The 57,671-nt window shown below is 70.2% G+C and carries 45 protein-coding genes, 1 pseudogene and 1 riboswitch (1 of these 47 only partly in view); of the genes and pseudogenes, 29 read left to right on the top strand and 17 right to left on the bottom strand.

Annotated features, from left to right (window positions below; all coding sequences use genetic code 11):
* A protein-coding gene (locus IEZ21_RS15565; protein ID WP_189322469.1) for a LysR family transcriptional regulator crosses the window boundary here: on the top strand, positions 1-383 show its 3' end. The gene continues 481 nt to the left of window position 1, outside the view; only the last 383 of its 864 coding nucleotides appear in the window; its start codon lies off the left edge, out of view; its stop codon occupies positions 381-383.
* Between the two features lie 220 nt (positions 384-603).
* The gene (locus IEZ21_RS15560; protein ID WP_189322468.1) at positions 604-1,365 is read left to right on the top strand and encodes a metallophosphoesterase family protein; all 762 of its coding nucleotides are present in this window, start codon (positions 604-606) and stop codon (positions 1,363-1,365) included.
* Between the two features lie 48 nt (positions 1,366-1,413).
* On the opposite strand, the gene IEZ21_RS15555 is transcribed toward IEZ21_RS15560, so the two are convergent.
* Both IEZ21_RS15555 and IEZ21_RS15550 read right to left on the bottom strand, forming a co-directional pair.
* Complete coding sequence (locus IEZ21_RS15555; RefSeq protein WP_189322467.1) at positions 1,414-1,629, bottom strand: DUF397 domain-containing protein; 216 nt, start codon at positions 1,627-1,629, stop codon at positions 1,414-1,416.
* A gap of 11 nt (positions 1,630-1,640) precedes the next feature.
* Positions 1,641-2,495, bottom strand: a complete 855-nt coding sequence (locus tag IEZ21_RS15550) for a helix-turn-helix domain-containing protein (RefSeq protein ID WP_189322466.1) — start codon at positions 2,493-2,495, stop codon at positions 1,641-1,643.
* Positions 2,496-2,736: 241 nt separating this feature from the next.
* Between IEZ21_RS15550 and IEZ21_RS15545 the strand changes: the two genes are divergently transcribed.
* The 7 genes from IEZ21_RS15545 to IEZ21_RS15515 all read left to right on the top strand — a co-directional run bounded on the left by IEZ21_RS15545 (position 2,737) and on the right by IEZ21_RS15515 (position 11,258).
* On the top strand, positions 2,737-3,201 hold the full coding sequence (locus IEZ21_RS15545) for an ATP-binding protein (RefSeq protein ID WP_189322465.1): 465 nt from the start codon (positions 2,737-2,739) through the stop codon (positions 3,199-3,201).
* A gap of 47 nt (positions 3,202-3,248) precedes the next feature.
* A complete protein-coding gene (locus tag IEZ21_RS15540; protein WP_246567765.1) occupies positions 3,249-3,599 on the top strand; it encodes a hypothetical protein in 351 nt (116 codons plus the stop codon).
* A 352-nt stretch (positions 3,600-3,951) separates the two neighbouring features.
* Complete coding sequence (locus IEZ21_RS15535) at positions 3,952-4,299, top strand: hypothetical protein (protein ID WP_189322464.1); 348 nt, start codon at positions 3,952-3,954, stop codon at positions 4,297-4,299.
* A gap of 241 nt (positions 4,300-4,540) precedes the next feature.
* On the top strand, positions 4,541-5,200 hold the full coding sequence (locus IEZ21_RS15530; protein WP_189322463.1) for an ABC transporter ATP-binding protein: 660 nt from the start codon (positions 4,541-4,543) through the stop codon (positions 5,198-5,200).
* On the top strand, positions 5,197-7,401 hold the full coding sequence (locus IEZ21_RS15525) for a hypothetical protein (protein ID WP_189322462.1): 2,205 nt from the start codon (positions 5,197-5,199) through the stop codon (positions 7,399-7,401). Before IEZ21_RS15530 ends, IEZ21_RS15525 begins: the two co-directional genes overlap by 4 nt.
* Positions 7,402-7,781: 380 nt before the next feature.
* Positions 7,782-9,395 carry a succinic semialdehyde dehydrogenase gene (locus tag IEZ21_RS15520; RefSeq protein WP_189322461.1) on the top strand — a complete coding sequence of 538 codons (1,614 nt, stop codon included), beginning with the start codon at positions 7,782-7,784 and terminating at the stop codon, positions 9,393-9,395.
* Positions 9,396-9,455: 60 nt separating this feature from the next.
* Positions 9,456-11,258: a GMC family oxidoreductase N-terminal domain-containing protein gene (locus tag IEZ21_RS15515; protein WP_189322460.1), complete on the top strand. Its 1,803-nt coding sequence runs from the start codon at positions 9,456-9,458 to the stop codon at positions 11,256-11,258.
* Positions 11,259-11,445: 187 nt separating this feature from the next.
* Here the strand turns inward: IEZ21_RS15515 and IEZ21_RS15510 are convergent, their stop codons facing one another.
* Positions 11,446-12,528, bottom strand: coding sequence for an LAETG motif-containing sortase-dependent surface protein (locus IEZ21_RS15510; RefSeq protein ID WP_189322459.1), 1,083 nt, complete (start codon positions 12,526-12,528; stop codon positions 11,446-11,448).
* A 273-nt stretch (positions 12,529-12,801) separates the two neighbouring features.
* On the opposite strand from IEZ21_RS15510, the gene IEZ21_RS15505 reads away from it, so the two are divergent.
* Entirely contained in the window at positions 12,802-13,941 is a 1,140-nt protein-coding gene (locus tag IEZ21_RS15505; protein WP_189322458.1) for a hypothetical protein, read from the top strand.
* A 612-nt stretch (positions 13,942-14,553) separates the two neighbouring features.
* On the opposite strand, the gene IEZ21_RS15500 is transcribed toward IEZ21_RS15505, so the two are convergent.
* Positions 14,554-14,838, bottom strand: a complete 285-nt coding sequence (locus tag IEZ21_RS15500) for a chorismate mutase (protein ID WP_033323263.1) — start codon at positions 14,836-14,838, stop codon at positions 14,554-14,556.
* Positions 14,839-15,190: 352 nt separating this feature from the next.
* Between IEZ21_RS15500 and guaA the strand changes: the two genes are divergently transcribed.
* Positions 15,191-16,765 carry a glutamine-hydrolyzing GMP synthase gene (guaA, locus tag IEZ21_RS15495; RefSeq protein WP_189322457.1) on the top strand — a complete coding sequence of 525 codons (1,575 nt, stop codon included), beginning with the start codon at positions 15,191-15,193 and terminating at the stop codon, positions 16,763-16,765.
* Between the two features lie 34 nt (positions 16,766-16,799).
* Here the strand turns inward: guaA and IEZ21_RS15490 are convergent, their stop codons facing one another.
* Both IEZ21_RS15490 and IEZ21_RS15485 read right to left on the bottom strand, forming a co-directional pair.
* Complete coding sequence (locus tag IEZ21_RS15490) at positions 16,800-17,300, bottom strand: pyridoxamine 5'-phosphate oxidase family protein (protein ID WP_189322591.1); 501 nt, start codon at positions 17,298-17,300, stop codon at positions 16,800-16,802.
* Between the two features lie 85 nt (positions 17,301-17,385).
* Positions 17,386-17,952, bottom strand: a complete 567-nt coding sequence (locus tag IEZ21_RS15485; RefSeq protein WP_033323267.1) for a hypothetical protein — start codon at positions 17,950-17,952, stop codon at positions 17,386-17,388.
* A 195-nt stretch (positions 17,953-18,147) separates the two neighbouring features.
* Here IEZ21_RS15485 and IEZ21_RS15480 point away from each other — a divergent pair, with 195 nt between their 5' ends.
* Positions 18,148-18,942 (top strand): class II aldolase/adducin family protein, encoded by a 795-nt coding sequence (locus IEZ21_RS15480; protein WP_189322456.1) that lies wholly within the window; start codon positions 18,148-18,150, stop codon positions 18,940-18,942.
* Positions 18,943-19,036: 94 nt separating this feature from the next.
* Here IEZ21_RS15480 and IEZ21_RS15475 read toward each other — a convergent pair whose 3' ends face one another.
* Entirely contained in the window at positions 19,037-19,942 is a 906-nt protein-coding gene (locus tag IEZ21_RS15475) for a DUF4429 domain-containing protein (protein WP_189322455.1), read from the bottom strand.
* A gap of 304 nt (positions 19,943-20,246) precedes the next feature.
* Here IEZ21_RS15475 and IEZ21_RS15470 point away from each other — a divergent pair, with 304 nt between their 5' ends.
* The gene (locus IEZ21_RS15470) at positions 20,247-21,512 is read left to right on the top strand and encodes a hypothetical protein (RefSeq protein ID WP_189322590.1); all 1,266 of its coding nucleotides are present in this window, start codon (positions 20,247-20,249) and stop codon (positions 21,510-21,512) included.
* Between the two features lie 564 nt (positions 21,513-22,076).
* A complete protein-coding gene (locus tag IEZ21_RS15465; protein ID WP_189322454.1) occupies positions 22,077-22,607 on the top strand; it encodes a DoxX family protein in 531 nt (176 codons plus the stop codon).
* A 44-nt stretch (positions 22,608-22,651) separates the two neighbouring features.
* Here the strand turns inward: IEZ21_RS15465 and IEZ21_RS15460 are convergent, their stop codons facing one another.
* Positions 22,652-22,891: a hypothetical protein gene (locus tag IEZ21_RS15460; protein ID WP_189322453.1), complete on the bottom strand. Its 240-nt coding sequence runs from the start codon at positions 22,889-22,891 to the stop codon at positions 22,652-22,654.
* The gene (locus IEZ21_RS15455; RefSeq protein WP_189322452.1) at positions 22,878-24,311 is read right to left on the bottom strand and encodes a PspC domain-containing protein; all 1,434 of its coding nucleotides are present in this window, start codon (positions 24,309-24,311) and stop codon (positions 22,878-22,880) included. The genes IEZ21_RS15460 and IEZ21_RS15455 overlap by 14 nt, the downstream gene beginning before the upstream one ends.
* A gap of 179 nt (positions 24,312-24,490) precedes the next feature.
* Between IEZ21_RS15455 and IEZ21_RS15450 the strand changes: the two genes are divergently transcribed.
* Together IEZ21_RS15450 and IEZ21_RS15445 are read left to right on the top strand one after the other, a co-directional pair.
* Positions 24,491-25,774: an ATP-binding protein gene (locus IEZ21_RS15450; protein ID WP_189322451.1), complete on the top strand. Its 1,284-nt coding sequence runs from the start codon at positions 24,491-24,493 to the stop codon at positions 25,772-25,774.
* Positions 25,771-26,538, top strand: coding sequence for a LuxR C-terminal-related transcriptional regulator (locus IEZ21_RS15445; protein ID WP_033329209.1), 768 nt, complete (start codon positions 25,771-25,773; stop codon positions 26,536-26,538). The genes IEZ21_RS15450 and IEZ21_RS15445 overlap by 4 nt, the downstream gene beginning before the upstream one ends.
* 14 nt (positions 26,539-26,552) lie before the next feature.
* On the opposite strand, the gene IEZ21_RS15440 is transcribed toward IEZ21_RS15445, so the two are convergent.
* Positions 26,553-27,602: a C40 family peptidase gene (locus tag IEZ21_RS15440; RefSeq protein ID WP_189322450.1), complete on the bottom strand. Its 1,050-nt coding sequence runs from the start codon at positions 27,600-27,602 to the stop codon at positions 26,553-26,555.
* Positions 27,603-28,055: 453 nt separating this feature from the next.
* Between IEZ21_RS15440 and IEZ21_RS15435 the strand changes: the two genes are divergently transcribed.
* Positions 28,056-28,409 (top strand): hypothetical protein, encoded by a 354-nt coding sequence (locus IEZ21_RS15435; RefSeq protein WP_033329211.1) that lies wholly within the window; start codon positions 28,056-28,058, stop codon positions 28,407-28,409.
* A gap of 95 nt (positions 28,410-28,504) precedes the next feature.
* Here IEZ21_RS15435 and IEZ21_RS15430 read toward each other — a convergent pair whose 3' ends face one another.
* Positions 28,505-29,659 carry a C40 family peptidase gene (locus tag IEZ21_RS15430; protein ID WP_189322449.1) on the bottom strand — a complete coding sequence of 385 codons (1,155 nt, stop codon included), beginning with the start codon at positions 29,657-29,659 and terminating at the stop codon, positions 28,505-28,507.
* Between the two features lie 7 nt (positions 29,660-29,666).
* Positions 29,667-29,839: riboswitch (cyclic di-AMP (ydaO/yuaA leader) on the bottom strand.
* A 261-nt stretch (positions 29,840-30,100) separates the two neighbouring features.
* Here IEZ21_RS15430 and pcrA point away from each other — a divergent pair.
* The gene (gene pcrA, locus IEZ21_RS15425; protein ID WP_189322448.1) at positions 30,101-32,566 is read left to right on the top strand and encodes a DNA helicase PcrA; all 2,466 of its coding nucleotides are present in this window, start codon (positions 30,101-30,103) and stop codon (positions 32,564-32,566) included.
* Between the two features lie 38 nt (positions 32,567-32,604).
* Here pcrA and IEZ21_RS15420 read toward each other — a convergent pair whose 3' ends face one another.
* The gene (locus tag IEZ21_RS15420) at positions 32,605-34,191 is read right to left on the bottom strand and encodes a M23 family metallopeptidase (RefSeq protein ID WP_189322447.1); all 1,587 of its coding nucleotides are present in this window, start codon (positions 34,189-34,191) and stop codon (positions 32,605-32,607) included.
* Between the two features lie 228 nt (positions 34,192-34,419).
* On the bottom strand, positions 34,420-35,379 hold the full coding sequence (locus tag IEZ21_RS15415; protein ID WP_189322446.1) for an esterase/lipase family protein: 960 nt from the start codon (positions 35,377-35,379) through the stop codon (positions 34,420-34,422).
* A 569-nt stretch (positions 35,380-35,948) separates the two neighbouring features.
* Between IEZ21_RS15415 and icmB the strand changes: the two genes are divergently transcribed.
* The gene (icmB, locus tag IEZ21_RS15410) at positions 35,949-36,365 is read left to right on the top strand and encodes a coenzyme B12-dependent isobutyryl CoA mutase small subunit (protein ID WP_189322589.1); all 417 of its coding nucleotides are present in this window, start codon (positions 35,949-35,951) and stop codon (positions 36,363-36,365) included.
* A 538-nt stretch (positions 36,366-36,903) separates the two neighbouring features.
* Here the strand turns inward: icmB and IEZ21_RS15405 are convergent.
* The gene (locus IEZ21_RS15405; RefSeq protein WP_189322445.1) at positions 36,904-38,553 is read right to left on the bottom strand and encodes a DUF5691 domain-containing protein; all 1,650 of its coding nucleotides are present in this window, start codon (positions 38,551-38,553) and stop codon (positions 36,904-36,906) included.
* Between the two features lie 70 nt (positions 38,554-38,623).
* Positions 38,624-39,985, bottom strand: coding sequence for an SWIM zinc finger family protein (locus IEZ21_RS15400; protein ID WP_189322444.1), 1,362 nt, complete (start codon positions 39,983-39,985; stop codon positions 38,624-38,626).
* A 143-nt stretch (positions 39,986-40,128) separates the two neighbouring features.
* Here IEZ21_RS15400 and IEZ21_RS15395 point away from each other — a divergent pair, with 143 nt between their 5' ends.
* The 7 genes from IEZ21_RS15395 (at position 40,129) to sucD (ending at position 50,907) form a co-directional block, all read left to right on the top strand.
* Positions 40,129-41,319, top strand: coding sequence for an ATP-binding protein (locus IEZ21_RS15395; RefSeq protein WP_189322587.1), 1,191 nt, complete (start codon positions 40,129-40,131; stop codon positions 41,317-41,319).
* A complete protein-coding gene (locus tag IEZ21_RS15390; protein ID WP_246567763.1) occupies positions 41,316-43,865 on the top strand; it encodes a DUF5682 family protein in 2,550 nt (849 codons plus the stop codon). Before IEZ21_RS15395 ends, IEZ21_RS15390 begins: the two co-directional genes overlap by 4 nt.
* Complete coding sequence (locus tag IEZ21_RS15385; protein WP_189322443.1) at positions 43,862-45,061, top strand: VWA domain-containing protein; 1,200 nt, start codon at positions 43,862-43,864, stop codon at positions 45,059-45,061. Before IEZ21_RS15390 ends, IEZ21_RS15385 begins: the two co-directional genes overlap by 4 nt.
* A gap of 185 nt (positions 45,062-45,246) precedes the next feature.
* A complete protein-coding gene (locus tag IEZ21_RS15380) occupies positions 45,247-46,377 on the top strand; it encodes a hypothetical protein (protein ID WP_189322603.1) in 1,131 nt (376 codons plus the stop codon).
* A 232-nt stretch (positions 46,378-46,609) separates the two neighbouring features.
* Positions 46,610-48,340 carry a hypothetical protein gene (locus IEZ21_RS15375; RefSeq protein ID WP_189322442.1) on the top strand — a complete coding sequence of 577 codons (1,731 nt, stop codon included), beginning with the start codon at positions 46,610-46,612 and terminating at the stop codon, positions 48,338-48,340.
* Between the two features lie 450 nt (positions 48,341-48,790).
* Complete coding sequence (gene sucC, locus IEZ21_RS15370; RefSeq protein WP_033329098.1) at positions 48,791-49,969, top strand: ADP-forming succinate--CoA ligase subunit beta; 1,179 nt, start codon at positions 48,791-48,793, stop codon at positions 49,967-49,969.
* 20 nt (positions 49,970-49,989) lie between these two features.
* The gene (gene sucD / locus IEZ21_RS15365; protein WP_189322441.1) at positions 49,990-50,907 is read left to right on the top strand and encodes a succinate--CoA ligase subunit alpha; all 918 of its coding nucleotides are present in this window, start codon (positions 49,990-49,992) and stop codon (positions 50,905-50,907) included.
* Between the two features lie 134 nt (positions 50,908-51,041).
* On the opposite strand, the pseudogene IEZ21_RS15360 reads toward sucD, so the two are convergent.
* Positions 51,042-51,860: pseudogene (locus IEZ21_RS15360) on the bottom strand (helix-turn-helix domain-containing protein); the annotation flags it as partial.
* A gap of 177 nt (positions 51,861-52,037) precedes the next feature.
* Here IEZ21_RS15360 and IEZ21_RS15355 point away from each other — a divergent pair.
* On the top strand, positions 52,038-53,654 hold the full coding sequence (locus tag IEZ21_RS15355) for a cell division protein PerM (protein ID WP_220450448.1): 1,617 nt from the start codon (positions 52,038-52,040) through the stop codon (positions 53,652-53,654).
* 369 nt (positions 53,655-54,023) lie between these two features.
* Here IEZ21_RS15355 and IEZ21_RS15350 read toward each other — a convergent pair whose 3' ends face one another.
* A complete protein-coding gene (locus IEZ21_RS15350) occupies positions 54,024-55,040 on the bottom strand; it encodes a hypothetical protein (RefSeq protein WP_246567761.1) in 1,017 nt (338 codons plus the stop codon).
* A gap of 378 nt (positions 55,041-55,418) precedes the next feature.
* Here IEZ21_RS15350 and purN point away from each other — a divergent pair, with 378 nt between their 5' ends.
* On the top strand, positions 55,419-56,057 hold the full coding sequence (gene purN, locus IEZ21_RS15345) for a phosphoribosylglycinamide formyltransferase (RefSeq protein ID WP_189322439.1): 639 nt from the start codon (positions 55,419-55,421) through the stop codon (positions 56,055-56,057).
* Entirely contained in the window at positions 56,054-57,625 is a 1,572-nt protein-coding gene (gene purH, locus IEZ21_RS15340; protein ID WP_373302228.1) for a bifunctional phosphoribosylaminoimidazolecarboxamide formyltransferase/IMP cyclohydrolase, read from the top strand. Before purN ends, purH begins: the two co-directional genes overlap by 4 nt.
* Positions 57,626-57,671: the final 46 nt, after the last annotated feature.

Below are 57,671 nucleotides of genomic sequence, written 5' to 3'. Positions count from 1 at the left end.
TCGCCGGGTTCGACAGCGAGGAACTGCTGACCGAGGGGCAGATCGCCATCCTGCCCGCCGGGCACCCCCTCGCCGCGCACAAGACTCTGTCCCTGGCCGAGGTCGGCGACATCCCCGATCTTCCGCTCGCCCGCTTTTCCCGCCACGGTACGTACCCACCCGGCCCGGGCCCCGAGATCCACGACCAGACGCAACTGGCCCAGCTGATCGCCCTCGGACGCACCGTGGCCGTCTTCCCCGACTCCGCCCGCGCCTGGCTGTGGGCCGAGCACACCGCCGTCCCCCTGACCGACGCACCCCCCGTCGTCACCCACATCGCCTGGCCCGCGCACAGCCGCTCCCTCGCCCTCGCCGGGCTGATCCGCACGGCCACACGGCTGTGACCCTCTCGCGCCGTCCATCGCCGCCGGCCCCCACACTCCACCGCCGCCCGCCCACGGGTACCGCCGTGACTCCGTGTACCGCCGACCTTCGTGCCGGCAGAGGGCGTGCCGGGCTGCCCACGGAACGGGCGGGTCCGCGAAGCCGTCACGGCCCCGCCCTGAGCTACGCGCCAGGCGAAAGATCTCACCGCTCGGCTGTCTTCACCGCACAGTGGTGACCATGCTGAACCGAGTAGCCGTCCTGTCCGACATTCACGGAGTCCTGCCGGCTCTGGAGGCAGTACTCGCCGAACCAGACGTCAGCACCGCCGATCACATCGTGCTCACCGGCGACATCACCGCGGGCCCGCAACCGACCCAGGTTCTCGACCTGCTGACCAGCCTCGGCGACCGCGTCATCTGGATCAGCGGCAACGCCGACCGCGAACTCCTCGAATATCGCCGGGGGCAACGCGACACGATCCCCGATCCGATCGCCCCCTGGGCAGCCGCACAGCTCCGCGAGGATCATCTCGACCTTCTCGGCTCGTTGCCACAATCGCTCTCCTTGTCCGTGAGTGGCCTGGGAAAGGTGCTGTTCTGCCATGCCACCCCTCGTGACGACGAGGAGGTCGTACTGGTCGACTCCCGCTTGGACCGCTGGAGAGAAGTCTTCAACGGACTCGATACCGACATCCGCACCATGGTCTGCGGCCACACCCACATGCCGTTCGTCCGCCTCGCCCACGGCCGACTCGTGATCAACCCCGGCAGCATCGGCATGCCCTACGGACGAACCGGAGCACACTGGGCCCTCCTGGGCCCGGGCGTCGAACTCCGCATCACGAACTTCGACATCCAGGCCGCCGCCAACCAGCTCAGCCAGGACTCGTCCTACCCCGAAATCGCCGAGTGGGCCGACTACTTTCTGCACGCCCGCGCGACCGACGCCGAGGCGCTCGCAGCCTTCGCCCCACGGGACGGCCGCGACCACAGTCCGTGACACTCGCCTTCTTCCACGACAGCAGGCAGCCGAACACCGACTACACGGTCAACGGCGCTTACCAATCTCAACCCCCGACCCAAGGGGTGACGGGGTCCGCAGTGTGGCTATCAGTGCGCGGAGTTGGCGTGGGCCGGTGGTGAGGATGGTTTCTGGGGTGTCGCTTTCGCGGAGGAGGATCGTTCCGGCGGGGGTGGTGGTCACGTACACGCAGGCGGAGGCCTCCTGGCTGTACGTGGACTTCTGCCAGCGAGGTTCGGGCACGGCGGGCTCCTTCAGAGATCTCGGGTGAGGTGGGCGATGAAGTCGCGGGACTTGGCCTGGGGGAGTGCGGCTTGCTCCATGCGGTCCAGGACCAGGTGGTAGCGCTCCAATTGGGCCGGGGAGTCGATGAGTTCGGCGCCGTGGTCGGTGTCGAGTTGGACGGTGTCGAGCTGGTGGACCGGGCCGTGGAAGTAGTCGATGCCCTGGCCGGAGGTGTGGAACGGGCCGCTGTCGAATGGGATGACGGCGATGGTGACGTGGCCGAGTTCGCCCACCTCGTTGAGATGGTCGAGCTGAGCCCTGACCGTGCTGCGGTCCCCGAAGCGCATACGTAGAGCGGCTTCGTGAATGATCGCCGTGTACGGCGGGGGCTGTTCGCGGTGCAGGATCTCCTGGCGCTTGATGCGGTGCGACACGCGGTGCTCGACCTCGTGCGGCTTCAGCGGGGGCACGGTGTGGCTGAACAGGGCTCGGGCGTGATCCGTGGTCTGCAGCAGGCCGGGGATGTTGATGACGTGTGCCACGCGTAGGGCGGTGGCGTGGTGTTCAACCTCGGTGAGATCCAGCATGCGAGGCGAGAGGATGTCGCGGTACTCCTCCCACCAGCCGCGTCGACGCTCGCCGGTCATCGCTGCGAGGGCGTCGATCAGCGGCTCGTCGGTGCAGTCGTAGTGACGGGCAAGCGTGCGCACGCGCTCGCCGCTGACGCCGTAACGCCCTGCCTCGATGTTGCTCACGCGTGACTGTGTGGCGCCCAGTAGCTCCGCGGCCTGTGTGGCGGACAGGCCCGCGCGCTCGCGCAGCCTCCGCAGTTCGATGCCCAGTCGCCGACGCCGGGCGGTGAGGAGGGGGGTTGGCTGCGGCATCAGCTGCGACTTCCCGTTCGTACGTATGGCGCGTGGGTCACCCACACGAAGGTAATAGGGGCTACATTCCCCGTGATTCAGGGAATGTAGTCCATGGTCCGGTCTACGGTGAGTCCCGAGCCGCTCAACCGGCCCCACCGGTAAGCCGGAAGCGCACCGCGTTGCCCTCGCGCACGCGACAAGCCACCGCCCGGCCGGAGTCATCGAGCAATCCCAAGTTTCCCTACCGCAGGAGGCGTTCATGGTCACCGTATCCCCGCCGAAGTCCGAAGCGTCCGCATCTTGGGCGTACGCCCTGCAGTTGCCCCACAACCGACTCGCCCCGCGCATCGCCCGCGTTACTGTGCGGGCAGTCCTCTCCGGCCACGGAATGACGCAACTCGTCGACGCCGCCGAACTGTTGATCTCGGAACTCGTCACCAACGCCTACCGGTACTCCACCGGCCCCGCGACCCTCCGCCTGCGCGCTCTGGGCGGCAGCCGACTCCGGGTCAGCGTCTGGGACACCAACCCGCACATCCCGCCGCCGTTCGACCGGCCTCCAGGACCCCTGCGTCCCGTCCGGGCCGACTCCGACGGCGGACGCGGGCTGTTCCTCGTATGCCACTACGCGGACGTATGGGGCGGCTACCCCTTCGGACGGGGCGGGAAGCTGCTGTGGTGCGAGCTGGGGCCGCAGGCCGTCGAGAAGATCGACGCCGCATGATCTCCGTAGGCCTGCAGGCGCCCCCGCGGGAGCGGCATGCTGCTGTCGTGGCCGAGGATGGTGACGAACGCAGGCGGGTCCCGTCCCAGTGGGGCTATGGCGCCGAGCGAGTGCCGACGACGCTCGATGAACTCGCCGGGCCGAAGGGCGGGCAGGTCGAGTTGCCGCTCCACTTGGCATGGTCGGGGCTGCGGGTCTTCGACATCGGTGACGTGAAGTTGCTGCTGGGGATGTATCGGATCGTCCTCAACAATGGTTCCCGCGAGGACTTCATCCAGTACCTCGACGGGGAACTGCTCGTCCGGCACTGGCCCATCCTGCGCAAGATGCTCGGGCGCGGTGTGCGCAGGACATGGGAGGAAGCATTTCCCGAGCTCCGCACCTCCGTCGTCGCATGAGGCTGCCCGACCTCCATCGCCGACTGCTGAAGGACGCTTTGGGCGCGGGTGGAGATTACGACCTCGCCCTGGCCGGCGGTTACGCAGTCCAGGCACACGGCGGTCGTGTCCCGCGTCGTGGTGTAGGGGATCAAGCGTTACGCGTTCCGGTACGAGGCTCCTGACGATCTCCGCATACGCAGCAGTCCACGAGGCGCCCTGCTGAGGCGAGTTGAACACCCGACCGGACTGAGCCACTGTCCCCGACCTGCGGATTCCGGCGCCTTGATCGGCTACACCACTCGGCGGGACGCCATTCACACGCGGCCTTGTCAGTCATGGACGCACGAGGACGGTCCAGCCCGGGTTGTAGGTGTCCGGTACGGGAAAACTCGGCCAGTCGCGCGCCCAGTGCGGCGGTTTCTGTTCGCGAAGGACCAGCGCGCTGGGGCGTTCTGGGGCGGTCATTTCCGCGGAGGAGCAGCCCGCCAAGACCATCGAGGACCGCAAGCGAATCGCGGTCGTCAAGACCCACAACAACGACGCCCAGGTCAAGGGCCAGTACAAGCGGACGGGCGAAGGTGGCTCGGTCCGTACCAAGTGGAACAAGAACGACTATGCCAGCACCACGAAGAGCGGCTCCGGTGCGCGCATCTACTCGGTCAAGGCCTGCGAGTACAAGAACAACTGGCCGGATGACTGCAGCAGCTGGGAGTCGTGATAGCGCAGGTTGTCGCGCGGTTGGCCGCGCCGCCCGCAGCCCTCTCCGTAGGGCAGTGCCGCGTGTCGATCACGCATAGCCTTTCCGGATGAACCTGTCCGGTGTCCAGGGTGGAGGTGGCCGTCTGCGTGCCTCCACCCTGGCGCGCAGAATCGCACTTTGAGGATAAATGGCCGACTCTCAACCCTTTTTGGTCGAAGGATTCGCTGCGTCAGCGAATGTCTCTCCCTCTGAGGAGCTCATGCTCGAAGTGGAGGGGCTTCGCGTGGAAGTGCCGGGTAGATCGCTGCTCGACGATGCGAATTTGACGTTGCGCAGCGGAGAGTCCGTCGCGGTGACCGGTCCGAGCGGCAGCGGCAAGAGCACGCTGCTGATGTGCGTACTGGGACTCAACCGGCCGACGGCTGGGCAGGTGAGGGTGGCGGGCGCCGACGTCACCAGAATGCGGCCGCGCAAGCTTGCCAGGCATCGGCGTGCTCATATCGGCACGATTTTCCAGTTCGGCGAGTTGCTGCCGGAGTTGACTCCGGTGGAGAACGTCGCGGTGGCGGCGCTGTTGTCCGGTACCCGCCGGTCCGCGGCGTTCGAGCAGGCGGCGTCGCTGCTCGCGCGGCTCGGGGTTTCCGCCGACGCGGTCGCCACCTCCCAGCTGTCCGGGGGTGAACGCCAACGGACCGCCGTAGCACGGGCGTTGATCAACAAGCCGTCACTGCTGATCGCCGACGAGCCCACCGGCGCTCTGGACGAGCGAAACCGGGAATCCGTCTCGGATCTGCTCTTCGGTCTCCCGAAGGAGACCGGCTGCGGACTGTTGGTCGTCACGCATGATGCCGCGGTAGCCGCACGCGCCGACAGGATCGTGCGCCTTTCCGACGGGCGGCTTACCGAGGCGGTGGCATGAGCGCGATGACGCAGATGCTGCGGATCGGTCGGGGAGCGGCCGCAGTAGCAGAGGCGGGCAGGATCCGAACCTGGCTGCTGGCCGTCGCCGCCTTTCTGCTCGCCGCGGGCCTCGGTGTCCTCGTGCTCGCGCAGAGTTCGTTCGACGGTCGCGCGCAGCGCAGCCAAGAGCGTGCCATCGACTGGGTGCCGGGGGCCCGCGACGCGAAGCTGATAGCCCAGCCTGTGACGGACATGGTCGGAACAACCACCTTCCAGGTGGTGTGGCTGGTGCCTCTGCGGGCCGACGCGCCGCTGCCACCGGGCCTCGACCGCTGGCCGAAGCCGGGGGAAGCCGTTCTCTCGCCCGCCCTCGCGGAAGCCGGTGCCGGCACCACGGAGCGCATCGACAACCGGTATGGGAAGTCCGTCGGCCTCATCGGTGTAGAAGGTCTGCAGGCCCCGGCAGAGCTGCTCGCGTACGCCCGCCCCGCCGGAGGTGCGGACGACCTCGACGCCGAGTCGTTCAAGGCGGTGGGTTTCGGTGGGGCCAACGCGTCTCCTTTCGGCGAGGACGCCAATCTGCCGCCTCCCGAGCAGTTCTACGGCGCCCTGGCAGGTCTGGTGTTCCTGCCCGTAGCCCTCCTGATCACCGTGGCGGCACGTGTCGGTGCGGTTGCGCGGGACCGGCGGTCGCGACTGCTCGCCGTGCTGGGGGCCGGTACGCGTGCGCGCGCATGTTTCACCGTCGGTGAAGCTGCCGCACCGGTGCTCGTCGGCACCCTCTTGGCCGCGCTCGCCCTCACCCCCGCACTGCTGACCGACTTGCCGCTCCCCATCGTCGACTTCCGGCTCTACCGCCCGGACGCGACTGCCGCCGTACCGGGGTTGATCGGCGCTCTGCTGTCCGCTCCGGCCGCCCTGCTCGCGACGGCGGTGCTGCTGCAGCCGAGAGCCGACGGTATACAGCGAAGCGGGGCTCGGCCGACCGTACGGCGCGGCAGGCTGTACCGGCTCGGCGGGATCGCTTTCGCGCCCGTCCTCCTGGTAACAGTGCGCGGCACTGAGCTCATGGCTGACGACATGAAGCTGCCGTTCTACGTCCTCGGCACTGTCCTGGTCTTCGCGACGCTCCCGGCCGCGGTAGGCATGCTCTGTGTGGGACTCGGAGGGCAACTGGCCAGGCTGGGACGCCGTATCGGATCGAGCGGGAGCCTTATCGCGGGCCGCCGCCTGGCCACCCATCCGCAGGCCACGGTCCGCCTTGTGGCCTCACTGACGCTGGCCATCGGACTGGCGGCTCAGGCCCAGTTGTGGGGTGGGGTGTTCGGCGAGAACGCCGCCCGTGCCCTCACCACCCTCGACAGGATCGGCAGCAGCGTGCTCACCGTGGACTATCCACACTCCACCAAGCGGTTGGCCGCCTTCGAGCAGTCGCTTCCCGACGGAGTGAAGAGTGCGGTGCTGCGCGTGGCGACCGATGACGACACCATGGAGAGCAATGCCCGGCTGATCGGCTCGTGTGAGGTGCTCGAGGCGCTGAACACACCCTGCAAGTCCACTCCGGTTCCCATCCCGGGCGGGGGATCCGATGCGCGGCTGCAGGAGCTGGTGTCATGGAGCACGTACGACACCGAGTCGGTCTACGCGGAACAGGGCACGACGGCGGGCTGGCGGACGACTGATGACACCTCCGTGACGTTGGTGCTCGTCAACGCCGCGGGACAGCACCAGGATCTGCCGATCGGGCAGCTGAAGCAGTTGGCGTACCAGCATCTTGGCGCGACGGCGAACGTCACGTCGGTCGGCAGCCTCTATCTCGGTGCCGTGGGTGGTCTGGAGACAGCCACACGCTGGATCCGGCTGCTGGCGGCTACCGGCATGTTTGTAGTCGTCCTGGCAGCAGGGCTGGGAGCGATGGGGGAGTTCGTTCGGCACGGGCGTGAGCTTGCCCCCCTCGGCGTGCTGACCGGGCGGCGGACGGTGTACAGGACCACAGCCCTGTGGTCACTCCTGCTGCCCTCCATGCTGGCGGTGGGGATCGGCGCCCTCACCTCGATCTGGCTTGCCGCACCCATCCAGATCGACCGGCCCACGGTGATATCCGTGGCCTCTCTCGCACCGACAACCCTGGCCGCGCTGTGCGGCGGGATCGTGCTCACCGCCTGGGGAGCCTGGGCATCGATCCGGTCGGCCCGGGACTGGCGGCCCACAGCGGACTGACCGGCGGCTGGTGTGTTCGCCCGGGGCCAAGCCCCGGGCGAGTGCCTGTCGAGGAGATTCAGAGTCGTCTGCCGGAAGCGCTCAAGCATTGCACCGTGCACGGTCCGGACTGCCGGAACGGCTGGCGCCGCCGGCGGATCTGCGCCGCCGGCGCGGTAAGTGTCTCAGCCTGGGCGAGTTCTTTGCGCCGTTGCTCAGCCTGGCCGGAGCGCAGGGGAACGACCGTGGAAGGCGCTGGTGAACGCGGAAGAGTTGTGATGGCGGGCTAACGCCCTGATCAGGGCGTTTCCCGCCAGCGCCCACTGGCGCGATGTGCGCACCCCGTGAAGTCGGTTACCACCGGGTACCAAAAGTTCTCGCCCAGGAATACGCTGCCCCGCATGACGGACTCGCAGGCCCCGGCAAAGACCGGCACGAACCCCCTCGCCCCCGCCCCCGAGGGCGCCCGTACGGCCGCCGACGTGGTCACGCCGGAGCTGGTCGCTCAGCTCACCAAGGGCGTGGCCGGGTCGGGGCGTACCGCCAACCACTCGCCGTTCACCGGTGAGAAGCTGGCCGATCTGCCCGAGTCCAGCCCCGAGGACGTACGGAAGGCCTTCGAGCAGGCCCGTGCGGCCCAGTCCGTCTGGGCGCAGGTGCCCGTACGGCAGCGTGCCGCCGTGCTCCTGCGCTTCCACGACCTGGTGCTGGAGCGTCAGGCCGAAGTCCTCGACCTCGTACAGCTGGAGACCGGCAAGGCCCGGCTCCACGCGCACGAAGAGGTGCAGGCGGTGGCGGTGGCCGCCCGGCACTACGGCCGCAAGGCTTCCTCGTACCTCGGGCCCAAGCGGCACACCGGCGCCGTGCCGACCCTCACCAAGGTCACCGAACTGCGCCAGCCGCGCGGCGTCGTCGGGCAGATAGCGCCCTGGAACTACCCCCTGGAGCTGTCGGTCGGCGACGCGTTGCCCGCCCTCGTCGCAGGCAACGCGGTCGTGATGAAGCCCGACACGGAGACCTGTCTGACGGCGCTGTGGGCCCGTGACCTGCTGATCGAGGCGGGGCTGCCGATCGAGGTGTTCCAGGTCGTCATCGGCGACGGCCCGGTCATCGGCCCGGAGATCGTCCGGCACGCCGACTACGTCTCCTTCACCGGCTCGACCCTCACGGGCCGCGAGGTCGCCAAGGGCGCCGCGGCCCGGCTGATCGGCGCCTCTCTCGAACTCGGCGGCAAGAACGCCATGCTGGTCCTCGAGGACGCCGACATCGAAAAGGCGGCGGCCGGCGCGGTGCGCGCCTGCTTCTCCTCTGCGGGCCAACTGTGCGTCTCCATCGAGCGGTTGTACGTTCACGAGTCGGTCGCCGATGTCTTCGTGGAGCGGTTCGCGGCGCGCACCAAGGCGATGCGGCTCGGTACGTCCCTGGCGTACGGCGCCGAGATGGGCTCGCTCGCCGGTGAACGCCAGCTGCAGGCCGTCACCAGGCACGTCGACGAGGCCGTCGCCAAGGGCGCCAAACTGGTCGCGGGCGGTGTGGCCCGTCCGGACATCGGCCCGTACTTCTTCGAGCCCACCATCCTCGACGGCGTCGAGGCACCGATGGCCGTCTGCAACGAGGAGACCTTCGGCCCGGTCGTCTCCGTCTACCGCTTCAAGGACGAGGACGAGGCGATCGAGCAGGCCAACTCCACGCCGTACGGCCTGAATGCGGCGGTCTGGACGAAGGACGGCCGCCGCGGCGCCAGGATCGCCGCCCGGCTGCGTACCGGGACGGTCAACATCAACGAGGGCTACGCGGCCGCGTACGGCAGCCTCCAGTCGCCGATGGGCGGCATGAAGGAATCCGGTCTCGGCCGCCGCCACGGCTCCGAGGGCATCCTCAAGTACACCGAGGCGCAGACGATCGCCCACCAGCGGCTGCTGCCGCTGGCGCCGTCGTTCGGGATGGACGACGAGAAGTACGCGCAGTTCATGAGCCGGAGCCTGCGGGTGATGAAGGCGCTGCGCTTCCGCTAGGAGTCACCGGTTCTCAATGGTTCTCGAATGGTTCTCGAAGGTTCTCAATGAGGAGAGCACGTGTCACAGGAGAACTCTGTCCAAGAGCGGGACGACGAGGCGTACGACTATGACGTCATCGTCGTCGGTTCCGGCTTCGGAGGCTCGGTCACGGCCCTGCGCCTGACCGAGAAGGGCTACCGCGTCGGGGTGCTGGAGGCGGGCCGCCGCTTCACGCCCGGCACGTTGCCCAAGAACTCCTGGGACCTCAGGAACTACCTCTGGGCGCCGAAACTCGGCATGTACGGCATCCAGCGCATCCATCTCCTGGGCAACGTCATGGTGCTGGCGGGCGCGGGCGTCGGCGGCGGTTCGCTGAACTACGCCAACACCCTCTACGTACCGCCGAAGCCCTTCTTCGAGGACCCGCAGTGGAAGGACATCACCGACTGGCAGGAGGAGCTGAAGCCGTACTACGACCAGGCGCGGCGGATGCTCGGCGTACGGCTCAACCCGACGATGACGCCGTCCGACGTCCACCTCAAGGCGGCGGCCGAGCGGATGGGCGTGGGCGACACCTTCCACCTGGCGCCGGTCGGCGTCTTCTTCGGTGACGGCGAGGACGCCGACGGGAGGGCGAAGGCCGGGCCCGGACAGCAGGTCGACGACCCGTATTTCGGTGGCGTGGGCCCCGCTCGCAAGGCGTGCACCGAGTGCGGGGAGTGCATGACCGGCTGTCGGCACGGCGCGAAGAACTCCCTCGTCGAGAACTACCTGTACCTCGCCGAGAAGGCGGGTGCGGTCGTCCACCCGATGACGACGGTCGTGTCCGTCACCGACGACTCGCAGGGCGGGTACGCCGTCGCCACCCTCCCGACCGACCAGAAACGCAAGGGCGAGGGACGGGTCTTCAGGGCCCGCCGGGTCGTCCTCGCGGCCGGTACGTACGGCACGCAGACCCTGCTGCACCGGATGAAGGCGGGCGGCCAACTCCCGTACCTCTCCGGCAGACTGGGCGATCTGACCCGTACCAACTCCGAGGCCCTGGTCGGCGCGCAGACCGACAACCGGCGCTACCGCAAGGTCACCGGCGAGGCGAAGGCCGACTTCACCCGCGGGGTCGCGATCACCTCCTCGATCCACCCCGACCCGAACACCCACATCGAGCCGGTCCGTTACGGCAAGGGCTCGAACTCGATGGGCGGCCTGTCCATCATCCAAGTCCCGTACGCGGAAGGGTCGTCGAGGGTCCTCGGCTTTCTGTCCCACGCGGCCCGGCACCCGCTGCTCGTGCTCCGCTCGCTGTCCAACCGCCGCTGGTCGGAGCGGACGATCATCGGGCTCGTCATGCAGTCCCTCGACAACTCCCTGACGACGTATCTGAAGCCGAAGGGTGCGGGGAAGGGCCTGTTGACCGCTCGTCAGGGGCACGGGGCCCCCAACCCCAAGCAGATCAGGGCGGCTTCGGAGGCGGCCTCGGCGATCGCCGAGGAGATCAACGGCTTCGCGGGCAGCAATGTGGGCGAGCTGATCGGTACGCCGCTGACGGCCCACTTCCTGGGCGGCTGCCCGATCGGCGCGTCCGCCGACGAGGGCGTCATCGACCCGTACCACCGGCTGTACGGGCACCCGGGCATCTCGGTCGTCGACGGCGCCGCGGTCTCCGCGAACCTCGGCGTCAACCCGTCGCTGACCATCACCGCCCAGGCCGAGCGCGCGATGTCGTACTGGCCCAACAAGGGCGAGGCGGATCCGCGTCCGGCGCCGGGAGCCGCGTACGAACGCCTGAAGCCGGTCGAACCCCGCTCGCCCGTCGTCCCGGCGGACGCCTTCGGCGCGCTGCGGCTGCCGTTCCTGGGGATGCCGGCGGTGCCGCCGAAGTAGGCCGGCGGCCTGCGGGAAAGACGAAGGACCTGCACCCCCCTCCGAGCGCAGGTCCTTCGTCTCTTGCGTGCAGTGCGTCGCGCCCCTTCAGGGGCGCGACGCACTGACATTTGCGGCTCCGCCGCGATGGGGGAGCGACCAGCCCCCACCGGCCAGCAGGTTCATCACCCTGCTTCCAGCGGAGCGCTTACGCGTCGGCACCGGTCTTGCGGCGGCGCACGACGAACACCGCACCCGCACCGGCGACGAGGGCGACACCGCCGGCGAGGCCGATCATCGGCAGGGCGGAGCTGGAGCCGGTCTCGGCGAGGTTGCCGGTCGGCAGCTCGGCGACGGCGCCCTGCGGCTTCTTCACGGAGTCCTTGGGCTTCTTGTCGCTCGGCGTGGCCGTGCCCGGGTTCTCGTTGCTGCTGCCCGACTTCAGGACCTCGAAGTCGTACTGGGCCCAGCCCTCGGCGATGCAGTCCTGGTCCTCGATGTTGTCGAGGTAGGCGCCCGAGCCGAAGGAGTAGGCGTCACCGGCCGGGGCCTTGGCATCGATGCTGACGCGCAGGTCGACCTTCTCGCTGGCCTTCGGCTTCAGGGACTCGACGAAGAAGAAGTAGTCACCGGCGTAGCCGGACTCGTCCCGGATGGTTTCCCACTTGCCCGACTCGGGGTTCTTGAACTGGAGGTTGACGTACGGGCTCAGCCACTTGGACTCGTCGATCTCGAAGTTCTCGACCTCGGCGTAGAAGGCGACGCCGTTGATCTCGGCCTTCGAGTCGTTGGTGACGACCAGCTCGAAGCCGTGGAAGCCGCTGCCCGCGACGATCTTGCCGGGCAGGCCCTTGAGGTCCGCGGAGACCTTGGCGTCGGCGAAGTTCTCGTCGATTTCCTCGCAGAACGGGACCTCCTCGTCGACCGGCGGCTCGTTCGGGTCGGGCTCCTCGGTGGGCTCCGCGGGGTCGGTCTCGTCGTCGGTCGGCTCGTCCGTGGGGATGTCGTCGGCGGGCGGATCCGTCGGCTCGGTGGTCGAGTCCGTCGGCTCCTCGGTGGGCTTCGCGGGGTCGGTCTCGTCGTCGGTCGGCTCGTCCGTGGGGATGTCGTCGGCGGGCGGATCCGTCGGCTCGGTGGTCGAGTCCGTCGGCTCGCTCGTCGGCGTCGTCGGCTCCGTGGTGGTCGTCGTGCTCGGATCGCCTGTGGCGAACGCGGCGGGCGCAGACAGCAGCGTGAGCGGGGCTATGACAGCCGTCGCGGCCGCAACGGCCAGGGCACGGCGAAGCTTCATCAAGACCTCGGTGAGTCCGGTACCGCAGCATCGCGGTACGAGATGTGGGTGGACGCCTCACGCGTACGGGACGCGATGTGGCTGTTGGTTCCGCAAGTGAGACCTGGGAATCCTGTGAATGGTTGTGCTTGATTTCACAGGATTCTTATGTGGGCTGAGTCACACACGTGAACTCCGTACTCGACTTGTGAACTCCCTTGACCACGGCTTAGAACGGATCCTCGTCTGCCCATCGGGGGTGGGCAGTTGAGCAGGGGGAGAGGCGCGAGCGCCGTGGCCGAAAAGCCGTCCGGGGAACCCAGGGGCTCCGAGGACCCCAAGGACTTCGCAGACGACGTGTGGGAGAAGTTCGTACGGGACAGTGAGCTGGGCATCGGCACCTCCGACGCACCCAAGGAGCCCTCCGCGCGGGCCCGCATGGTGACGGAGCGGCTGCGTCAGCAGGACGCGCGGGGTGAGACGCCGCCGGGCTGGCGCACCGGTCCCGACCTGCAGGGGATGGGCGGGCGGCCCGCCCGCCGCCGCAAGCTCTGGGCGATCATCGGTGTACCGGTGGTGCTCGCCCTCGCCCTGGTCGCGATGAAGCCGTCCCTGCTGCCCGGCGACCCGTTCGGTACGGGCGCGGAGTCCGCGGCCCCGCTGCCCGAGGAGACCGCGCCCCCGTCCACGGCCCCCTCGGCCGCACCCGGAACGCCCACACTGGACCAGCCGTTCGCCGGATCTCCGGCCGCCCGGTACGCCGATGGGGCCGCCGGAATCGTGCTGCCGGAGGCGAAGCCGGTCGGCTCGTTCGGCAAGGGCGAGGTGGACCGGGCCCTGAAGCAGACCAAGGCCCTGCTCGTCGACGCGAACCTCGACCGGAAGACCCTGCTCGGCGGCACCCCGGAGACCGTGCTCGGCATCCTCGACCCCAAGCAGCCCCGGATGCTCTCCGACGTGAGGTCCGGGCTGCGCAAGCCGGACAAGGAGAACGATCCGCTGGTGCTGTTCAGCCGGTTCGACAAGGATGAGGCGCGGCTCGTCGGCGATGTGGTCAAGACCCATGGTCGTATGACCTTCGAACCGGGCGAGAACGGGTCCGTCGTCGTTCACGCCGACTACACCTTCGTCTACGCGGTGGCGCCGGCCGACTCGGACTCCACGGAGGTGGCCCGCGTCATCATGCGCCGCATCATTGAGACGGAGCTCGCCGATCCGGCGCGCGTCCAGGTCACCCCGGGCAAACTGCTGGTCGCCCGCTCTGAGCGGGATCTCGCCAACGTCGCCTGCGACGTCCACGACGGCTACATTCACCCGGATTTCGACTCGGGCATCAACCAGGGGCCTGCGCCGACAGGGCCCATGATCGACCCGTACGACCGCAGCCGCGACATCCAGGACTCCGACACGTGCGGCACCGTCTCGCGGACCTGAGGGGTCATGTCGCAAGGCAGGCGAAGGGCCCCGCGGCGGGGGGATCCGCGGGGCCCTTCCCGGTCAGCACCGACGTCAGGGCAGCGCCGGTGCCTGCGGAGCGGCGCCGGGGGGAGCGCCACTGGCTCGGTGGTGGTTCTGGTGTCCGCCGGTCTGCGCCCCGGAGCGCTTGGGGAGCGTCAGTGGTGTAGGCCTTTGGCAGTCGGCGGAGGCAATGTGGTTGTCTGCGCTGGGACTCGGGTGGGCTGTTCGATTTGGGACTGCTCTACGCATCGTGCTCGATGGGCGAAGGCCTTCGCAACCATTTCGACCGCTCTCGCATAGATTCGGCGGGTCGGCTCCGGGCGTCCCCGGAGCCGGCCTTCTCTTGCTGTGACCAGGCTGCTGTCCCCTGCCGTCCGGTCACATCCACTGGAGCGAAGTGCCACAACGCACGTCCGTACGTCTCATCGCTCCAGCGGAGCCCCACGCGTGGTTTCTTCGGGCCCGCCCCTGGCTGGCACGGACACCGACACCAACGAAGCGCGTCGCGACGCGGTCACGCGTCTTGCGGGAACGGGCCATGGGTACGTGCGTACGCGGAACTCAGATGCGGGAACCCAGAAGCGGGGCTCAGATGCGACCCCGGCACAGCTCCAGCAACGTCATCGCCAGCGACGTACCGGGCTTGCCCAGCGCCTCCCTGTAATGGCCGAGGACCTCCATCTCCCGCGACAGGTTCACCCGTCGGCCGCCGGACGCGATCCGCTCCTCCTGGATCACGGCGGACACGGCCATGCGTTCCTGCACGAGACCGATGATCCGGTCGTCGATCGCGTCGATACGCTCGCGCGCACCGGTGATCACGTCGGCCGCCTCGTCGGTACGGGCGCCGGTCTTGTCGAGTACGTCAGTCATGTCGGGTTCCTCTGCTTCGAGTCTTCGAGTCGTCGAGCGAGGCCCTGGAGCGGCAAGGTCCGGAAACGTCAGGCGCCCCGGACCTTGTCGGCCCGGGGCGCCTGGTAAGTCGCTTGTCACTAGCTCAAGCAGCACGACCATGGCAGCCGGTGGGCCGGATGCCATAGGTAAAGACGAAGGTCTGGTGCGTGAGCATGGGGCAAGTATAAGCAGCCCGTCCGGCGCTTGAGGACGAGGCCGTCCAGGCCGATACGGGGGCCTGGGGGCGGAGCCCCCAGTGACGGCGCCACCACCACCGGGCTCCCGGCTAAACTCGGGCACACAGCCCTGCTCAACCGCCGGAAGGCAACCCGTGCCAGAAGCGAACCCCACCGCCCCCGACACCGTCCTGGTCGTCGACTTCGGTGCGCAGTACGCCCAGCTCATCGCCCGACGGGTCCGCGAGGCCCGGGTCTACAGCGAGATCGTGCCGAGCACCATGCCGGTCCAGGACATGCTCGCCAAGAGCCCGGCGGCGATCATCCTCTCCGGCGGCCCCTCGTCGGTGTACGCGGAGGGCGCTCCCCGCCTGGACCGCGAGCTCTTCGAAGCCGGCGTCCCCGTCTTCGGCATGTGCTACGGCTTCCAGCTGATGGCGACGACCCTCGGCGGCACGGTCGACAACACGGGCGCCCGCGAGTACGGCCGTACGCCTCTGCACGTCTCCAAGTCGGGCTCCACCCTCTTCGAGGGCACCCCCGACGAGCAGTCGGTGTGGATGTCCCACGGTGACGCGTGCAGCGCCGCACCCGAGGGCTTCGCCGTCACCGCCTCCACGGACGTCGTCCCGGTCGCCGCCTTCGAGAACGACGAGAAGAAGCTGTACGGCGTCCAGTACCACCCGGAGGTCATGCACACCACGCACGGCCAGCAGGTGCTCGAGCACTTCCTGTACCGGGGCGCGGGACTCACCCCCTCCTGGACGACGGGCAATGTCATCGAGGAGCAGGTCGCGGCCATCCGAGAGCAGGTCGGCACGAAGCGCGCGATCTGCGGGCTCTCCGGCGGCGTGGACTCCGCCGTCGCCGCCGCCCTCGTGCAGAAGGCCATCGGATCGCAGCTGACCTGCGTGTACGTCGACCACGGCCTGATGCGCAAGGGCGAGACCGAGCAGGTCGAGAAGGACTTCGTCGCGGCCACCGGTGTGCAGCTGAAGGTAGTCGACGCCGAGGAGCGCTTCCTCAAGGCGCTCGCCGGGGTCAGCGACCCCGAGGAGAAGCGGAAGATCATCGGACGCGAGTTCATCCGGGTCTTCGAGCAGGCGCAGGCCGAGATCATCGCGGACGCGGGCCCCGAGGTCGCCTTCCTCGTGCAGGGCACCCTCTACCCGGACGTGGTCGAGTCCGGCGGCGGCACCGGCACGGCCAACATCAAGTCCCACCACAACGTGGGCGGGCTGCCGGAAGACCTCGAGTTCCAGCTGATCGAGCCGTTGCGCAAGCTCTTCAAGGACGAGGTCCGGATGGTCGGCCAGGAGCTGGGCCTGCCGGACGAGATCGTCCAGCGCCAGCCGTTCCCGGGCCCCGGCCTCGGCATCCGTATCGTCGGCGAGGTGACGAAGGAGCGTCTGGACCTCCTGCGTGAGGCCGACGCCATCGCTCGCGAGGAGCTGACCGCGGTCGGCCTCGACCGCGACATCTGGCAGTGCCCGGTCGTGCTGCTCGCGGACGTACGCAGCGTCGGCGTCCAGGGCGACGGCCGGACGTACGGCCATCCGATCGTGCTTCGCCCGGTGTCGAGCGAGGACGCCATGACGGCCGACTGGTCGCGACTGCCGTACGACGTCCTCGCGAAGATCTCGACCCGGATCACGAACGAGGTCGCGGACGTCAACCGCGTCGTCCTCGACGTGACGAGCAAGCCGCCGGGCACGATCGAGTGGGAGTGACGCTCCGGAGTCTGTGGCTCACTCGGTCTGTGGCTCACTCGCGCTTGACGGAGCGCACGGGTTGGCCGGGTTTCCAGATCTGCACGACCAGGTACGCGTTGTTCTCGACGTAGGTGCGTACGACCTCCGTCAGCTCGGTGCGGAAGAGGTGGAACGACTCCGGCGACTCCGGCTGTTCCACCTCTTCCGTCTTTCCCGTCTTTCCTGTGTACAGCGCCACCGTCTCGGGCTCGGTGACCTCGACGGCCCGTCCCGAGATCCGTACGTCGCCGCCCGCCATCTCCGTCCCGGACCCCGGGTTCGCCTGGAGCGCGAAGCGCGGATCGCGGCGCAGGTCCAGCGCCTTCAGCGAGTTCGGCATCATGCCGAGCCACAACTCACCGTTCCGGAAACGGACTTCGAGTCCGGAGGTGCGGGGTGACCCGTCTTTGCGGAGAGTCGCGAGGATGTGGTGCGCGAAGGCGCCGAAGCGTTCCTCGGCCGTCTTGGCGAGGTCGGGTTCGGCGGTCGTGAAGGCAGCCCAGTTCGACGTCATACGAGTCATACGACGAGTCTCGCGCCGATACCCGACATCTTCTGTCGTCTTTGAAGAGCGGTCGAGGCGATGCGCCTCGGAGGGCTCAGAGCAGCCCGTGTGCCCGCAGCCGCCGCGCCAGCCGGTCCTTGCGTACGTCCTCCCTGAGCAGGAGGACCGTGAACACCATGCCCATCGCGGCGCTCGCGCAGAGCGACGCCCTCCATCCCACGGGGATCAGCAGCAGTGCCATCAGTACCGCGCTGGCGCTCATGAAGACGGCCTTGCGGCGCCAGTCCGGGTCGTCGTCCAGGGAGTCGTACTCGATCCGGGCCTTGAGGAGCTCGACCGCGGGCGCCGCGTCCGGCAGGGGTTTGAGGGTGCCGGGACGCATGCCCGGCGTGCCGCCTGCCGCCAGGCGGCTGAGTGTCGCCGTGCTCCGCTGGCGCGCCTCGGGACGGGTGTCGCGGATCAGGCGGACCTGGAGCGTCTGGCCGTTCCTGCTGCTCTCCCCGTACCGGAATCCGTACTGGACGGCGATGTAGGTGAGCGCGGCGAGTCTGCCCGGTGAGCCGGCGGTGTCGTTCAGCACGACGACGTCACGGGTCGCGATCTGGTGGAGCATCTCGGCGACGCGGCACTCGGTTCTGTTCATGCCCTCGGTTCTGTTCATGCCTCCCCTCATCCCTCCGCCCTTTCTTTTTCTTTATGATTCAACTGAAGAGTTGGTCCTACTCTCCCAGACACGCAGACAATCGACCCCACACAACGGTTGTGCACTCTCTTCACGAACATCTCTGTTCTCCTGCGCTGACTGACGGTAACTTCCGGGCTGCAAACAAGTCCGTACCTCTGGGCTGGAGGACATATGCACGGGCCCACACCGCCCTTGCCCCGACCCACCGAGCAACTGCGCTTCGCCATGCCGCCGATGCACGAGTCGCTCGACGACGAGCGGCGCCATCGCAAGGAGCGGCTCGCGGGGGCGTTGCGGATCTTCGGGCGGCTCGGCTTCGAGGACGGGGTCTCCGGCCATATCACCGCGCGCGACCCGGAGTTCAGTGACTGCTTCTGGGTCAACCCGTTCGGGATGCCCTTCAAACATGTCACCGTCGGCGATCTTGTCATGGCCAACGGAGAGGGGCAGGTGATCGAGGGGCGCTATCACGTGAACCAGGCGGCGTTCACCGTGCACACCCAGGTGCACGCCGCCCGCCCGGACGTCGTCGCCGTTGCCCACTGTCACTCGGTGCACGGGCGCGCCCTGGCCGCGCTCGGCGAACTGCTCGATCCGATCACGCAGGAGAGCTGCGCCTTCTACGAAGATCACGCTCTCTACGACGCATATACCGGCGTCGCCGTGGACGCCGAGGAAGGGCGGCGGGTCGCCACCGCGCTCGGCTCCCGCAAGGCGCTGGTGCTGCGCAACCACGGACTGCTGACCGTCGGCGACTCGGTCGATGCCGCGGCCTGGTGGTTCGTGTCCATGGAACGCTCCAGCCAAGTCCAGCTCACCGCCCGCGCGGCGGGCCGGCCCGTGCTCATCGACCACCGGCAGGCGGTGGCGACACGTGAGCAACTCGGCGGGGATCTGGTGGCGTGGATCAACTATCAGCCGATGTGGCAGGACATCAGCCGGAGTGAGCCGGATCTGTTGTCGTGACGGTTCGAGTGCCGGGGCCGTTCTGGTGAGTTGCGGTACATCCCGGTGCGCCTGGTACGTCCTGGTGCGTCCTGATGCTCAGAATCCGCGGAGTTCAGAATCCGCGGAGTACGGCGGCCTTCGTCGCCGCGAACTCCTCGTCCGTCAGCACGCCCTCGCGGTGCAGTTCGCCCAACTCCCGCAACCGGCGCAGGAGTACGTCGTGATTCTCGGGCTGCGGCTCGGGCGGTACCGCATCCCTGGCCGTCAACGGGAGACGAGGCGCGTCGGCGGGAAGATACTCGCCGGTGCGAGTGGACGGATGGGGAAGACGGGCCGTGACCGCGGTGGCGACCAGCGCCGTGAGCAGGTCGCGGCGGGCGCTGCCCCACAGGTCGAGGGCGAACGGGTCCTTCTCCGGCGGGAGTTTGGAGAACGCCGTCTCGCGCGTCACGAAGCGCAGAAAGCCGTCCTCGTAACCGGAGTTGGGCAGCCACTCCACCTGGACGAGATCCGGTACGTCGATGATGCGCGGACCCGTCGCGCGCTTCACCCGGTCCGAGGTGTCGCTCCAGTCGATCCGGACCTGGGCGCCGTCGAACGACACCGTGCCGTCGCTGGAGCGGACGGAGACCGGCACGGGCGGGCCCGGCAGGAGGTACTCCTTCGCGGGCTCCTTGGGGATCTGCTCGAGGAGCAGCGCACGGCGTATCTCCTCGGCGACGTACTCGGCGACGCCCGAGCGGTCGAGGTCCACCGTCAGCCGGTACGGGTCCGCCGCGTCGGGAAGCCGGCCACCGGTCGCCTGGAGCAGCGGGTCGGCGCCCTCGCGAAGTCTCAGACGCAGCCGGCCACGCTTGCGTTCGGGCTCGTAGACGACACTGGCGACCGCTTCGAGCGGCACGGCGATCTCTCCGTACGTCTGCCGGAACAGCGGTACGGAGCGGTGGAGTCCCGGCGTGATCCGGACCGTGTTGCCGTCGAAGGCCCAGGTCCCGTCGCGCTGGATGATCTCGGCCATACGGAAATTCTCGCAGCCGGGTCAACATGGGGCGGGGGTTCGGGTGGCGGGGGCAGGGCGGAGGGGCGGGGCGCGGGGCTCAGCGGTGCGGTGGATCGGGCGGGGGCTCGGGGTTGTGGCTCGGGGCCCCGGTGCGGTGAGAGTGGTTCGCCGGTGCTGACCGGATACCGGACCTGCCGGGTGGGGGCGGAGTGGCGTACGGCACAATCCCGATGCCTGGTACTTGGGATGCCTGGTACTTGGGGCTATGAGTCGGCTCTACGAGTTGGCTCTACGGAGCGGTGCGGGAAGGCGGCAACGGGCGGTGGCGGTGCAGGAGGCTGGACAAGGCGCGCACGAAGGCGGCTGCACCTGCGGAGACTGTCCGCAGGGGGCGCGCGAAGGGCATAGACGAGCTGTTGCCGCATTCCTTTCCAAGCGGGACGAGTTGGCCTCCGGCCGAGGGCTGCCCGCCGCTGTCGCGCACTCGGCGGGGGCCTCGCGGCAGTGGGTGTCGGACGAGCTGACCCAGTCGGCGGACCTCGTCGCCGAGCGGGGCCGGGCCGAGGCCGCGGCATGGCTGGGGCTGCTGTGGCGGCGTACGGCCTTCGCGGTAGCGGGAGTCGTCGGGGGCCTGCTTCTGGTGCAGGCGCTCACCGCGATCGGGGCGGGCTGGACTGCCGCGCGGACCGCCGGTTTCCTCGCCGCGGTCGTCGTGGGCGGGCTGCTGGTCGGGGCGTCGTGGTTCCACCGGGCGCGTGGAGGTGTGCTGGCGCCCGTCGTCGGTGAGGACAACCGGCTGTCCACTTCCCGCGCGGTGGCGGCGAGTTGGGTGCTGTTCGTCGTCTACGCCGTGCTGGTACTGGCAGGCCGGCTCGCGGGCGCCTCCTCGCCGGGCGAGCGTGACGCGCTGGTCTCCGGGCTCGAACTCGCCCGGGGCGCCGGGCTCGTCACCGTTCTTGCCGTGGTGTGCGGGATCGCTGTGCTGGTGCGACGGGTGGTGGGCCTGCGGGTGCTCGGCCAGCGTCTGCAGAAGATACGTGCCGACCGGCCGCGGGCCGCTGACCTGCTGACCGATGACTCGGGGCGGGGCAGCTTCGCGGACACGCAGTACGTGGTGATCGCCGGTGCCGCGCTGATGTTCGCGGCGGTACGGCTCGCTCGTCGGCCCGAGCAGTTGCCGGATCTGCCGTGGGGGCTGGCGTTGGTGGTGCTGGTGTCGGCCGCGACATACGTTGCCGCCAAGTACGCCGAGGGTGGGCGACCGGTGATTCTCTCGGTCGTCCGGTCCCGCGAGGCCGGAGACCTGGACGCACCCATCCGGACGGGGGACGACATCGAGATCCGCGGGGCCGGGTTTGTGCCTCCGGGTGCCCACACGGCTGAACGTCTGTCGCGGATGGTGGTCCGGATCGGGACCATCCATGTGCACGTACCGCTCGTCCCTGTGGCCGGAGGCTTCCGTAACCCGTCCGACGCGGTTCTCACCGTGCCGGTGCCTGCGGATGTGGAACCTGGGCGGGTGGAGGTACAGGTGGTTACTGCGGCGGGGGTGGAGACGAATCGGTACGGGATTGATGTGACGGATTGACTCCGTCGGTTGGGTGGGGGCGCTCCGTTGGTTGTGCGGGGGTGCCTACCGGGTGGGTGGGTTCGATTCGTTGGCGACTGCGGGCCGTCTGTGGCTGGTCGCGCCGTTCCCCGCGCCCCTTAGGTGCGTGGTGGGTGCGGGGGCGTGGGCCGGTGCGTCAGCCCGTCGCAGGGCGGGCATACGGCCCTGGCCTGGTACAAGGCCCTGGTCCTCCGAGACAGAACCTAAGCGACGGGCATACGACGCACCGGCCCACGACCCCTCCCGCCGGAGGGCAAGGTGCGGGTCGTTGGGGGTGCGGGCTTCCCCTCGGGGGCGGGCTTGTCCGGCGAGCGGGCTTTCTCGGGGTACGGGCAGCCGCAGGCTTTTCAGGGGCGCGGGGAACTGCGCGACCAGCCACGACGGACCCGCACTCGCCCGCGAACCCCAACTCCCCGCCCCGTAGGCGCCCCGCTGAACCGCCGGAGGTAAAAAGTTCGGTCCAGGGTTGAGCCGCCCGCCTCAGGGCTACGTATGGTCTGTTGAGGGGCGAACTGTCGGTTCGGTGAGAGGTGGCGGAGAGCGATGGCTCACGGTATGCGGATGGATACGCACTCCGGTTACCTCGACGGTGGAGGCAGGGACTGGCGGGACGCCGCCACCCGGTACGCCCTGCTGCCGCTGCGCGTCTTCCTCGGCGTCACCTTCATCTACGCGGGGATCGACAAGCTCACCGACAGCGCGTTCATGTCGGAGGCCGGTTCCGGTTCGATCGGCGACATGATGCGCACGGTGCGCGACTCCTCGGCCATCCCGGAACTCGTCGACCTGTCCCTCAAGAACCCCGTCGGCTTCGCCTATGCCATCGCTTTCGGCGAGCTCGCCGTCGGCATCGGCACCCTGATCGGACTGTTCGCCCGGCTCGCCGCGTTCGGCGGTGCCATGATCTCCCTCAGCCTCTGGCTCACCGTGAGCTGGCCCTCGGACCCGTACTACTACGGCAACGACCTCCCCTACCTGATGGCATGGCTCCCCCTCGTACTCGCCGGAGCGTCGGTGCTCTCCATCGACTCGATGCTGCGGGCACGACGAAGGCAGCGAGCCGGCGCCTACTAGGGTCGGCCAGGGCTTCCGGCGGTCAAGCTCAGTTCCCCCAGCTTTCAGCTCTGTGTGGGCGCCTCCCGTGTCTCCCGGGAAGCGAGGCTCTTGCGGCGGTGGCGTATCGCATGTGTCACCGTGCCCGCAGCTGCTGCCAGGCACAGGCCGCCGGTGACGAGAGGGACCACCGCGAACCAGGGGGTCTCCCAGAGCCCGCCCGCGTCGCCGGCGTAGATGATGCCGGTGAGCGTGAGGAAGACGCCCGCTATCAGTCGGCCGGGCTGGAAGTCATGACGTAGCACGGGCCACCTCCGCCTGTCCGACGCCGACCTCGAGGGTGAGGTCGAGCGTGCCGCCGTTCTTGGTGTTGCTCGTGGGCTTGAGGGTCCGTTCCTCATACTTGCCGGGGGCCACGTCCACGTCCTGCTTGCCGTCGCCGGGGAACTGGATGTCGCCGACGCCCACTTCGACGTTCAGCTTCACGGTCGCGTCGTCGGGCACGACGACCTTGAGCTGACCCATGCCCACCTCGACGCTCGTCGTCAGGGTCTGGCCCTTGGCGAGGTCTATCCGGGTCAGATCCAGCGTGCCGACGCCGGTGCCGAGTTCGTACGTCGGCCGTACGTCCGCCGCTACGGCGGGCGTCCAGTTCGTGCGCACCCAGTGCGTGCTGATGTCCTTCGGGAGCGCCGCCGAGCAGGCCAGTAGGACTGCGGTGGTGATCGCGAGGAAGACCGATCCCGCCCCCGTACGCCCCAGGAACGCGCTGACCGCTATGCCTGTGCCGAAGACGATGAGGGCGCTCGCCAGGCCGGCCTGGAGACTGGTGCCCAGCGCGTGGTCGTCCCAGGTCGCACCGGTGCCGAGGGCGCCCGCCAGCAGGGCGAGCAGGAACACCCAGCCGCCGATCCAGCGAGGGCCGCGCGGCTTCGGCTCGCGCGTCCGTATGTCCGGGCGGTAGTTGCCCTGCGCGATATTGACCGCCGCCGCGATGTCCCGGTCCCGGGTGTCACTCGGGCCCCACAGATAACCCGTGCCCCCCACATGCGTGCCGTCCTTGACGATGGGGTCGCGCCACCAGGAGGAGAAGGAGTCGGGGACGGGCGGTGCCTGCGCTTCCGGTGGTGCGTCGGCCGCCGCCTGCGCGGCGAGCGGGTCGGGGCCGGGGGCGCCGCGCTGCCGCGACCAGTAACCGGCGCCCGCGAGGACCAGCGCGAGCGTGGTGGCGAAGGTGAGCACTCCGCCGTTGCCCAGCATGGACAGGAACACCCCGCAGCCGACCAGCGCGAAGAGCACGGCCGTCAGCGCCTGGCCGTCCACGCGGCCGGTGAGCAGCTTGCGCAGCTCGTTCTCGTCCTCGTCGTCGTAGGCCACGAACAGCCAGGCGAAGCCGTAGAAGATGAGGCCGATGCCGCCGCTCGCCGAGAGCACCGCGAGCCCGATGCGGAAGATCACCGGGTCCATGTCGCACTGCCGCCCGAGCCCCGCGCACACGCCGCCCAGCATCTTGTGCCGCCGGTCGCGCCGGAACTTGTGCGGGACCTCGGGCACAACCGGATCCCCGGGCGCGGGCGGGCTCCCGTGCGCGCGCGGTTCCTCACCCGCGGTGGCCGGGGCGCCGACGGCGGGCACCGTGTCCCGTGGCCCGGTGGGCGAAGCCTCGCCGGGGCCCGGGCCGGAGCCGGGTCCTGGACCCGTCGCGGCGTGCGTGTGATCTGTCATGTGTCCATGGTGACGGCCGCAGCGGTCCGGCGGCAGTCGGGACGACCCTGGCCGAACCCTGAAATCGTCCCCGAGGCATCGGGCCTTGATCCCCGAGGCGCCCGGTGCTTCGAAGATCAGGGGAGTCTCGGGGGTCGACCCTGATGTCCTGGCCCGCCTCGCGTGTGAATATCGATGGCATGCCGGAAGTCGCAGCTGTTCCCGTCGAGGACCCGCGGCCGCCGCGCAAGCTCTACCGCAGCAGCGACGGACGCTGGCTCGGTGGCGTGGCGCGGGGGCTCGCCGGGCATCTCGGGCTGCCTGTGGTCTGGGTGCGGCTGGTCTTCGTCGGACTGTTCATGGCCGAGGGCCTCGGGGCCTTGCTGTATGCCGCGTTCTGGTTCTTTGTGCCGCTCGGCGTCGGAGGCGTGGACACCGGGCGGCCTCCGGCCCTCGCCACCGAGACCTCCATCGACGGGCGCCGCAGACTCGTCGCCCGCAAGCCAGACAAGGGCCAGATCGTCGCGCTGCTCGCGATGGTCGTGATCGCCCTGATCTTCGTCGGCAATGTGGACCTGAGCGGCGGGACCAAGGCGTATCTCTGGCCCGTCGTCCTCGTCGGCGCGGGCGTGGCCCTGGTCTGGCGCCAGGCGGACAACGCGCGGCGGGCCCGCTGGATGGAGGTGGGCCGCCACCGGCGCACGCTTACGCTGGCCCGCTCAGCGGCCGGAGTCCTGCTGGTCACCGTGGGCGTCTCCGGGATATTCGTCCTCCAGGGCTCCGCCGCCCACCTCGGCTCGGTGCTGCAGGCGGCGCTCGCGGTCCTCGTCGGCATAGCGCTGCTCGCCGGCCCCTATCTCGTACGCATGACCCAGGACCTCTCCGAGGAGCGGCTGATGCGTATCCGTGCCCAGGAGCGGGCGGAAGTGGCCGCCCATGTCCACGACTCGGTACTGCACACCCTGACGCTGATACAGCGAAACGCGGAGAACGCGGGCGAGGTCCGTCGCCTCGCCCGCGCCCAGGAGCGCGACCTGCGCAACTGGCTCTACAAACCGGAGGGCACCGGCAAGGACGAGGCCGACGAGCCGGACACCCTCGCCGAGGCGGTCCGGCGCAGCGCGGCGGAGGTGGAGGACAAGCACGGCGTCCCCATAGAGGTCGTGGTCGTCGGCGACTGCCCGCTCGACGAAAGAATCGGAGCCCAGATGCAGGCCGCGAGGGAAGCGATGGTGAACGCCGCCAAGTACGGTGGCGAGGGCGGCGCGGTGCAGGTCTACGCCGAGGTCGAGGGCAGGACGGTCTTCGTGTCCGTCAGGGACCGCGGCCCCGGCTTCGACCTGGACGCGATACCCACCGACCGCATGGGCGTCAGAGAATCGATCATCGGCCGCATGGAGCGCAACGGCGGCACAGCCCGGCTGCGCGCCGTGCCGGACGGCGGCACGGAGGTCGAGCTGGAGATGGAGAGGGCGGAGACATGAGCGAGGCGAACGAGCCGACCGGGACGGTCGAGCCGGGCGATGGCGGGGCCGCCGAGCCCGACGCCCCGGCGGGCACGCCCGATGCGGCGGACGCCGGGCCCGGTCGGCGGGTCCGCGTGGTCCTCGTCGACGATCACCGCATGTTCCGTACGGGGGTCCAGGCGGAGATCGGGCAGACCGAGCGGACGGGTGTCGAGGTGGTCGGAGAGGCTGCCGACGTCGACCAGGCCGTCTCGGTCATCACGGCGACACGGCCCGAGGTCGTCCTCCTGGACGTGCACCTTCCGGGCGGCGGCGGTGTCGAAGTCCTGCGCCGCTGCGCCGCGTTGATGGCGGATGCCGAGCAGCCCGTACGGTTCCTGGCGTTGTCCGTCTCCGACGCCGCCGAGGACGTCATCGGCGTCATCCGGGGCGGCGCGCGGGGCTACGTGACGAAGACCATCACCGGCACGGACCTCGTCGACTCCGTCTTCCGCGTCCAGGACGGCGACGCGGTCTTCTCCCCGCGCCTGGCCGGCTTCGTCCTCGACGCCTTCGCCTCCACCGATGCCCCGCCCATCGACGAGGACCTCGACCGCCTCACCCAGCGCGAGCGCGAAGTCCTCCGCCTCATCGCCCGCGGCTACGCCTACAAGGAGATCGCCAAGCAGTTGTTCATCTCGGTGAAGACGGTGGAGTCCCACGTCTCGGCGGTCCTCAGAAAGCTCCAGCTGTCGAACCGCCACGAGCTGACCCGGTGGGCAACGGCACGACGGCTGGTCTGACCGTCAGTCGCGAATCACACCACCCGCGTGGCTCCCGCGAACGGCATCTCGTCCAGTGGGGCCAAGCGGACCGGGGCCGAAGGGTTGGGGGCGTGGATCATCTGGCCGTTGCCCACGTAGAGGCCCACATGGCTGATGCTGGAGTAGAAGAACACCAGGTCACCGGGGCGGAGTTCGGAGCGGGGGATGCGCTGGCCGGCGTCGATCTGGGCATACGTCGTGCGAGGCAGCGAGATCCCTGCGGAGCGGTACGCGGCCTGCATGAGGCCCGAGCAGTCGAAGGCGTCGGGGCCGGTGGCGCCCCATACGTACGGGCTGCCGAGCTTGTCGTACGCGTACGAAATCGCAGCCGCAGCCCGGGAGTTGGGAGCCGCGGCGGTCGAGCCCGCATCCCGCGGGGCGGAGCGTGAGGCGCGGGCCGTGGCGGCGTCGTCCGCGCCGATCCGGGCGCGCTGTTCGTCCGTCAGGCGGGACAGGAGCCGCCGGGCTTCGCCCAGCTTTCCGGTGACCGTCTTCTTGTGCCGGTTCAGCGCCGCCTGCTGGGACTTGAGCGAGGCCAGCTCGACATGGGCGGCCCCGCGCAGCTGCTCGATCTCGCGCAGTTGGCCGCGTACGCGCGAAACGGCCGAGGCCTGTCGGCTGCCGGCGCGTTCGGCGAACGCGGCCTCGTCCAGGTACTGATCGGGGTTCGAGGAGAGGATGAGCCGCAGCGCGGGATCGAGGCCACCGTCCCGGTACTGCGCGGCGGCCACCGAACCCAGCGCGTCCCGCTCGGAGTTGAGCCGCTCCGTCCGGCGGGCGGCCTCGTCCTGGAGGGAGTCCACCCGGTCCTCCGCCTTGTCGGCCTTCTCCTTCGCCCCGTTGTACTTCTCGGTGGCGACCTCCGCCTCCTGGTACAGCTTGTCGACCTTCGCTCTCACCTGATCCGGTGTCAGCCGCGGCTCGGCATGCCCCGCCCCGTCGAAGGAGGTGGCGCTCGCCGCGCCCGCGAGCGCGATCGTGAAGGCTGTGCGGGCCGTATTGCCGCCGAGCGAGCGCTGTCTTGGCTTGCGGTGCGCTGCCACCTGGACACACTTCCTTCCCGAAGGGGAACTTCCGTACGACCGCGGAGCGATGACGCCCCTGGCGTCCGGCGGCGGCCCGCACAGGGGGAGCGGGCCGCCGCCGGATCTTCTCGGCGGTGATGCCCGGCTGCCGCCCCTGGCCCGGGCGGCGGTGGGGAGCCGGTCACCTGGGGAGGGACGCTAAACCTGAGAGGGCGGGCTTGGTGACGCCATGTACGGAACTGTCGGGACTGAGCCGTGTGGTGACCGTATGCGACCGTGATCCCGGCCTGGTGCCGTCGAGTTGGCGCGGGGCGTTGACCGATGCGGGGGTTGTGGAGGACTGGGCGGCGCGGCGGTGCTATGGGTCCGTCAGCGTCTGTCGGGGTCCGTCAGCCTCCGCAGTACGGGCTCCGCCCAGGGGCGCGGGGCGGTGTGAGGCCGTACACGAGCCCCTGATTAAGCTCCGGCTTCATGGACGTACTCATCCATCTCTTCGTCGGCCTGCACATCATCGGTATCGCCGCACTCCTCGGCGGCTTCCTCACTCAGATGAAGGCGATGGGCGAGGGTACGGCCCGCTTCGGGCCTGCGATGCTCCACGGTGCGTTCACGATGCTCGTCACGGGCGTGATCCTGGTCGGCCTCAATCAGGCCGACGATCAGACGGTCAACAACATCAAGATCGGCGTCAAGCTGGCGTTGCTGATCGTGATCCTGGGCCTCGTGTATGTGAAGCGGGACGAGGAGAAGGTGGAGAAGGGCTTGTTCGGGCTGGTGGGCGGGCTGACCATCGCGAACGTCTTCATCGCGGTGCTCTGGACCTGACGGGCCTTGGAGAGCTGTAAGAACCGTTCCTTGAAGGGTCCCAAAAAGGGCTCACGCGCGCGTGCATCCCAAAAAGGGGTCCACGCGCGCGTGCCTCATGCCGGGCGGACCACGCTGTGGATCGGCATGTAGTAGATCGACTCCTCGCGGACGTACGCACCTGGCTTCGGGGCGTGGATCATCATGCCGTCGCCGAGGTAGAGGCCGACGTGGCTGATGTCGTCGTAGAAGAAGACGAGGTCGCCGGGCTGGGCGCTGGCGACCGAGACCTGGGTGCCGATCTTGACCTGGTCCCAGGTGGTGCGCGGGAGAGTGACGCCGGCGGCCTTCCAGGCGGCCTGGGTGAGGCCGGAGCAGTCGTAGGAGTCGGGTCCTGAGGCGCCCCAGACGTACGGCTTGCCGGTCTGGGAACGGGCGAAGGCGAGCGCCTTCTCGCCCTTGGCGGTCGAGGTGCCCGCGGAGCTGCCCGTGCCGGTCGAGGTCCCCGCGCCGGTGGAGGGCGCGGGAGTCTGCTGGGCCTGCTGCTGTTGGCGGCGCTGTTCCTCCGCGGCCTGCTGCTGCCGCGCCAGCTCCTCCGCCTTGCGCTGGGCCTCCTCGCGCTTCTCCCGCTCGATCGCCGCGAGCCGCGCCTTCTCCTCGGTGGTCAGCCGCGAGAGCATCTGGCGCGCCTCGGCGAGCTTGCGCTGAACGTCCGCCTTGGACGACTTCAGGGTGTTCTCGGTCTCGGTGAGCGACTGAAGGCTCTCGGAGGCCTCCTGACGCCGCTGCGTCATCTCGGACTGCTGGGTCGCGTAGTCCTCGACGGCCTGCTGCTGACGGCTGGTCAGCCGGTCCATCAGCTGGTTCTGGTCGAAGTAGTCCTGCGGGTTGTCCGCGAGCAGCAGGGACGCGGTGTCAGGGGCGGCGGCGCCCGTGCGGTACTGCGCGGCGGCGAACGTACCGAGTTCCTCGCGCGCCTCGTTGAGCTTCTGCGTGCGCGAGGCCACCTCGTCAAGGAGGTTGTCGGCCTTCTTGCGCTGCTTGCTGCTCTTCTCCTTGGCGCCGTTGTACTTCTCGGTCGCCGTCTCCGCCTGCTGGTAGAGGTCGTCGACCTTCTTCTGGACTTCGTCGAGGCTGGGCTGCGGCTCCGCGGAGGGCGAAGCGTTCGCGGTCTGCGACAGGAGAGCCACCGAGGTGAGAGCGGCGGTGGCGAGGGCAGGGGTCCGTATGCCCTTGGGACTGGACGACCGCGCTTTGCGGTGTGGCGCCACGAAGGCGACTCCTTCCGTGCTCCGCCTACCGAGTTAGCTGTCGGGTTCGGGCGTGTGCTTCGGAAGGTTTGCCCTACGGTCCTTGTCCCCTGAGGGAGTTGGACCGATTCACCCCAAAGGTCGGTGGGTCCCCGGCTCCGGGCGGCCACGAGGGCGTTCCGGACTCGGCGGGAGCCGCACGGCCCGGCGACGTTCGCCGGTGGGGGTCGAGCGGCCCACTGCGAAAGCTAACCAACTCGTGTGGCTCTTGTGAAGGTTGATGAGCGAATTGTCCGATACGTTTTCGTGACCTTAGCCTCAGGCGCCATGATCCGTCGCCGACCGTGACGGGGCGGTCCTGGAGGGTGAGAGAAATCCCGGCAGGCTCCCGGCAGGGTCGTACCGGCCGAGTTCTCAGGGCGGCGGCGAGGTGTCGGTGGGGGAGCCTAGACTCGGAGAGCGATGAGCAGCCTCTTTGATGACAGCTTCCTGGCGGACCTCAAGCCCTCGCGGGACCACGAGGAAGAGCCCCCGCCGCCGCCCGAGGACGAGCACGTACCGGAACAGGTTCCGGACGATCTGTTCGGCGGGAAGTTCGACGTGCCGCCGGACCGGGAGGCCTACTACCGCGATGGTGCCCCGCGCCCCCACGTGGACGCGGCCACGCTCCTGGAAGGGCTGAACGACAACCAGCGCGCGGCGGTCGTGCACTCCGGCTCCCCCCTGCTCATCGTGGCCGGCGCCGGCTCCGGCAAGACCCGTGTGCTCACACACCGGATCGCGTACCTGCTCGGCGAGCGGAATGTGCATCCGGGCCAGATCCTCGCGATCACGTTCACCAACAAGGCCGCGGGCGAGATGAAGGAGCGCGTCGAGCACCTCGTCGGCCCGCGTGCGAACGCGATGTGGGTGATGACCTTCCACAGCGCGTGCGTCCGCATCCTGCGCCGGGAGTCGAAGAAGCTCGGCTTCACGTCCTCGTTCTCGATCTACGACGCCGCCGACAGCAAGCGCCTCATGGCCCTGGTCTGCCGCGACCTGGACCTCGACCCGAAGCGCTTCCCGCCCAAGTCGTTCAGCGCCAAGATCTCGAACCTGAAGAACGAGCTGATCGACGAGGAGGACTTCGCGGGCCAGGCCGCCGACGGCTTCGAGAAGACCCTCGCCCAGGCCTACGCGATGTACCAGTCGCGGTTGCGCGAGGCCAACGCCCTCGACTTCGACGACCTGATCATGACCACGGTCAATCTCTTCCGGGCCTTCCCGGATGTCGCCGAGCACTACCGCCGCCGCTTCCGCCACGTACTGGTCGACGAGTACCAGGACACGAACCACGCCCAGTACGCGCTGGTGCGTGAGCTGGTCGGGCCCTCCGGTCCCGAGGACGACCCGGGCGAGCTGTGCGTCGTGGGCGACGCCGACCAGTCCATCTACGCCTTCCGCGGCGCTACCATCCGCAACATCCTCCAGTTCGAGGAGGATTACCCGGACGCGAAGACGATCCTCCTGGAGCAGAACTACCGCTCCACCCAGACGATCCTCACCGCCGCCAACGCGGTCATCGAGCGCAACGAAAGCCGCCGCCCCAAGAACCTGTGGACCAACGCGGGCGCGGGCGCGCGCATCACGGGCTACGTCGCCGACACGGAGCACGACGAGGCGCAGTTCATCGCCGACGAGATCGACCGGTTGACGGACGCCGGTGAGGCGAAGGCGGGCGACGTCGCCGTCTTCTACCGTACGAACGCCCAGTCCCGTGTCTTCGAAGAGGTCTTCATCCGCGTCGGCCTGCCCTACAAGGTCGTCGGCGGCGTCCGCTTCTACGAGCGCAAGGAAGTCCGGGACGTTCTCGCGTACTTGAGGGTGCTCGCCAACCCGGAGGACTCCGTACCGCTGAGGCGGATTCTCAATGTCCCCAAGCGGGGCATCGGCGACCGGGCCGAGGCGATGATCGACGCACTCGCCTCGCGGGAGAAGATCAGCTTCTCGCAGGCGCTGCGCCGCGTCGACGAGGCGTACGGCATGGCGGCCCGCTCGACGAACGCCGTCAAGCGATTCAACACGCTGATGGAGGACCTGCGGACCGTCGTCGAGTCGGGCGCGGGCCCGGCGACCGTCCTGGAAGCGATCTTCGAACGCACCGGCTACCTGGCCGAGTTGCAGGCCTCCACCGACCCACAGGACGAGACCCGCATCGAGAACCTCCAGGAACTCGCCGCCGTGGCCCTGGAGTTCGAGCAGGAGGCCGGTGAGGGCGAGGCGCCGGGCGGGCTCTCCGACTTCCTGGAGCGGGTCGCGCTCGTCGCCGACTCCGACCAGATCCCGGACGAGGAAGAGGACGGCTCCGGCGTCATAACGCTGATGACCCTCCACACCGCCAAGGGCCTCGAATTCCCCGTGGTGTTCCTGACCGGCATGGAGGACGGCGTCTTCCCGCACATGCGCGCCCTCGGCCAGACCAAGGAACTGGAGGAGGAACGGCGACTCGCGTACGTCGGCATCACACGCGCGCGGGAGCGGCTGTATCTGACGCGGTCCTCGATGCGCAGCGCCTGGGGGCAGCCCTCGTACAACCCGCCGTCCCGCTTCCTGGAGGAGATCCCGGACACGCATCTGGAGTGGAAGCGGACGGGTTCCATGGGAGCGGTGGCCTCCGGCCCTGCGGCGGGCGTGGCGGCCTCTCTGTCGTCCTCCCGCTCGCGGTCGGCGGCCTCGGGCGCCTCCGGCTTCGCGACGCGGCGGGGCGGGGCCACGGAGAAGCCGGTGGTGTCGCTGGCGGTGGGGGACCGGGTCACCCACGACCAGTTCGGGCTCGGCACGGTGGTCGGCGTGAAAGGCACGGGGGCGAACGCGGAGGCGACGATCGACTTCGGGGACACCAAGCCGAAGCGGCTGCTGCTGCGATACGCGCCGGTGCAGAAGCTGTAGCCCTGCGGGGCTTGGCGGCCCGCGGCGGGACGAGTCGGTTACGTCGGGTTGAGGCCGTGGCTGCGGAGCCACGGCAGGGGGTCGATCGCGCTGCCGCCGCCCGGGCGTACCTCGAAGTGGAGGTGCGGGCCCGTCGAGTTGCCGGAGTTGCCGGAGAACGCGATCGGGTCGCCGGCCTTCACCTCGGTCCCGGAAGCGACCTTGTAGGTGGAGAGGTGGCAGTACCACGTCTCCGTACCGTCCTTCGCGGTCACGATCGCCATGTTCCCGTACGCGCTGTTCCACTCCGTACGGACGACGCCGTCGGTCGCGGCCATCACCGTCGTGCCGTACGAGACGGGGAAGTCGATGCCCGAGTGCACGGACATCCAGTTGATGCCGGCCTGGCCGTAGTAGGCGCTGAGCCCATGCTGCTCGACCGGCAGCGCGAACTTCGGACGCAGTCGCTCCTTGCGCGCCGCCTCCGCCGCCGCCCGTTTCTTCTCGGCCTCTTGCTGGGCCTTGAGGTCGATCCGCTCCTGCGTACGGCTCGCCCGGTCGGCGAAGTCGTCCGCGTCCGCGGTCAGGCTCTCGAGCTGGGTGTCCAGCTTGTTGTTGGCGGTCGCCGGCTGCACGGCGGTCGTGCCGGTCGCGGCCGTCGTCTCGTTGCTCTCGTTCCCGTTCCCGCTGCCCACGGATGCCGCCGCGATCCCGGCCACACCCATCACACACGCGGACGGCACGGCGACCGTCAGCAGAGCGGAACGCTTGGGCGGGGTACGGCGGCGGGAGCGGGAGGCCGCACGGGATGCGGTGCGTGACCCCGGGCGGGGGGCTGGGATGGTGACGACGGGGGTGGCAGGGGCGTCCGGGGAGATCTCTTCGGCGCCGTCGAGGAGAGGGGGTTCGTCGTGGCTGCCGGTGGCGGTGTCGGGGTTCAGGTCGTCGGAAGGGCTGAACTCGTCCTCTATAGAGGCCTGTTGTTCGTACGTGACCTGCTCGAAGATCGCTGTGGCCTGCTGGTCGTACGGCTCGTACGACTCGTGCCGCTCACCGCCGTCGGAGTTCCACGCCGTCGCGTCGTACGCACCCGAGTCGAAGGTCTGCGTGTTCCACTGCTGGGCCTGGCCGATCGGTTCGGCCTGGAGCCAGGCGTTCGCGTCCCACTGACCGCTGACGTCGGGGCCCGTGGACTGCGCCGGGATCCCGGTCAGTCGCTGGTGACCGGAGGTGTCCGTCCAGAGGCCGGTCGCGTCGTGGCTGCCGGTGTCGTACGCGGCGTGGTGCTGGGCCGCGTACGGGTCGTAGTTCGGCGTCGGGTGACCGCTGAACGTCTGGTGACTGCCGGACCACTGCGTGGCGTCGTACGAACCCGTGCCGCCACTGCCCGGCAGGTCGCCGAAGAGGGGGTCGGTCTCGAAGCTCGTCGTGGCCTCGAAGGGCGTCGCCGCGCAAGCACCCAGTGCACCGTATGTGTCGTAGACGCCGGTGGGCGCCGCGTCAAAACCGGTGGCGGTGTAGGCGTCGTACGTGGTGAAGTCGCCGTACTGGATCCCCTGCTCGCCATACGACGCGAAGTGCGTCGAGGCGGCTTCGGGAGCCGCGGCCGGGGGCGCTACGGTCCCCGACGGGTGACGGTCGTTCACCAACTTCTCTTTCGCCTCGACGACAGGGGCGCTGGCAGAGCAGTGCGGTGACTGTACCCGGCGGTACGCGGGCGCGACAATCTTCGGCTTCCATCCCCCGTTCAGGAAACGGGCATTCAGCTGCCTTTCGGCGGACTGCGGGCGCGACTTTGGCCTTTCGTACGAAGAGTGTTCGACAGCGTGGGGGTGTTTCCGGGTGTTCGACCGGCGCCCGGGAGCGTGTTGCGACTACGCCACGGTCAGTCCGCCGGCACGGGCGGCGGCAGGGGCTCCCGCCGTCTCCTCGAGGTCGAGTGCCTGCCGTATGCCGGCCGCGACCGCTGGGTGCACCGGCAGAGCGAGGTGACCGATCCCACTCACCCGTACGTTCTGTGCGAGCAGGTCGGGGTGTTCGACACAGGCCGTCTCCAACGGGTCCATCAACTGGTCGAGATCGCTCCAGAAGCCCACAAACCGGGTCCGACAGGCCGGTGCAGGCTCGCGCAGTTCCTCGAGCACGGTGGAGCCGGGCCGCATCTGCCGCACGATCGGATGCGCGTTCATCAGCGGTGCCACGTGCGTGCCCGAGTGCGGTGTGCCCAACGTCACAAGCGTCCGCACGCGGATGTCGCCGCCCAGACGCTGCACGTAATAACGCGCGATCAGCCCGCCGAGGCTGTGGCCGACGACGTCCACCTCCTGCTGACCGGTGCGCTCGCAGATCTCCTCTATGTGCCGGCCGAGCAGCTCGGCAGCGGTACGTATGTCGCAGGTCAGGGGGGAGTAGTTGAGCGACTCGATCTGTTGCCTGCCGTGCTGCGCGAGGGAGCGGCGCAGCAGCACGAACACCGAGCGGTTGTCTATGAATCCGTGGAGGAGGACGACCGGGGGCTTGGACTGGGTGGGCAGGCGGGTGGCCTCGGTGTCACGGTCGGTCTCGGTCGCGGTCCCGGCGGTGAGGTCGTCGGGTGCGCGGCGGGGCCTAGGGACTGAGGCGGGGGCGAGGCTGGGGGAGGGCGAAGTGGCGCCCTGGCGGCGCTCTTGGGTGATGCCCGTGGGATAGAGGATCAGGTGTCCCGCGAGGATCGCGACCTCAAGAGCCGTGGCTTTCAGGAGAGTCAGCGAGAGTCCGGCCAGTCTGTTGGGCAACAGCCGTTGACAGAGCGGCAAAAGCGGATAAAAGGGCAGTACTGCCCTGGTGACCTTCATGGCCGACCTCCCGTCGGCGCACGGAAGGACGGCCTTGTCCCCCGTGTGCCCTCATGGGAAACCGCCGACGAGAGCAACGACGGTGCACGGGTGGCGTTTATCACGCCCGTGGAACGACGGGGCCTCCCGTCGTCGTGCATTCGCCGATATGCCGCGCCATCCGGCCGCCTGGCTGGCGACGCGGAGGCGCAGCGACCTCGTGGCGGCTCCCCTTGCGCCCGGCCCGGCTGTGGCCCATGTGCCCCAGGGTGCGGGATCGGTGCGCGGCGAACTTGTCCCATCGTGTGATTTCCCCCTCGGTCTCCACCGCGAAACTGCCGGTTGCGGGATGGTAGCGATAACGTTCGTTCACTCCCCGGCCGGCGCGGTGCGGGGTGGCTGTGCCGCTGGGTGCACCTGACGTGGGCTGGCATGAAGCGGTTGCGACGAGTCGCCGTCAGCGTCCTGAGGTGTTATCAGTCGATACAAGCCGGTGCGGGACGGTAACAGGTTGATTTGGGTTTTTGCTAGATACGGATTCCCGCAGTCCGGTTCCCTGGAGATCTTGTCGGTTCATGGAGGCAGCAGTGATGGGTGTGGCATCCGGTCCGATCCGCGTGGTGGTGGCCAAGCCGGGGCTCGACGGTCATGATCGTGGGGCCAAGGTGATCGCGCGGGCGTTGCGTGATGCGGGCATGGAGGTCATTTACACCGGCCTCCACCAGACGCCGGAGCAGATCGTCGACACCGCGATCCAGGAGGACGCGGACGCGATCGGGCTCTCCATTCTTTCCGGGGCCCACAACACGCTTTTCGCCGCCGTCATCGAACTCCTCAAGGAGCGCGAGGCGTCGGACATCAAGGTCTTCGGCGGCGGAATCATCCCCGAGGCGGACATTCCGCCCCTTAAGGAGAAGGGTGTGGCCGAGATCTTCACGCCCGGGGCCACGACGGCGTCGATTGTGAACTGGGTCAGGGCCAACGTTCGGCAGACGGCGGGGGCGTAGGGCTCCGCCGGAGTGCGGTAGGCGGGGATTGGGGTGGGAGGGGTTTTCTTCCCCAGGCCCGCCCCTTCCCGAAACTGGGGGCTGCGCCCCCAGGCCCCCCCCGCCAGGGGGTGGGGGTGACACGTTGTGTCGCGGCTGCGGGTGCGTCGTGGCTGGTCGCGCAGTTCCCCGCGCCCCTGAAAGCAAAAGCCTGCGGCTACCCGCGGCCCGAAGATCCCGGCGCCCCGAGGACCCGGTCCCCGGGAAAGCCCGTACCCCCAACCACCCGCGGCTTCCCTCCGGCGGGAGGGGGCGTGGGCCGGTGCGTCGTATGCCCGTCGCTTAGGTTCGGTCTCGGAGAACCCGCACCCTGTACCAGCTAAGGGCCGTATGCCCGGCCTGCGACGGGCTGACGCACCGGCCCACGACCCCGACCCACCACGCACCTCAGGGGCGCGGGGGAACTGCGCGACCAGCCACCCACACACCCGCACCCGCCCCACCACCGGAGGCACCCGCGGGGGAACGGCGCGACCAGCCGCAACGCACCCGCACCCGCCTATGAACCCGAACCCACCACCCCCATAGGCGCCCCGCCCAATTCAAGTTGCATCGCCGCACGCAAGCGCAGCGTCCCCACCAGCCGTTGGAACGACTCCGCCCAGTAGCCCCCGGCGCCGGGCGACGCGTTCTCCGGCTCGTCGGGTATGGCCGTGAGGGCATCGAGGCGGCCGGCTTCTGATGGGTCGAGGCAGCGTTCGGCCAGCCCCATGACTCCGCTGAAACTCCATGGATAACTCCCCGCGTCCCGCGCGATATTGAGCGCGTCCACAACGGCTCGGCCCAAGGCTCCCGCCCAGGGGACCGCGCACACCCCGAGCAACTGAAACGCCTCGGACAACCCGTGCACGGCGATGAACCCAGCCACCCACTCGGCTCGCTCGGCGGAGCCCAACGTGCCGAGCAGCTTGGCCCGCTCGGCCAGCGACACCGCCCCCGGCCCTCCGGCCTCCGGCACCGATGGTGACCCCAACAGCGCCCTGGACCAAGAGGGATCGCGTTGCCGCACGGCCGCCCTGCACCACGCGGCATGCAGTTCGCCCTGCCAGTCGTCCGTCACCGGCAACGCCACGATCTCCTCCGGCGTACGCCCACCGAGCCGCCGAGACCAGGTGGAGAGCGGGGCCGCCTCGACCAACTGGCCCAGCCACCAGGATCGTTCACCTCGGCCGGCCGGAGCCTTGGCCACCATCCCATCGCGTTCCATGCCCGCATCGCAGGCGTGTGGCGCCTCGACCGCGATCGTGGGCGTGCCGCCCGTGTGGTCGACGGACACGCAGGAGCCGGCGCGGTCCGCCATCCGCCCGGCGAGCGCCGAACCCGGCAGCGCGGACAGCAACTCCGCCGCCGTGGCCCGCACATTGCGGCTCCGGTCGGCCAATGCCTGTTCCAGGAAGGGCTCGTCCGCCGCGCACAATCCCGTCCGCAGCGAGTCGAGGAACATCAGCCGGTCCTCGGCCCGCTCCGTCGCCCAGGTCGTGGCGAGCAGTTCGCGGGCAGCTGCCGGGTCGTGCGCTCGTATCGCCGCGAGGAGAGCCACCCGCTCGGCGAACAGACCCTCCTGCCACAACTGCCTTGCCCGCTCCGGTTCTTCGGCACCGGGCAGCGTGGCTCCGCCGCCCGGTGTCGCGCGCAGCGCGAACCGCCAGTCCGGGTTCAGCCGTGCCAGCCACAGCGCCCGCGGCCCCGCGAAGGCCAGCGCCGCCGGTCGCAGATCCGTACGCCCTCTGGCGGCGTCCAGGAGCGCGGGCAGCAGCTCCGGGGGCGCCGCGAACCCGCGCTGGTTCGCCAGGGCGAGCCACTGCGGCAGCAATTCCATGAGGTCGGGCGCCGTTCCTCTACGGCCGCCGCTGCCCGTGCCGGGCCGGTCGGCGAGCAGCATCGCCAGCCTGCGCGCGGCGGGGCGGGGGAGCGCCGGGCGCGCGTCCGCCGCCGCCGGCTCCGGTCGTGCCGCCGCCCGCCCCGGCCGCAGTCCGGCCCGCCGCCGCACCGTCTGCACCGCCGCCGCGTCCAGCAGCGCTCCCGGCGCCTCCCGTCCGGGCGCCGTCCCCGACGGCGTACGCCGCTCCGTCCCGAGCAACGCCACGGTCACGAGCTCCTCCCAGGAGCTCCCGGTGGGTGCGTCCGGGGGAGTGAGGGGGCTGTTCATGAGCGTCCCTTCCGTACGGGGTTGAGAGATCCGGGTGAGCCGGTCGGTGGGGAGAGACACGGCTGTGGCGTCAGCACAGTGGCACCGCCTCTCCCGCTTCCTCCGGCCACGCCGTGAGTGGTGTGAAGCCGCGGTGGCCGCATTCTCCGAAGACCCTGACCGGGGCTCCGCCCGACAGGGCAACCAGGCGCCACAGGCCGGAGCGGGACTGGGCGGCCGGGGTGAGAGGCAGTGCCAGCTCGCTGTCGGCGTCCGCCAGTTGCCAGGAGCCGGCGTCCGGGGTCGGTATGACGCGGGCCAGCGTCACCGGGTGGGAGTCCAACCAGGGGTCGTCCCGGAGGGCTTCGCCGTACTGGGCCGTCGCCTGCGCCACGCTCACCCCTGGCGGGCGGAGTGTCACGGGCGAAGGGGGCGTGAACTGCTCGCCCAGGGCCACCCGCAGTCGGCCCGCGCCCGGGTACGCCGACACCTCCGCGTCGAGGGCCAGGCCGACGGGCAGTGACAGCTCCGGTGCGCGGCCGGCAGCCCCGTATGACAGGAGCTGGACCGTGCGTCCCGACTCCGCTCCGTGCAACCAGATGCGGCGGGTCGTGAGACGGCTGTCCGCCGTGTCGTACTGGGCGAGGACCAGCCAGCGGTCGCGCGCGGCTGGGCCGTCCGCCGAGGCGGGCAGCCCTATCCGGGAACGGACCGTCGCCACGAGTCCTTCCGGTAGTCGCTCGCGGCGCAGCCAGCCCTGGACGAGCAGGTGGAGCAGGGCGCACTCCTCGAGCAGCCGGACCGGCCAGCCGGGGCCGGAGGACGGAATCGCCCCCAACTCCCGCACCCGCGCGGCCAGCCCTGGTGCCTGCGCGTCGACCATCCGGGCCGCCGTCTCCTCCCACAGCCCATACCCCGCCTGCTCCGCCGCGGCCAGACCGCCGCGCAGCAGGTCGGTCAGCCGCTGCTCCAGCTCCGCCGCCCCCGCCGTGATCCGCTCGGCACGCCGCTCCGCCCGGCGCCGCGCCGCCTCCGGATCACCCGCCGGGGCGCCCGATGCCCCGCTCGTCGTCCGCTTCTCCTCCGCGCGCTGCCTTCTCCCCTTTATCCACTGCTCGGCCCAGTCCGGCGCCTGCCCCCGCGGCACCGAGCTGCCTGTCCCGCTCTCGCCCGCCCAGAGCAGCAGCAGTCCCAATGCGTGCTTGCACGGGAACTTGCGGCTCGGACAACTGCATTTGTACGCGGGCCCCGTCGAATCCGTGAGGTCGATGACCGTCTGATACGGCTTGCTGCCGCTGCCCCTGCACAGTCCCCATACCGTCCCCTCGTCAGAACTGCCCGCCTCCGACCACGGCCCGGCCGCGCCGAGTTTGCTTCCCGCTTTGCGTGATGCGGAGTCAGGTGCCAGTGCCAGCACCTGATCCGCAGTCCAGCGCACCCCCTGCTGAGTCATGACATCGAAGGTAGGTCCCACCACTGACAATCGACCCTCGCGATGGCATTTGTGCAGGTCAGAGTGCATTGTCAGTGGTGTGGTGCAAGGTGGACACCAGATCCGAACCGGCCGACCCGGCCGAGCTGGAGGGGGACCTAGCCATGCCTGTTTCCGTCGATCCGACGTCCGTCGACCCGAGCCGCGACCAGTCCGCGCCCGCGAACACGAGCGCGCGGGTGCCTGCGTCCGCGCAGGCACCCGCGGGAGAGAAGGACGAGGCGCTGCGGCCGCATGCCGAGGACGCGTTCGCCGCCGAGCTCGCCGCGCTGGCCGCGCAGGACGACCGCCCGCGCCCGACCCGCTGGCGGATGTCGCCATGGGCCGTCGCGATGTACCTGCTCGGCGGCACCCTCCCGGACGGCACGGTGATCACCCCGAAGTACGTGGGCCCGCGCCGCATCGTCGAGGTCGCCGTCACCACACTCGCCACCGACCGGGCACTGCTCCTGCTCGGCGTGCCCGGCACGGCGAAGACATGGGTGTCCGAGCACCTGGCCGCGGCCGTCAGCGGCGACTCGACGCTGCTCGTGCAGGGCACGGCCGGCACGCCGGAGGAGGCGATCCGGTACGGCTGGAACTACGCGCAGTTGCTCGCCAACGGCCCGAGCCGCGACGCGCTGGTGCCCAGCCCCGTCATGCGCGCCATGTCGGAAGGGATGACCGCGCGCGTCGAGGAGCTGACCCGCATCCCCGCCGACGTACAGGACTCGCTCATCACGATCCTGTCGGAAAAGACGCTGCCGATACCGGAACTGGGGTCGGAGGTGCAGGCCGTACGCGGCTTCAACCTGATCGCGACCGCCAACGACCGCGACCGCGGGGTCAACGACCTGTCCAGCGCCCTGCGCCGCCGCTTCAACACAGTGGTGCTGCCGCTGCCCGAGAGCGCCGACGCCGAGGTCGACATCGTCTCGCGCAGGGTCGACCAGATCGGCCGCTCCCTCGACCTGCCGGCCGTGCCCGACGGCATCGACGAGATCCGCCGCGTCGTCACCGTCTTCCGCGAGCTGCGCGACGGCATCACCGCCGACGGCCGTACGAAGCTGAAGTCGCCCAGCGGCACGCTGTCGACAGCGGAGGCCATCTCCGTCGTCACCAACGGGCTTGCCCTGTCCGCCCACTTCGGCGACGGCGTCCTGCGCGCGAGTGATGTCGCCGCCGGCATCCTCGGCGCCGTCGTCCGCGATCCGGCGGCCGACCGCGTCATCTGGCAGGAGTACCTGGAGGCGGTCGTCCGCGAGCGCGACGGCTGGAAGGACTTCTACCGCGCCTGCCGGGAGGTGAGCGCGTGAACGGATCCCTGCCGGAGGCGACGCGAGCCGAAGGCGCCGGGCGCGGTTCGGGGCCCTTGCTGCTCGGGGTCCGGCACCACGGGCCCGGTTCGGCGCGCGCCGTGCGGGCGGCCCTGGAGGCGGCGAACCCTCGGACGGTGCTGATCGAGGGCCCACCGGAGGCGGACGCGTTGATCGCGCTGGCCGCCGAGGAGGGCATGCAGCCGCCCGTCGCGCTCCTCGCGCATGTGGTGGACGAGCCGGGGCGGTCGGCGTTCTGGCCGCTGGCCGAGTTCTCCCCGGAGTGGGTGGCCATCCGATGGGCCCTGGAACACGAGGTGCCGGCCCGCTTCATCGACCTCCCCGCCACGCACACGCTGGCGTGGGGGCAGGAGGAGGCGCCCGACGGGTCCGCGGCACCGAACAGGCCGGATACGCCGGACGGGCCCGAGATGCCGGAGACACCGGACAGCGCTGTGTCCGAGGAGGCCATCCGGATCGATCCGCTCGCCGTGCTCGCCGAGACCGCCGGGTACGACGACCCCGAGCGGTGGTGGGAGGACGTGATCGAGCACCGGGGGGTGCGGGGCGGGGACGCGTTCGGGCCCTTCGAGGTGCTGGGGGAGGCCATGGGCGCCTTGCGGGAGGTGTACGGGAGCGGGGGGCACGAGCGGGATCTCGTACGGGAGGCGTATATGCGGCTCCAAGTGCGAGCGGCGCAGCGGGAGTTCGGGGACGACGTGGCCGTGGTGTGTGGGGCCTGGCATGTGCCCGCCCTGCGGCACAAGACGGCCGTCGCCGCCGACAAGGCACTGCTGAAGGGCCTGCCCAAGGCGAAGGTGGACATGACGTGGGTGCCGTGGACGCACCGGCGGCTTGCGCGGGTCAGCGGTTACGGCGCGGGGATCGACTCGCCCGGTTGGTACGGGCATCTGTTCAGCGCTCCCGACCGGCCGATCGAGCGCTGGATGACGAAGGTGGCCGGGCTGCTGCGCGACGAGGACCGGCTCGTCTCGTCCGCGCACGTCATCGAGGCGGTGCGGCTCGCCGACACGCTCGCCGCGATGCGGGGTAGGCCGCTGCCGGGACTGACCGAGACCACCGACGCCGTACGGGCCGTGATGTGCGAGGGCTCGGATGTGCCGCTCGCGCTCGTGCACGATCGGCTCGTTGTCGGCGATGTACTGGGTGAGGTGCCCGAGTCGGCGCCCGCGGTGCCGTTGCAGCGTGACCTCGCCCGGATCCAGCGGCGGCTGCGGCTCAAACCGGAGGCGCTGGAGCGGGAGTTGGAGCTCGACCTGCGCAAGGAGAACGACGCCGAGCGCAGCAGGCTGCTGCACCGGCTGCGCCTCCTGGGTATCGAGTGGGGTGCGCCTGCGGAGTCGCGGGGGAGCACGGGTACGTTCCGGGAGACCTGGCGGCTGCGCTGGGAGCCGGAACTGGCGGTGCGGGTCGCCGAGGCCGGGGTGTGGGGCACCACGGTGCTCGCCGCCGCTACCGCGAAAGCCGAGGCGGACGCCGTCGCGGCGGGCGCCCTGGCCGACGTCACCACCCTCGCGGAGCGCTGCCTCCTCGCCGAACTCCCGGACGCCCTCCCCGTGGTGATGCGGATCCTCGCGGACCGCGCCGCCCTCGACGCGGACGTCGGCCACCTCGCCCAGGCCTTCCCCGCCCTGGTCCGCTCCCTGCGCTACGGCGACGTACGCGGCACGGGCACGCACGCACTGGCCGAGGTCGCCGCGGGCCTCGCCGAGCGCGTCTTCGTCGGCCTCCCTCCGGCCTGTGCCGCACTCGACACGGACGCCGCCGAGGAGATGCGTCGCCATGTCGATGCGGTGCATGGGGCGGTGGGGTTGCTGGGAGAGGTTCATACGGAGACGTCGTCTGCGGTCGCCGGCCAAGGCCCTCCTCCGGAGGCCGACGCGAGGTCCGGCTCCGAGGCAGAGACCAAGATCGAGGCCGAGACCGCCGCCGGCCCTCGCTCCGGCATACGCGACCGTTGGCACACCGTGCTGCGTACGCTCTCCGCTCGCGACACGATTCCGGGGATCATCCGGGGGCGGGCCGTTCGACTGCTGCTGGACGACGGGGAGTTGGTGGAGGGGGAGGCCGCGCGGCTCATGGGGCTTGTGTTGTCGCCGGGGACGGCGCCGGGGGACGCGGCGGCATGGATCGAGGGGTTCGTCGGCGGAGGCTCCGGGGGCGGGATGCTGCTCGTGCACGACGAGCGGCTGCTCGGGCTGGTCGACGCATGGCTGACCGGGGTGCCGGGGGACGCGTTCACGGACGTACTGCCCCTGCTGCGGCGGACCTTCTCGGCGTACGAACCCGGGGTGCGGCGCACGCTCGGCGAGCTGGTGCGACGCGGGCCGGGAACGCGGGGGAGCGCCATGGCCACAGGCTCCGCCATACCCGGCTTCGCCCCCGACCTCGACATCGAGCGCGCGGACGCCGTCCTCCCGGTGCTGCGCCTGCTCCTGGGGCTGGACGAGAACGACGTCGCCGCCGACGACGCCGAAAACAACAACGACGCGAACGACAACGACCTTGTGGGGGTGGGCCGATGAGCAAGGAAGCGACGGGCCGGGCCGGCGCGGCCGATGCCTCCGGCGAGCGGCTTCGGCGGTGGCGGCTGGTGCTGGGCGGGGCGGAGGCGGACGGCACCGGGTATGAGCTGACCGGGCAGGACGCCGGGATGGACGGGGCGTTGGGGGCGCTGTACGGGGCCGGGGCCGCAGGCAAGGGGCGGACGGGGAAGGACCGGTCGGCGGGGCTGGGGGCCTCCGCGCCGTCGGTCGCCCGGTGGCTGGGGGACATACGGACGTACTTTCCGTCCTCCGTGGTCCAGGTCATGCAGCGGGACGCCATCGACCGGCTCGGCCTGTCCACGCTGTTGCTGGAGCCGGAGATGCTGGAGGCGGTGGAGGCCGATGTCCACCTGGTCGGCACGTTGCTTTCGCTGAACAAGGCGATGCCCGAGACGACCAAGGAGACGGCACGTGCCGTCGTACGCAAGGTGGTCGAGAACCTGGAGAAGCGGCTCGCGACGCGCACACGGGCCACGCTCACGGGCGCCCTGGACCGCAGTGCCCGTATCAGCCGGCCGCGCCACCACGACATCGACTGGAACCGCACGATCTCAGCCAACCTCAAGCACTATCTGCCCGAGTACCGGACCATCGTGCCGGAGCGGCTGATCGGTTACGGGCGCGCGTCCCAGTCCGTGAAGAAGGAGGTCATCCTCTGCATCGACCAGTCGGGTTCGATGGCGGCGTCCGTCGTCTACGCCTCGGTCTTCGGCGCCGTACTGGCCTCGATGCGGTCCATCAACACCCGGCTCGTCGTCTTCGACACGGCCGTCGTCGACCTCACCGATCAGCTCGACGACCCGGTCGACGTCCTCTTCGGCACCCAGCTCGGCGGCGGTACGGACATCAACAGGGCGCTCGCGTACTGCCAGTCGCAGATCACCCGCCCTGTCGACACCGTGGTCGTGCTCATCAGCGACCTCTACGAAGGAGGCATACGGAACGAGATGCTGAAGCGGGTCGCGGCGATGAAGGCGTCCGGAGTGCAGTTCGTGACGCTGCTCGCGCTGTCCGACGAGGGGGCGCCCGCGTATGACCGTGAGCATGCGGCGGCACTCGCCGCGCTGGACGCACCGGCGTTCGCGTGTACGCCCGACCTGTTCCCGGAGGTGATGGCGGCGGCGATCGAGAAGCGCCCGCTGCCGATACCGGACACCGGGAGCCCGGGGCGGTAAAAGAGGGGCATGCGGGGCTGGTTGGTGGAAACCGGGCATGAATGTCCAACGGGAACGGGGGGCTTGCGCAACCTCCCGACTCCCATGCAAGGATCGTCGCGACTTCAACGGTGCGCTGTGTGCCGCCCGGTCCTACCTCGTACCCGCCTCGTCCCGCCGCACGGGAGGCTTTCCCCGTCTTGACCGTGTCGACCCTGTCAGCCGCATTGCCCGGTGCCGCTCTGCGCATGACGCGCACGGCGGCCGGGCGGCGTGTGCTGCAAGTGGGGTTGCTGGTGGGCGGGTTGTTCGTACTCGGGCTGCTGTGCGGGGAGCGGGCGAACGCGGCGGACGGTGCGGCTTCGGGTGTGACGGCGACGGGCGTCGTGCGGTCGGTGACGGGTTCGGAGCAGCGGTCGGCGACTCCTGAAAGTTCCGGGTCTGGAGTTTCCGGGTCCGGGACCTCCGGCGGCATCGGGCTCGACGGCCTCGTCCGCCTCAGCGACGCCTCGTCCGAAGCCGAAGCCGAAGCCGAAGCCGAAGCCGACTCCAGCCCCAGCACCGGGACCGATGCCTCGTCCGGTTCCAGCTCGGAGTCCGGTGCCGCGACGCCGTCCCGCCCCCGCACCATCGACCCCCTGGACTCCGTCCACAAGGTGACCGCCCCGGTGACCGACCCCGTGACTGACGGAGTCCATCGCGTCGTACGCCCGGTGACCGAGCAGGTCGTCCGGCCGGTCACCGAGACCGTCGTTCGGCCGGCCGCCGATGGCGTCGTACGGCCTATAGGTGGCCTGGTGGAAGAGGTCGTGGGCGGTGGGGTTGCCAAGCCCGGGGCGCCTGCGTCGCCGTGGTGGCCGCCCCTGCGCGTACTCCCCGGACTTGAACTTCCCGCTCTCCCGCACTTGCCGGGGCTGCCCGTTCTGCCGGGCCAGACGTTGCCGGTCGGTTCGCAGCCGCAGTTGCCCGGTGGGGCGGCGGAGGAGAACGGGTCGGCCGGGCATGACGCCGGAGAGAAGTCCGGCGATCGGTCCACGGACGCGTACGGGCCGCAGGTCAGCGGTGGCCACGTGGCGCCCGATGCCGGCATGCGCGACAACGACGAGGGTGCGCGGGGTGCCGCGCAGCCGCCCGCGCATCAGGAGCCCGAGAGCGCCCCGAGGGGTGCGTTGGGGCATGGTTCCGCGGCCGACAACGGTTCGCCGCGGCACGGCGACGCGCATGCCGTCGCGTTCAGCAACCGGGCGCAGTTGAGGCTGGTGCCCGGTATCGCCGCGGTGGTCACCGTGGCCGAGACCAGGGACAGGTACCGGGACATTCCCGTATTCCCCGGCTAGGGCAACCCTTCCCGCGCTGACCTGCCGCGCGGGGGCGGAACAGGTCTGCCCGTCGTCCGGACATCTCTCCGATCTCCGGACACAGCCAACGGGATCCGGACCGGAGCCGCTGCCGACACCACCGGTCCGGGGCTCCCCGGACCGGTAACGGGATCGGCACCGCATCCGACACCGGAAGCCCCCCACTCCCGAAGTCCTCAAGTCTCGGTATCCCGAAGGATCTGAAGCACGCATGCACAAGAACATTCGCCGTTCCATAGTCATCGCCGCCGGTGTCACCGGCGCGTGGGCGCTCGGCTCCGCCGTCGCCAACGCGGACGAACTGCCCAAGTCGACCGCCTCCGTACCCGACGCGTCCCTCTCCGTGGACGACGCGGCCGGTGATGCGGCCGGTACGGTCGACAGCCCCGTCGGCGGAGTGGTCGACAACGCCCTGCACGACGTCTCCAACACTTCCGACACCGCCGACACCTCGACCGTCACGGACACGATCACCGACATCACCGGCGGCACGACGGCCAAAGCGCAGAACACCGCCACCGGTACGACGGTCAAAGCGCACGATGCCGTCACCGGTACCACCGCCAGAACAGAGGCGGCCGTCTCCGCGAAGACGAAGGCGGCCGACCAGGCACGTCAGTACGTCGAGGCCGAGTTGCCCGCCCACGAAGTCGCCCGGGCGAAGGCCGCCGCCCAGGAGGCCAAGTCCGAGGCGGCGAACGCTGTCTCCGACGCCACCCGCCCCCAGGACGAGATCGACTACCTCTTCGGCCCGCTGTCGACGTTCGCACCGGAGCTCGAGCAGGCGCTCGCCACCGCGCAGACGAAGCTCACGGCCACCGAGCGCACCGCGGCAGGCGCACCGTCCAACGCCAGGGCCACGGTCCGGCAGACGGCCGCCACCGCCGACAGGACGGCCGCGTCCCTGGGCAGGACGGCCGCTCCCGTCGGCACCACGCTCGACACCGTCCGCCAGACCGTGAACGGTGCCCCCGCCCGGGTCCAGGCCACCGTCACCTCCCTCCCCTCCACCGTCCAGGGCCTCCACGAGACCGCCACCCCGATCGTCGACGAGACCGCCGCCTCCGCACTCCCGCCCCTCGCCGCCGACGCCGTCCACGGCGTCACGCCGGTCGCCGGTGCGGCGGTCGGCGGCGTCACCCCCATCGCCGACCAGGCCGTCCACGGCGCCGTACCCGTCGCCGACCAGGCCGTCGGCGGGACGACGACGCTGGCGTACGGAGTCGTGGCCGACGCCCAGACGTACGCAGGTGGAGCCGCCCAAGGCGCCACCCCGTACGCGCACGGCGTCGTCGGCGACGCGCAGACGTACGCGTACGGCGTAGTCGGCGACGTCCCCCCATACGCCACCGGCCTCGTAGCCCAGGTCACCGAGGACACCGCCGCCTCCGCCCTCCCGCCCGTCGCCCGTACCGCCGTGGACGGTGTGGTGCCGGTCGCCGGGCAGGCCGTGGGTGACGCGGGCGTGCTCGCGGACGGTGTCGTCGGTGATGTGCGGCCCTTCGCGGATGGCGTCGTGGGTGACGTTCCGCCGGTCGCGTACGGCGTGGTGGGCCAGGCGGGCCCGTTCGCGCAGGGCGTCGTCGGGCAGGTGCCGCCGTTCGTCGAGGGCGTCGGCGGGGCCGTGCAGCCGGTCGTGGACACCGTCGTCGGTTACGCGCAGCCCGTCGTGCAGGGCGTCGGCGGCAGTGCCACGGCGTTGGCGTACGGGGTCGCGGGCGATGTGCAGCCGTTCGCGTACGGCGTTGCCGGCGAGGTCTCCCCGTTCGCGGGCGGCGTTGCCGGGCAGGTCGAGCCCCTCGCGCAGGACCTGACCGGGACCGTCCAGGCGGCCGGCGGGCCGCTGGTCCACAACGCGGCCGCCGGTGTCCAGGGCGTGGCCGAGTCCGTCACCCCGAGCTACGTGCCGGGCGCCGCACACGGCGCCGCGTACGGCATCTGACCGGACCGCCGTACGCCCAGCCGTACGGCACCCGACCGGACTCCGCAGGACGACCCGGCACCGGACAGCCGAAAACCGTCGGCTGGCCTGCCGGAAGCCTGCGGACAGGGGCGGGTGGTCCCCAAAGGGGTGGGGACCGTCCGCCCCGCAACCCCTGAGTGGCTGTTCGCGCGTTCCTCAGGGGCTGTTACAGGGGCCTCACCAGGCCGACCCCAGCCTGGTGAGGCCCTGATCAGACCCACATCGGACCCGCATCTGTGACCGTAATCACCGCTCAGGTGTGATCTGCGATTTACGACCCTGCCGTCAGCGGCGATAGCCTGCGGTACGGACATGCCGCGTGCCGGCCACCGTGCCCACGCCCTCCTAGTGACCGCGCAGTCACGTTGCCCTCGCGGCACGCCCACGGAGACCAACGAACCGCGAGATACCTGATAGGGACGGACGCGCGTGGACCTGTTCGAGTACCAGGCGAGGGACCTCTTCGCCAAGCACGGTGTACCGGTGCTGGCCGGTGAAGTCATCGACACGCCTGAGGGGGCGCGCGCGGCGACCGAGCGTCTTGGCGGCAAGTCCGTCGTCAAGGCCCAGGTCAAGGTCGGCGGCCGAGGGAAGGCCGGCGGCGTGAAGCTGGCCGCCACCCCGGACGAGGCCGTCGCCCGCGCGACGGACATCCTCGGCATGGACATCAAGGGCCACACGGTCCACAAGGTGATGATCGCCGAGACGGCTCCCGAGATCCTCGAGGAGTACTACGTCTCGTACCTCCTCGACCGCACGAACCGCACCTTCCTGGCCATGGCGTCCGTACAGGGCGGCGTGGAGATCGAGGTCGTCGCGGAGGAGAACCCCGACGCCCTCGCGAAGGTGCCGGTCGACGCCAACGAGGGCGTCTCGATCGAGAAGGCCCGCGAGATCGTCGCCCAGGCGAAGTTCCCGGCCGAGGTCGCCGACCAGGTCGCCGACATCCTGGTGACGCTGTGGGACACCTTCATCAAGGAGGACGCCCTCCTCGTCGAGGTCAACCCGCTCGCCAAGGTCGCCTCCGGCAAGGTCATCGCCCTCGACGGCAAGGTCTCGCTCGACGAGAACGCCGACTTCCGTCAGCCGGACCACGCGGCGCTGGAGGACAAGGAGGCGGCCGACCCGCTCGAGGCCGCCGCCAAGGCCAAGAACCTCAACTACGTCAAGCTCGACGGCGAGGTCGGCATCATCGGCAACGGTGCGGGTCTCGTCATGAGCACCCTCGACGTGGTCGCGTACGCCGGTGAGAACCACGGCGGCGTCAAGCCCGCCAACTTCCTCGACATCGGCGGCGGTGCCTCCGCCCAGGTCATGGCCAACGGCCTGGAGATCATCCTGGGCGACCCGGCCGTCAAGTCCGTCTTCGTCAACGTCTTCGGCGGCATCACCGCCTGTGACGAGGTCGCCAACGGCATCGTTCAGGCCCTGGCCCTGCTCGCCGAGAAGGGCGAAGAGGTCACCAAGCCGCTGGTCGTGCGCCTCGACGGCAACAACGCGGAGCTGGGCCGTCAGATCCTGTCGGACGCCAACCACCCGCTCGTGCAGCGCGTGGACACCATGGACGGCGCGGCCGACAAGGCCGCCGAACTCGCGGCTGCGAAGTAAGGAAGAGGACTCAGACCACCATGGCTATCTTCCTCGACAAGGACAGCAAGGTCATCGTCCAGGGCATGACCGGTGCCACGGGCATGAAGCACACCAAGCTCATGCTGGCCGACGGCACGAACATCGTCGGCGGCGTGAACCCGCGCAAGGCCGGCACCTCCGTCGACATCGACGTCCCCCAGAGCCCTAACGGCCTGGGAGGTGCCCCCATCGAGATCCCGGTCTTCGGCACGGTCGCCGAGGCGATCGAGAAGACGGGCGCCAACGTCTCCGTCCTCTTCGTACCGCCGGCCTTCGCCAAGGCCGCCGTGGTCGAGGCGATCGACGCCGAGATCCCGCTCGCGGTCGTCATCACCGAGGGCATCGCGGTGCACGACTCGGCGGCGTTCTACGCGTACGCGGTCGAGAAGGGCAACAAGACCCGCATCATCGGTCCGAACTGCCCGGGTCTGATCACCCCCGGTCAGTCGAACGCCGGCATCATCCCGGGCGACATCACGAAGCCGGGCCGCATCGGTCTGGTCTCGAAGTCCGGCACGCTGACGTACCAGATGATGTACGAGCTGCGTGACATCGGCTTCTCGTCGGCCGTCGGCATCGGTGGCGACCCGGTCATCGGTACGACGCACATCGACGCGCTCGCCGCGTTCGAGGCCGACCCCGACACCGACCTGATCGTCATGATCGGCGAGATCGGCGGCGACGCCGAGGAGCGGGCGGCCGACTTCATCAAGGCCAACGTGTCGAAGCCGGTTGTCGGCTACGTCGCGGGCTTCACCGCGCCCGAGGGCAAGACGATGGGCCACGCCGGCGCCATCGTCTCCGGTTCCTCCGGTACGGCCGCGGCCAAGAAGGAGGCCCTTGAGGCCGCCGGTGTGAAGGTGGGCAAGACGCCTACGGAGACGGCGAAGCTGGCGCGCGCGATTCTCGCCGGCTGAGAGTCTTCTCAGCTGCACGCTGAACGTCGGGTGGGCTCGTATCCCTTGCTGGGATGCGGGCCCATCTCGCGTTCTCCCACAGCCGTTCAGCCGTTTCGAACAGCGGTGGCGGCTCAGTGGCGCGGAGCCGTTACGGGTTTCGGGGTGGTCCGCAAGCGCTCCTTGCTCGCCAGTTGCATCAGTCTCGTCAGGCGGCGTCGTAGCTCCTGTGGATCCGCCAGGTCAGGGAAGTGCTCGGCGACGGCCTCGCGTGCGTGCAGCAGGCGGTTCACTGTCGCGGCGGTGCTCGCCTCCGTCTCGGCCGCCGTCTCCGGCAGACCGATGCCGAGGCCGTCGTGGAGGAGCAACGTGCGCCGGTACGTGGGCGGCAGGCTCAGCAGTACGGAGAGCAGACGGCGATCGCTCGGGGCGGCGGGCGGTGCGTCCGGGCGCCGGTGGCGAAGGCGCAGCCGGTGCCAGGGCGACAGCGCGTACTCGTAGGCCACCGCCCGCACCCAGCCCGCCGGGTCCGGGTCGACCGCCACCTCCGGCCAGCGTTGCCAGGCCAGTCGGAACGCACGGTCCACGGACTCGCGCGCCAACTTCCGCCGCCCGGTGAGGAGATACGTCTGCTGTACGAGGCTGGGGGCGCTGAACGCGTAGAGGGCGTCGAAGGCTTGGGCGGGGGTCAGGGTGGAGGTGGGGGGCTCGGGGGCGGGCTCGGGTTCCGGTTCGGATTCAGCCTCGGGTTCGGGCTCGTCGACCGGAGCCGGACCTGCCAGCTCCTCCAACAACCGTGCGTACGCTTCCCGCTTGCGTCCCCGTGGCGTGGCGCGGCCGGTCTCCCAGGAGCGGACCGTCTTGGGGGCGACACCCACCCTGGTGGCGACCTCGGCCGGACTCAGGGAGTGGGCCTGGCGGAGACGGCGACGTGCCGAGGGGGGAGGCAGCGGGCTGGCAGGGCTCTGGGCCACTGGATGCCCCTCCATGCGTAAAAGTGCATAAACCGCATATTGAGCGACGCGTCCAGAATTCGCCTATTACGCCGGGAAAGTGTGTGCCGTTGGGAGTATGGCCACGTGACTCACCCGACCCACTCGGCCTACTCGAGACACCCGGCCCGCCCGACCCACAGAACCGGCCGCGGCCCGATGCCGCCGCCCCCGCTCACCCGGTCGTCCGGACCGGTGCCCGGCCTCGTCGGTGGTGTCCTGGCGGCGGGGCTGGGGCTCGGCTCGGTCGCCGTAGTCGTGATGCTTCTGTGGATCAGTTCGCCCTACCCGGACAGCGGTCCCGACGGGGCGTTGCACATCGCCGCCGCTCTGTGGCTGCTGGCGCACGGCGTCGAACTCGTCCGCACCGAGACGCTCTCCGGCGTACCCGCGCCCGTCGGCGTCACCCCGCTGCTCCTGGTCGCGCTGCCCGCGTGGCTGCTGCACCGGGCGGCGCGCGGCGCGGCGGAGGGCAGGGGTACGGGACGGCCTGCCGCCTGCAGGGCGTGGGGCGGTGTGGTTGTGGGCTATCTGGCGGTCGGCGCGGCGGTCGTGCTGTACGCCTCGGGCGGTGTGTTGCGCCCGTCGTGGGCGGTGGGCGCCGTATGGCCGCCGCTGCTCGTCGTGGCTGCGGCGGGGACGGGGGTGTGGACGGCGTACGGGCGCAGGGGCGGGCCCCTGCCGCTGTTCGTACGCCGTGCCCTCCCCAAGGGCGTACGTCGTCTCATCGCGGGCGGTGTTCTCGTGGCCGCCGGGCGCGCGACGGGGGCCGGGGTGGCGGTGCTCGTAGGGGGCGGGGCCCTGCTGGTGGGCGTTTCGCTGGTCTGGCACGGAGCGCCGGCCCGCGCCTCGCTCCTGGAACTCACCGAAGCGTGGTCGGGCCGTTTCGCCGTACTTCTGCTGGCGCTGGCCCTGCTGCCGAACGCGGCGGTGTGGGGCACGGCGTACGCACTCGGCCCGGGCTTTGCTCTCGGGGCCTGGCACGTGACGGATCCCTTGTCCTCGTCCCCCGCACCTATGCTGCCGCCCTTTCCTCTGCTGACGGCGCTGCCGGACGCGGGCCCTGGAACCCCGCTGAACTGGGCCGCGGCGATGGTGCCGCTGCTCGCGGGGATGGCGGTGGCGTGGTTCGCGGTGGCGGCGGGTGTGCCGCGGGTGCCGGAGGGCGGTGGGTCGGGGGACGTGGGCGCGACGGCGCCCGCGCGCGCCGAGGCCTGGTCGCGCGGGCGGATCGCCGGAACCGTGGCGCTCGCGGCGCTCCTGTGCGGGCTCGCCCTCGCGGTGCTCGCCGCCCTGGCCGGTGGGCCCCTCGGGGTGGCCGCCCTGGCCGACTTCGGCCCCGTCTGGTGGCAGACGGGGCCTGCGGCGGCGGGGTGGATCGCGGGGGTGGGGGTGCCGGTGGCGGTGGGACTGCGGGCGTGGCGTCTGCGCGAGCCGCGGGCGCGGCAGCCTCAGGGCGTGTCCAAGTCCTGGCCCGCCTGGGCTTGGCTCGCCTGGCTGCGGCTGCCGCGGCTACGTCGCCGGGGGGCGCCGTCTGCCGGCCGCGAGGAACCTGGCTTCGAGCCGTATGCCTTCCTGCCGATGGACCCCGTCGAATCGTCGGAGCCCTTCGCTCCCGGGGCGGCTGGGGTGGGAGGGGTTCTTTCCCCAGGCCCGCCCCTTCCCGAAACTGGGGCTGCGCCCCAGGCCCCCGCCAGGGGGTGGTGGGTGACAGTCGTGTCGCGGCTGCGGGCCCGTCGTGGCTGGTCGCGCCCACGCGGCGGAGCCGCAAATTGATACAGCCCCGCGCCCCTGAAAAACCAAAGCCTGCGGCTGCCCGCGCCCGAGAAAGCCCGCACCCCGAACAGGCCCGCACCCCTGAAGGCCGCGCCCCGGGAAAGCCCGCACCCCGATGAAACCCGCAGTTTCCCTCCGGCGGGAGGGGGCGTGGGCCGGTGCGTCGTATGCCCGTCGCTTAGCTTCGGTCTCGGAGGACCAGGGCCTTGTACCCGGCCAGGGTCGTATGCCCGGCCTGCGACGGGCTGACGCACCGGCCCACGACCCCGCCACCCCCCACCCACCCAGGGGCGCGGGGAACGGCGCGACCAGCCACACTCAACCCGCACCCAAAAACGAACCCACCCGCCCAACCGCCGGAGGCAACCGTCAGCTCTGCGAACCCAACAACCCCCGCAACTCCTCCGGCAGGAGCTTGTCGCAGGACTCCCTCGCCGTGTTGGTGAGGGAGTCGTTCACGCACGTGTAGTAGTCGCGGTACACGAGCTGGGCCGTGAAGCCGGCCGCGACCATCGTGAGGGCCAGGGACGCCGTGACCAGGCCGCTTATCGCCGCCGTGGTCTGGGGGCGGGCGCCGGAGCCGGGCGGGGGCGGCGGGGTGTCCGGGTCCGGGGTGCGGGGCTTGGTGCGTAGGGCGCTGATGCCCCAGTACAGGGCCAGCGCGCCGAGCAGCAGCGCGACGTACGGCCAGCTGAACAGGGAGAAGAAGAAGGCCCACATGCCCGAGAGCAGGGCGTACCGCGCGCGGCGCTGGGACGGGTCCGTCGGGTCCCAGCGCGGACCGGCGTCGGGGCCGCCGGATCCTTCCGGGCCGCCCTGTCCGCCGGGCCCGCCCGAGGAGCCGGGCCGGTCACCGAAACCGCCGCCCTGCGCGGGCCCCGGCTGCCGGTCGCTCCACTGGCTGCCCCACGGTGAACGCCCGCCGTTGCCGCCCTGCCCCTCGTCCGGCCCCTGCCCGTCCGCGGGCCGGCGCGGTTGCCACGGCCGGTCGGGCGCGTCCTCCGGCGGAGGCGCGAAGGGGTTGTCGTCCGCGGGCGGAGGGGCTCCCTGCCCACCCTGCGGCGACGAGCCCTCGGCCGGGTTCCCGCCACCGGAGGCACCCGAGGCGCCGGAGGGCTGCGCCGAATCGCCCTCCGACCCCTCACCCTCACGCGGCGGAGTGGCCGACGAGGACGAGTGCCGCTCCCGCAGCAGCAACCCTTCGCGCCCGCCTGCCTGTACAGGCACGACCCCGGACGGCCGGGCGGACGCGAACGACGGGAAGGACAGCGGGACGGACAGGAAGGACGGGACGAACGCACCCCGCCCTCCTCCCTCCGCGACCCCCGAGGGGCCGGACGCGAAGGAGGGGAGGAGTGGGAGGAGTCGGAGGCTGCGGTCCGGCATCAGGTGTGCGTCTTCCCCTTGGCGAATCGAGTCTGCGATTCAGTCGGCGAGTCAGGTTGATGGATCAAGCTGGCGGGTCGGGCTGGTCGAGCGTGCGGTGGAGCAAGCGGATCGGAGCGGGCGGCGGGCGTCGTGTCCGAGTTTCGTCCCCGCCCCTGGTCAACGTCCCATGCGGCAGAGGCGTTCCCCCCACGTGGACCGTGTTCCCCGGCGGATCCTCCCCAGACGCTACCTTCCGGCCACGCCCCCGTCCCAAGAGGGCCGATCGCTGTGCCGGTATCGTTGCTGACGGTCGGCCGCTTCGTAGACTTCCCCGTATCAGGGGGCGTGAAGCATTCGTACGACCCTACAAACGCTCTCCCGAGAAAGGGCCTCGCCGTGGCCGCCAATCCCGTGGCCAAGCGCCTCGTCGTGCTGGTCTCCGGATCAGGTACGAACCTGCAGGCTCTCCTCAACGCGATCGCGACGCAGGGCAGGACCGTCTACGGGGCAGAGATCGTCGCGGTCGGCGCCGACCGCGACGGCATCGAGGGCCTCGCCCGTGCCGAGCGCGCGGGCCTGCCCACCTTCGTGTGCCGCGTGAAGGACTACGCGACCAGGGACGAGTGGGACAGCGCGCTGACCGAGGCCACGGCGGCGTACGAGCCGGACCTGGTCGTCTCGGCCGGGTTCATGAAGATCGTGGGCAAGGAGTTCCTGGCCCGCTTCGGCGGCCGGTTCGTGAACACTCACCCCGCGCTGCTGCCCAGCTTCCCGGGAGCGCACGGCGTCCGCGACGCCCTCGCGTACGGCGTGAAGGTCACCGGCTGCACCGTCCACTTCGTCGACGACGGCGTCGACACCGGCCCGATCATCGCTCAGGGCGTGGTCGAGGTCCGGGACGAGGACTACGAGGACGAGGGTGCCGCTCTCCATGAGCGCATCAAGGATGTCGAGCGAAGGCTGCTCGTCGATGTCGTGGGGCGGCTCGCCCGTCACGGCTATCGCATTGAGGGACGAAAGGTAGTTATCCCGTGACCGCCGAAGTGACCACGGAAGGCACACAGCGCCCGATCAAGCGTGCGCTCATCAGCGTCTACGACAAGACCGGGCTCGAAGACCTCGCCCGCGGGCTGCACGAGGCCGGGGTCGCACTCGTCTCCACCGGCTCCACCGCAGGCAGGATCGCCGCCGCCGGCGTCCCGGTCACCAAGGTCGAGGAACTCACCGGGTTCCCCGAGTGCCTGGACGGCCGGGTCAAGACGCTGCACCCGCGCGTGCACGCCGGGATCCTCGCCGATCTGCGGCTCGAGGACCATCGCAACCAGCTGGCCGAGCTGGGCGTGGAGCCCTTCGACCTCGTCGTCGTGAACCTCTACCCCTTCACCGAGACCGTCGCCTCGGGCGCCTCGCCCGACGAGTGCGTCGAGCAGATCGACATCGGCGGGCCCTCCATGGTCCGCGCCGCCGCCAAGAACCACCCCTCCGTAGCGGTCGTCGTCAGCCCCGACCGCTACGGCGACGTGCTCAAGGCGGTCGCGGACGGCGGCTTCGACCTCACCGCGCGCAAGCGGCTCGCCGCGGAGGCGTTCCGGCACACCGCCGAGTACGACGTGGCGGTCGCGGGCTGGTTCGCCGGCGACTACGCGGGCGACGGCGGGGAGTTCCCGGGCTTCATCGGCGTCACGTACGAGCGCAAGAACGTGCTGCGGTACGGCGAGAACCCGCACCAGCCCGCCGCCCTCTACACCGGCGGCTGCGGCGGTCTCGCCGAGGCCGAACAGTTGCACGGCAAGGAGATGTCGTACAACAACTTCACCGACACCGACGCCGCGCGCCGGGCCGCGTACGACCACACCGAGCCCTGCGTCGCGATCATCAAGCACGCCAACCCGTGCGGCATCGCGATCGGCGCGGACGTCGCCGAGGCGCACCGCAAGGCCCATGCCTGCGACCCGCTGTCCGCCTTCGGCGGCGTGATCGCCGTCAACCGGCCGGTGTCCGTGGCGATGGCCGAGCAGGTCGCCGAGATCTTCACCGAGGTCATCGTCGCCCCGGACTACGAGGACGGCGCGGTCGAGGTCCTGGCCCGGAAAAAGAACATCCGCGTCCTTCGCTGCCCCGAAGGGCCGCAGCCTCCGGCCGAGTTCAAGCCGATCGACGGTGGCGGTCTCGCCCAGATCACGGACGTGCTCCAGGCCGAGGGCGACGACCCGGCCAACTGGACCCTCGCCACCGGCGAGACCCTGTCCGCCGACGAGTTGGCGGACCTCGCCTTCGCCTGGCGGGCCTGTCGGGCCGTGAAGTCCAACGCCATCCTGCTCGCCAAGGACGGCGCTTCGGTCGGCGTGGGGATGGGGCAGGTGAACCGGGTCGACTCCTGCAAGCTGGCCGTTGAGCGCGCCGGGGCCGAGCGGGCCCGTGGTTCGTTCGTCGCGTCGGACGCGTTCTTCCCGTTCCCCGACAACATCGACGTCCTGGGCGCCGCAGGCGTCAAGGCGATCGTCCAGCCCGGCGGTTCGGTCCGTGACGAGCAGGTCGTGGAGGCCGCGCAGAAGGCGGGCATCACGATGTACTTCACGGGGACGCGGCACTTCTTCCACTGACACCGACGCTGATACCGACTGGAAGCGCGAACGGCCCGCCGGTCAC

Origin of the sequence: Streptomyces flaveus (genome assembly GCF_014647675.1) — a bacterium.
Lineage (GTDB): Bacteria > Actinomycetota > Actinomycetes > Streptomycetales > Streptomycetaceae > Streptomyces > Streptomyces flaveus.
The sequence above is the reverse complement of the archived record's forward strand: the minus strand, read 5'-3'. Positions and strand labels throughout refer to the sequence as shown.

Coding starts and splice junctions, on each gene's coding strand:
- IEZ21_RS15400 (WP_189322444.1), bottom strand. CDS start 39,985: ATGACTCAGCAGGGGGTGCGCTGGACTGCGGATCAGGTGCTGGCACTG.
- pcrA (WP_189322448.1), top strand. CDS start 30,101: ATGAGCAGCCTCTTTGATGACAGCTTCCTGGCGGACCTCAAGCCCTCG.
- IEZ21_RS15395 (WP_189322587.1), top strand. CDS start 40,129: ATGCCTGTTTCCGTCGATCCGACGTCCGTCGACCCGAGCCGCGACCAG.
- IEZ21_RS15435 (WP_033329211.1), top strand. CDS start 28,056: ATGGACGTACTCATCCATCTCTTCGTCGGCCTGCACATCATCGGTATC.
- IEZ21_RS15450 (WP_189322451.1), top strand. CDS start 24,491: ATGCCGGAAGTCGCAGCTGTTCCCGTCGAGGACCCGCGGCCGCCGCGC.
- IEZ21_RS15530 (WP_189322463.1), top strand. CDS start 4,541: ATGCTCGAAGTGGAGGGGCTTCGCGTGGAAGTGCCGGGTAGATCGCTG.
- IEZ21_RS15375 (WP_189322442.1), top strand. CDS start 46,610: ATGCACAAGAACATTCGCCGTTCCATAGTCATCGCCGCCGGTGTCACC.
- IEZ21_RS15475 (WP_189322455.1), bottom strand. CDS start 19,942: ATGGCCGAGATCATCCAGCGCGACGGGACCTGGGCCTTCGACGGCAAC.
- IEZ21_RS15350 (WP_246567761.1), bottom strand. CDS start 55,040: ATGCCGGACCGCAGCCTCCGACTCCTCCCACTCCTCCCCTCCTTCGCG.
- IEZ21_RS15415 (WP_189322446.1), bottom strand. CDS start 35,379: ATGAAGGTCACCAGGGCAGTACTGCCCTTTTATCCGCTTTTGCCGCTC.
- icmB (WP_189322589.1), top strand. CDS start 35,949: ATGGGTGTGGCATCCGGTCCGATCCGCGTGGTGGTGGCCAAGCCGGGG.
- IEZ21_RS15465 (WP_189322454.1), top strand. CDS start 22,077: ATGGCTCACGGTATGCGGATGGATACGCACTCCGGTTACCTCGACGGT.
- IEZ21_RS15510 (WP_189322459.1), bottom strand. CDS start 12,528: ATGAAGCTTCGCCGTGCCCTGGCCGTTGCGGCCGCGACGGCTGTCATA.
- IEZ21_RS15445 (WP_033329209.1), top strand. CDS start 25,771: ATGAGCGAGGCGAACGAGCCGACCGGGACGGTCGAGCCGGGCGATGGC.
- IEZ21_RS15490 (WP_189322591.1), bottom strand. CDS start 17,300: ATGACGTCGAACTGGGCTGCCTTCACGACCGCCGAACCCGACCTCGCC.
- IEZ21_RS15455 (WP_189322452.1), bottom strand. CDS start 24,311: ATGACAGATCACACGCACGCCGCGACGGGTCCAGGACCCGGCTCCGGC.
- IEZ21_RS15560 (WP_189322468.1), top strand. CDS start 604: ATGCTGAACCGAGTAGCCGTCCTGTCCGACATTCACGGAGTCCTGCCG.
- IEZ21_RS15480 (WP_189322456.1), top strand. CDS start 18,148: ATGCACGGGCCCACACCGCCCTTGCCCCGACCCACCGAGCAACTGCGC.
- IEZ21_RS15405 (WP_189322445.1), bottom strand. CDS start 38,553: ATGAACAGCCCCCTCACTCCCCCGGACGCACCCACCGGGAGCTCCTGG.
- IEZ21_RS15550 (WP_189322466.1), bottom strand. CDS start 2,495: ATGCCGCAGCCAACCCCCCTCCTCACCGCCCGGCGTCGGCGACTGGGC.
- IEZ21_RS15520 (WP_189322461.1), top strand. CDS start 7,782: ATGACGGACTCGCAGGCCCCGGCAAAGACCGGCACGAACCCCCTCGCC.
- IEZ21_RS15485 (WP_033323267.1), bottom strand. CDS start 17,952: ATGAACAGAACCGAGGGCATGAACAGAACCGAGTGCCGCGTCGCCGAG.
- IEZ21_RS15385 (WP_189322443.1), top strand. CDS start 43,862: ATGAGCAAGGAAGCGACGGGCCGGGCCGGCGCGGCCGATGCCTCCGGC.
- IEZ21_RS15355 (WP_220450448.1), top strand. CDS start 52,038: ATGCCGCCGCCCCCGCTCACCCGGTCGTCCGGACCGGTGCCCGGCCTC.
- sucD (WP_189322441.1), top strand. CDS start 49,990: ATGGCTATCTTCCTCGACAAGGACAGCAAGGTCATCGTCCAGGGCATG.
- IEZ21_RS15525 (WP_189322462.1), top strand. CDS start 5,197: ATGAGCGCGATGACGCAGATGCTGCGGATCGGTCGGGGAGCGGCCGCA.
- IEZ21_RS15500 (WP_033323263.1), bottom strand. CDS start 14,838: ATGACTGACGTACTCGACAAGACCGGCGCCCGTACCGACGAGGCGGCC.
- IEZ21_RS15545 (WP_189322465.1), top strand. CDS start 2,737: ATGGTCACCGTATCCCCGCCGAAGTCCGAAGCGTCCGCATCTTGGGCG.